This is a genomic window from Pseudarthrobacter raffinosi, assembly GCF_023913835.1.
Taxonomy (GTDB): Bacteria; Actinomycetota; Actinomycetes; order Actinomycetales; family Micrococcaceae; genus Arthrobacter; species Arthrobacter raffinosi.
The window spans coordinates 1-55,733 of the sequence record NZ_JAMXBG010000015.1 but is presented as its reverse complement, the minus strand read 5'-3'; the positions used below and the strand labels follow the sequence as shown (position 1 = coordinate 55,733).

General features: G+C 66.4%; 55 protein-coding genes and 2 pseudogenes (1 of these 57 running past the window's edge). 35 read left to right on the top strand and 22 right to left on the bottom strand.

The features are described 5' to 3' along the window. Nucleotides 1–697: the 5' portion of an MFS transporter gene (locus NG697_RS14770; RefSeq protein WP_252614554.1), read on the bottom strand. The gene continues 647 nt to the left of window position 1, outside the view; 697 of the gene's 1,344 nt are visible here — the first part of the coding sequence; it begins with the start codon at nt 695–697; its stop codon lies beyond the left edge, outside the window. Nucleotides 698–847: 150 nt separating this feature from the next. On the opposite strand from NG697_RS14770, the gene NG697_RS14765 reads away from it, so the two are divergent. Next, complete coding sequence (locus NG697_RS14765; protein ID WP_252600614.1) at nt 848–1,651, top strand: hypothetical protein; 804 nt, start codon at nt 848–850, stop codon at nt 1,649–1,651. Then, complete coding sequence (locus NG697_RS14760; protein ID WP_252600613.1) at nt 1,641–2,390, top strand: LamB/YcsF family protein; 750 nt, start codon at nt 1,641–1,643, stop codon at nt 2,388–2,390. The genes NG697_RS14765 and NG697_RS14760 overlap by 11 nt, the downstream gene beginning before the upstream one ends. Nucleotides 2,391–2,419: 29 nt before the next feature. Here the strand turns inward: NG697_RS14760 and NG697_RS14755 are convergent, their stop codons facing one another. Further along, nucleotides 2,420–3,769, bottom strand: coding sequence for a DUF445 domain-containing protein (locus NG697_RS14755; RefSeq protein WP_252614553.1), 1,350 nt, complete (start codon nt 3,767–3,769; stop codon nt 2,420–2,422). Nucleotides 3,770–3,819: 50 nt separating this feature from the next. Between NG697_RS14755 and NG697_RS14750 the strand changes: the two genes are divergently transcribed. From NG697_RS14750 to NG697_RS14730, 5 genes are all read left to right on the top strand, one after another. Then, nucleotides 3,820–4,728 carry a glycerophosphodiester phosphodiesterase gene (locus NG697_RS14750; protein WP_252600609.1) on the top strand — a complete coding sequence of 303 codons (909 nt, stop codon included), beginning with the start codon at nt 3,820–3,822 and terminating at the stop codon, nt 4,726–4,728. A gap of 75 nt (nt 4,729–4,803) precedes the next feature. Further along, complete coding sequence (locus NG697_RS14745) at nt 4,804–5,292, top strand: DoxX family protein (RefSeq protein ID WP_252600607.1); 489 nt, start codon at nt 4,804–4,806, stop codon at nt 5,290–5,292. After that, nucleotides 5,289–6,092, top strand: a complete 804-nt coding sequence (locus tag NG697_RS14740) for an AzlC family ABC transporter permease (RefSeq protein ID WP_252600673.1) — start codon at nt 5,289–5,291, stop codon at nt 6,090–6,092. Before NG697_RS14745 ends, NG697_RS14740 begins: the two co-directional genes overlap by 4 nt. After that, complete coding sequence (locus tag NG697_RS14735) at nt 6,089–6,400, top strand: AzlD domain-containing protein (protein ID WP_252600605.1); 312 nt, start codon at nt 6,089–6,091, stop codon at nt 6,398–6,400. Before NG697_RS14740 ends, NG697_RS14735 begins: the two co-directional genes overlap by 4 nt. Nucleotides 6,401–6,823: 423 nt before the next feature. Next, nucleotides 6,824–7,162 (top strand): hypothetical protein, encoded by a 339-nt coding sequence (locus tag NG697_RS14730; RefSeq protein ID WP_252600603.1) that lies wholly within the window; start codon nt 6,824–6,826, stop codon nt 7,160–7,162. Nucleotides 7,163–7,217: 55 nt separating this feature from the next. Here the strand turns inward: NG697_RS14730 and NG697_RS14725 are convergent, their stop codons facing one another. Both NG697_RS14725 and NG697_RS14720 read right to left on the bottom strand, forming a co-directional pair. Then, on the bottom strand, nt 7,218–7,436 hold the full coding sequence (locus tag NG697_RS14725; RefSeq protein ID WP_252600601.1) for a hypothetical protein: 219 nt from the start codon (nt 7,434–7,436) through the stop codon (nt 7,218–7,220). Nucleotides 7,437–7,597: 161 nt separating this feature from the next. Further along, nucleotides 7,598–8,233, bottom strand: a complete 636-nt coding sequence (locus NG697_RS14720) for a TetR/AcrR family transcriptional regulator (protein ID WP_252614552.1) — start codon at nt 8,231–8,233, stop codon at nt 7,598–7,600. 120 nt (nt 8,234–8,353) lie between these two features. Between NG697_RS14720 and NG697_RS14715 the strand changes: the two genes are divergently transcribed. The 6 genes from NG697_RS14715 (at nt 8,354) to NG697_RS14690 (ending at nt 13,405) form a co-directional block, all read left to right on the top strand. Beyond that, nucleotides 8,354–8,677 carry a thiamine-binding protein gene (locus NG697_RS14715; RefSeq protein WP_252600597.1) on the top strand — a complete coding sequence of 108 codons (324 nt, stop codon included), beginning with the start codon at nt 8,354–8,356 and terminating at the stop codon, nt 8,675–8,677. 56 nt (nt 8,678–8,733) lie between these two features. Next, the gene (locus NG697_RS14710) at nt 8,734–9,411 is read left to right on the top strand and encodes an O-methyltransferase (protein WP_252600596.1); all 678 of its coding nucleotides are present in this window, start codon (nt 8,734–8,736) and stop codon (nt 9,409–9,411) included. A gap of 154 nt (nt 9,412–9,565) precedes the next feature. Further along, on the top strand, nt 9,566–10,045 hold the full coding sequence (locus NG697_RS14705) for a Dps family protein (protein WP_252614551.1): 480 nt from the start codon (nt 9,566–9,568) through the stop codon (nt 10,043–10,045). A gap of 21 nt (nt 10,046–10,066) precedes the next feature. After that, nucleotides 10,067–11,242, top strand: coding sequence for an acyl-CoA dehydrogenase family protein (locus NG697_RS14700; RefSeq protein ID WP_252600592.1), 1,176 nt, complete (start codon nt 10,067–10,069; stop codon nt 11,240–11,242). Continuing rightward, nucleotides 11,236–12,645: a bifunctional PIG-L family deacetylase/class I SAM-dependent methyltransferase gene (locus tag NG697_RS14695; protein WP_252610735.1), complete on the top strand. Its 1,410-nt coding sequence runs from the start codon at nt 11,236–11,238 to the stop codon at nt 12,643–12,645. The genes NG697_RS14700 and NG697_RS14695 overlap by 7 nt, the downstream gene beginning before the upstream one ends. Before the next feature lies 1 nt (nt 12,646). Then, nucleotides 12,647–13,405: a glycosyltransferase family 2 protein gene (locus NG697_RS14690; RefSeq protein WP_252600588.1), complete on the top strand. Its 759-nt coding sequence runs from the start codon at nt 12,647–12,649 to the stop codon at nt 13,403–13,405. A gap of 163 nt (nt 13,406–13,568) precedes the next feature. Here the strand turns inward: NG697_RS14690 and NG697_RS14685 are convergent, their stop codons facing one another. The 4 genes from NG697_RS14685 to NG697_RS14670 form a co-directional block, all read right to left on the bottom strand. Next, complete coding sequence (locus NG697_RS14685) at nt 13,569–14,687, bottom strand: YihY/virulence factor BrkB family protein (RefSeq protein ID WP_252610733.1); 1,119 nt, start codon at nt 14,685–14,687, stop codon at nt 13,569–13,571. 91 nt (nt 14,688–14,778) lie between these two features. Continuing rightward, on the bottom strand, nt 14,779–15,387 hold the full coding sequence (locus NG697_RS14680; RefSeq protein WP_252614550.1) for a DUF3618 domain-containing protein: 609 nt from the start codon (nt 15,385–15,387) through the stop codon (nt 14,779–14,781). After that, entirely contained in the window at nt 15,384–15,815 is a 432-nt protein-coding gene (locus tag NG697_RS14675; protein ID WP_252600583.1) for a phage holin family protein, read from the bottom strand. The genes NG697_RS14680 and NG697_RS14675 overlap by 4 nt, the downstream gene beginning before the upstream one ends. Next, nucleotides 15,815–16,765, bottom strand: a complete 951-nt coding sequence (locus NG697_RS14670) for a hypothetical protein (RefSeq protein ID WP_252600581.1) — start codon at nt 16,763–16,765, stop codon at nt 15,815–15,817. Before NG697_RS14670 ends, NG697_RS14675 begins: the two co-directional genes overlap by 1 nt. A 190-nt stretch (nt 16,766–16,955) precedes the next feature. Here NG697_RS14670 and NG697_RS14665 point away from each other — a divergent pair, with 190 nt between their 5' ends. Next, nucleotides 16,956–17,507, top strand: coding sequence for a hypothetical protein (locus NG697_RS14665; RefSeq protein WP_252614549.1), 552 nt, complete (start codon nt 16,956–16,958; stop codon nt 17,505–17,507). Nucleotides 17,508–17,619: 112 nt separating this feature from the next. After that, on the top strand, nt 17,620–18,570 hold the full coding sequence (locus NG697_RS14660; protein WP_252600577.1) for a spermidine synthase: 951 nt from the start codon (nt 17,620–17,622) through the stop codon (nt 18,568–18,570). Here the strand turns inward: NG697_RS14660 and NG697_RS14655 are convergent. Continuing rightward, nucleotides 18,537–19,511: a LysR family transcriptional regulator gene (locus tag NG697_RS14655; RefSeq protein ID WP_252614548.1), complete on the bottom strand. Its 975-nt coding sequence runs from the start codon at nt 19,509–19,511 to the stop codon at nt 18,537–18,539. The genes NG697_RS14660 and NG697_RS14655 overlap by 34 nt on opposite strands. A 129-nt stretch (nt 19,512–19,640) precedes the next feature. Here NG697_RS14655 and NG697_RS14650 point away from each other — a divergent pair, with 129 nt between their 5' ends. Together NG697_RS14650 and NG697_RS14645 are read left to right on the top strand one after the other, a co-directional pair. Further along, complete coding sequence (locus NG697_RS14650) at nt 19,641–21,023, top strand: MFS transporter (protein ID WP_252600574.1); 1,383 nt, start codon at nt 19,641–19,643, stop codon at nt 21,021–21,023. A 59-nt stretch (nt 21,024–21,082) separates the two neighbouring features. Continuing rightward, a complete protein-coding gene (locus NG697_RS14645) occupies nt 21,083–21,832 on the top strand; it encodes a 3-hydroxybutyrate dehydrogenase (RefSeq protein WP_252600572.1) in 750 nt (249 codons plus the stop codon). 14 nt (nt 21,833–21,846) lie between these two features. On the opposite strand, the gene NG697_RS14640 is transcribed toward NG697_RS14645, so the two are convergent. Both NG697_RS14640 and NG697_RS14635 read right to left on the bottom strand, forming a co-directional pair. Further along, a complete protein-coding gene (locus NG697_RS14640) occupies nt 21,847–22,047 on the bottom strand; it encodes a hypothetical protein (RefSeq protein ID WP_252600570.1) in 201 nt (66 codons plus the stop codon). A gap of 306 nt (nt 22,048–22,353) precedes the next feature. Continuing rightward, nucleotides 22,354–22,755 carry a winged helix-turn-helix transcriptional regulator gene (locus NG697_RS14635; protein WP_252600568.1) on the bottom strand — a complete coding sequence of 134 codons (402 nt, stop codon included), beginning with the start codon at nt 22,753–22,755 and terminating at the stop codon, nt 22,354–22,356. Between the two features lie 124 nt (nt 22,756–22,879). Between NG697_RS14635 and NG697_RS14630 the strand changes: the two genes are divergently transcribed. Then, nucleotides 22,880–23,785 carry an SDR family oxidoreductase gene (locus tag NG697_RS14630; RefSeq protein ID WP_252610721.1) on the top strand — a complete coding sequence of 302 codons (906 nt, stop codon included), beginning with the start codon at nt 22,880–22,882 and terminating at the stop codon, nt 23,783–23,785. A gap of 85 nt (nt 23,786–23,870) precedes the next feature. On the opposite strand, the pseudogene NG697_RS14625 reads toward NG697_RS14630, so the two are convergent. Together NG697_RS14625 and NG697_RS14620 are read right to left on the bottom strand one after the other, a co-directional pair. Then, nucleotides 23,871–24,505 (bottom strand): annotated as a pseudogene (locus NG697_RS14625) (LysE family translocator). Nucleotides 24,506–24,513: 8 nt separating this feature from the next. Beyond that, complete coding sequence (locus tag NG697_RS14620; RefSeq protein WP_252600564.1) at nt 24,514–26,013, bottom strand: amino acid permease; 1,500 nt, start codon at nt 26,011–26,013, stop codon at nt 24,514–24,516. Between the two features lie 225 nt (nt 26,014–26,238). On the opposite strand from NG697_RS14620, the gene NG697_RS14615 reads away from it, so the two are divergent. The 4 genes from NG697_RS14615 to NG697_RS14600 all read left to right on the top strand — a co-directional run bounded on the left by NG697_RS14615 (nt 26,239) and on the right by NG697_RS14600 (nt 29,713). After that, the gene (locus tag NG697_RS14615) at nt 26,239–26,667 is read left to right on the top strand and encodes a hypothetical protein (RefSeq protein ID WP_252600562.1); all 429 of its coding nucleotides are present in this window, start codon (nt 26,239–26,241) and stop codon (nt 26,665–26,667) included. Beyond that, nucleotides 26,661–26,894: a helix-turn-helix transcriptional regulator gene (locus NG697_RS14610; RefSeq protein ID WP_058930270.1), complete on the top strand. Its 234-nt coding sequence runs from the start codon at nt 26,661–26,663 to the stop codon at nt 26,892–26,894. Before NG697_RS14615 ends, NG697_RS14610 begins: the two co-directional genes overlap by 7 nt. Then, a complete protein-coding gene (locus NG697_RS14605) occupies nt 26,891–27,862 on the top strand; it encodes an NAD(P)-dependent alcohol dehydrogenase (protein ID WP_252600560.1) in 972 nt (323 codons plus the stop codon). The genes NG697_RS14610 and NG697_RS14605 overlap by 4 nt, the downstream gene beginning before the upstream one ends. A 324-nt stretch (nt 27,863–28,186) precedes the next feature. Next, nucleotides 28,187–29,713: an HNH endonuclease signature motif containing protein gene (locus tag NG697_RS14600; RefSeq protein WP_252614547.1), complete on the top strand. Its 1,527-nt coding sequence runs from the start codon at nt 28,187–28,189 to the stop codon at nt 29,711–29,713. 226 nt (nt 29,714–29,939) lie between these two features. Here NG697_RS14600 and NG697_RS14595 read toward each other — a convergent pair whose 3' ends face one another. Next, on the bottom strand, nt 29,940–30,326 hold the full coding sequence (locus NG697_RS14595; RefSeq protein ID WP_252600557.1) for a GNAT family N-acetyltransferase: 387 nt from the start codon (nt 30,324–30,326) through the stop codon (nt 29,940–29,942). 579 nt (nt 30,327–30,905) lie between these two features. On the opposite strand from NG697_RS14595, the gene NG697_RS14590 reads away from it, so the two are divergent. The 4 genes from NG697_RS14590 to NG697_RS14575 all read left to right on the top strand — a co-directional run bounded on the left by NG697_RS14590 (nt 30,906) and on the right by NG697_RS14575 (nt 35,603). Beyond that, complete coding sequence (locus NG697_RS14590; RefSeq protein WP_374209935.1) at nt 30,906–31,727, top strand: IclR family transcriptional regulator; 822 nt, start codon at nt 30,906–30,908, stop codon at nt 31,725–31,727. A gap of 185 nt (nt 31,728–31,912) precedes the next feature. Then, entirely contained in the window at nt 31,913–33,616 is a 1,704-nt protein-coding gene (gene hutU / locus NG697_RS14585) for a urocanate hydratase (RefSeq protein WP_252614546.1), read from the top strand. Continuing rightward, a complete protein-coding gene (gene hutH / locus NG697_RS14580) occupies nt 33,613–35,205 on the top strand; it encodes a histidine ammonia-lyase (RefSeq protein WP_252600551.1) in 1,593 nt (530 codons plus the stop codon). The genes hutU and hutH overlap by 4 nt, the downstream gene beginning before the upstream one ends. 161 nt (nt 35,206–35,366) lie before the next feature. Continuing rightward, the gene (locus NG697_RS14575) at nt 35,367–35,603 is read left to right on the top strand and encodes a hypothetical protein (protein ID WP_056348863.1); all 237 of its coding nucleotides are present in this window, start codon (nt 35,367–35,369) and stop codon (nt 35,601–35,603) included. Nucleotides 35,604–35,724: 121 nt separating this feature from the next. Here the strand turns inward: NG697_RS14575 and NG697_RS14570 are convergent, their stop codons facing one another. The 5 genes from NG697_RS14570 to NG697_RS14550 all read right to left on the bottom strand — a co-directional run bounded on the left by NG697_RS14570 (nt 35,725) and on the right by NG697_RS14550 (nt 39,731). Then, on the bottom strand, nt 35,725–35,982 hold the full coding sequence (locus tag NG697_RS14570) for a hypothetical protein (RefSeq protein ID WP_252600549.1): 258 nt from the start codon (nt 35,980–35,982) through the stop codon (nt 35,725–35,727). Nucleotides 35,983–36,128: 146 nt separating this feature from the next. Next, on the bottom strand, nt 36,129–36,530 hold the full coding sequence (locus NG697_RS14565; RefSeq protein ID WP_252600547.1) for a universal stress protein: 402 nt from the start codon (nt 36,528–36,530) through the stop codon (nt 36,129–36,131). Nucleotides 36,531–36,610: 80 nt separating this feature from the next. Continuing rightward, nucleotides 36,611–38,212: a tripartite tricarboxylate transporter permease gene (locus NG697_RS14560; RefSeq protein ID WP_252600545.1), complete on the bottom strand. Its 1,602-nt coding sequence runs from the start codon at nt 38,210–38,212 to the stop codon at nt 36,611–36,613. Continuing rightward, a complete protein-coding gene (locus tag NG697_RS14555; protein ID WP_252600544.1) occupies nt 38,212–38,724 on the bottom strand; it encodes a tripartite tricarboxylate transporter TctB family protein in 513 nt (170 codons plus the stop codon). Before NG697_RS14555 ends, NG697_RS14560 begins: the two co-directional genes overlap by 1 nt. Next, the gene (locus NG697_RS14550) at nt 38,721–39,731 is read right to left on the bottom strand and encodes a Bug family tripartite tricarboxylate transporter substrate binding protein (protein WP_252600543.1); all 1,011 of its coding nucleotides are present in this window, start codon (nt 39,729–39,731) and stop codon (nt 38,721–38,723) included. Before NG697_RS14550 ends, NG697_RS14555 begins: the two co-directional genes overlap by 4 nt. A 234-nt stretch (nt 39,732–39,965) precedes the next feature. Between NG697_RS14550 and NG697_RS14545 the strand changes: the two genes are divergently transcribed. Both NG697_RS14545 and NG697_RS14540 read left to right on the top strand, forming a co-directional pair. Next, complete coding sequence (locus tag NG697_RS14545) at nt 39,966–41,543, top strand: sensor histidine kinase (protein WP_252600541.1); 1,578 nt, start codon at nt 39,966–39,968, stop codon at nt 41,541–41,543. Then, nucleotides 41,540–42,205 carry a response regulator gene (locus tag NG697_RS14540; protein ID WP_058930259.1) on the top strand — a complete coding sequence of 222 codons (666 nt, stop codon included), beginning with the start codon at nt 41,540–41,542 and terminating at the stop codon, nt 42,203–42,205. The genes NG697_RS14545 and NG697_RS14540 overlap by 4 nt, the downstream gene beginning before the upstream one ends. On the opposite strand, the gene NG697_RS14535 is transcribed toward NG697_RS14540, so the two are convergent. Continuing rightward, nucleotides 42,202–43,644: an NCS2 family permease gene (locus NG697_RS14535; protein ID WP_252600540.1), complete on the bottom strand. Its 1,443-nt coding sequence runs from the start codon at nt 43,642–43,644 to the stop codon at nt 42,202–42,204. The two genes, NG697_RS14540 and NG697_RS14535, sit on opposite strands and share 4 nt — an antisense overlap. 119 nt (nt 43,645–43,763) lie before the next feature. On the opposite strand from NG697_RS14535, the gene NG697_RS14530 reads away from it, so the two are divergent. Together NG697_RS14530 and NG697_RS14525 are read left to right on the top strand one after the other, a co-directional pair. Then, on the top strand, nt 43,764–46,157 hold the full coding sequence (locus tag NG697_RS14530) for an ATP-binding cassette domain-containing protein (RefSeq protein WP_252614545.1): 2,394 nt from the start codon (nt 43,764–43,766) through the stop codon (nt 46,155–46,157). A 114-nt stretch (nt 46,158–46,271) separates the two neighbouring features. Further along, the gene (locus tag NG697_RS14525) at nt 46,272–46,901 is read left to right on the top strand and encodes a copper resistance CopC family protein (RefSeq protein WP_252610707.1); all 630 of its coding nucleotides are present in this window, start codon (nt 46,272–46,274) and stop codon (nt 46,899–46,901) included. Here the strand turns inward: NG697_RS14525 and NG697_RS14520 are convergent. Beyond that, a complete protein-coding gene (locus tag NG697_RS14520; RefSeq protein WP_104063146.1) occupies nt 46,898–47,530 on the bottom strand; it encodes an NAD(P)/FAD-dependent oxidoreductase in 633 nt (210 codons plus the stop codon). The genes NG697_RS14525 and NG697_RS14520 overlap by 4 nt on opposite strands. Nucleotides 47,531–47,948: 418 nt before the next feature. On the opposite strand from NG697_RS14520, the gene NG697_RS14515 reads away from it, so the two are divergent. The 5 genes from NG697_RS14515 (at nt 47,949) to NG697_RS14495 (ending at nt 55,197) form a co-directional block, all read left to right on the top strand. Further along, nucleotides 47,949–48,986 carry a universal stress protein gene (locus NG697_RS14515; RefSeq protein WP_104063147.1) on the top strand — a complete coding sequence of 346 codons (1,038 nt, stop codon included), beginning with the start codon at nt 47,949–47,951 and terminating at the stop codon, nt 48,984–48,986. Nucleotides 48,987–49,010: 24 nt separating this feature from the next. Then, a complete protein-coding gene (locus NG697_RS14510) occupies nt 49,011–51,731 on the top strand; it encodes a PEP/pyruvate-binding domain-containing protein (protein ID WP_252614544.1) in 2,721 nt (906 codons plus the stop codon). A 100-nt stretch (nt 51,732–51,831) separates the two neighbouring features. Then, complete coding sequence (locus NG697_RS14505; RefSeq protein ID WP_252614543.1) at nt 51,832–53,247, top strand: LolA family protein; 1,416 nt, start codon at nt 51,832–51,834, stop codon at nt 53,245–53,247. A 74-nt stretch (nt 53,248–53,321) separates the two neighbouring features. Further along, the gene (locus NG697_RS14500) at nt 53,322–54,278 is read left to right on the top strand and encodes an ABC transporter ATP-binding protein (RefSeq protein WP_252600671.1); all 957 of its coding nucleotides are present in this window, start codon (nt 53,322–53,324) and stop codon (nt 54,276–54,278) included. 121 nt (nt 54,279–54,399) lie between these two features. After that, nucleotides 54,400–55,197, top strand: coding sequence for an ABC transporter permease (locus NG697_RS14495; protein WP_256473008.1), 798 nt, complete (start codon nt 54,400–54,402; stop codon nt 55,195–55,197). A gap of 49 nt (nt 55,198–55,246) precedes the next feature. Here the strand turns inward: NG697_RS14495 and NG697_RS14490 are convergent. Beyond that, nucleotides 55,247–55,447: pseudogene (locus NG697_RS14490) on the bottom strand (NlpC/P60 family protein); the annotation flags it as partial. Nucleotides 55,448–55,733 lie beyond the last annotated feature (286 nt).

Genomic DNA, 55,733 nt, shown 5'->3' with positions numbered 1-55,733 from the left:
CGTGGAAGAAGGACGTTTTCGCGTGGCCCGTTGCCCCGGCGTCTTCCCCGGCCCCGGTGCTCCCGCCGTGAGCCCCGCCGTCGGCCCCGTTGTCGGGTGCGTCCAGGGCATGGCGCCCCAGGAAGTTCAGGACGATGAACGCCAGCAGATGGCAGGTGGCCACTCCGGTCACGGCGTGCGACGGCGAGAGCGCCGCCACCACCACGCCCGCGACGGCGGGTCCGGCCGCCTGCTGGAGGATGGGCCGCATGGTCCCCTCCATGCCGTTCGCGGCCAGCAGGTCCTCGGGCGGCAGGATGCGCGGCAGGATCGCGGAGTAGGCAGGGAAGAAGAACGCGGCGCCCACGCCCAGCACAAAGCTGCCCACGGCGAGATGCCACAGCTGCAGCCACCCTGCCATGGCCAGCCCGCTGATCGCCGCGATAACGGCGAGGTTGGCGCCTTCAACGGCAATGATCAGGAGCCGCTGCGGCACGCGGTCAGCGGCGATCCCGCCCGCGAGCACGAAGGCCACCAGGCCGATGCTGCCGGCAGTGGCCACCAGGGACAGCTCCAGCGGGCCGCCGCCGAGGTGGATCACCTGGTAGACCATGGCGACAGCCCACATTCCCGATCCGAAAATGGAGATGGCCAGCGCCGCGATGAGGACCCGGTACTCGCGGTGCGCAAAGGGCCGCAGCGCTTGGAGTGTGGGCATAGGGCAAGTCTAGGCTGGGCTGGATTTTGGCGGAACTCAACGCCGGGGCCCGGCGCCGGGACCGCTTACTCTTAAGCACCCTTAGTGTTAAGGCAGGGCCGCAGCCAAAAACTGCCGGCGGACACAAGCAATACCGAAGCAGAGGTGACCATGGCCAAGCGCAGCAATCCCGCAGTACGTATCGCACAGGAGACCGCCCACAACGCGGTGTTCGACGCCGACGGCAAGCCGAAACCCGGAGTCCACAACATGCTCCTCCGGGCAGTCGAAATCCAGCGGCCGCTGGTGCTCGCCTACGTCCGGCGGCTGCAACGCAAACACCCGCGCGCCAGCGCCGCCAGGCTCGCGGAGATCCTCGAACGCGACTACCTGCGGGCGGTGACCGGCGGCGGTGCGATCGTCGGGGCAACCGCCGTTGTGCCCGGCGTCGGAACCGTGGCCTCCCTGGGCCTCTCCGCCGTGGCTACCGTTGGCTTCCTCGAAGCCACGGCACTTTATGCCACCTCGCTGGCGGAACTTCATGGCATCCGGCTGACCAACCCGGAAAAGGCCAGCACCATGGTCATGGCCATCATGCTGGGCGAGGAGGGGGCTTCACTGCTGGGAACGCTGAGCGGCCAGGCCATGGGCAAGGGAGCCAGCGCCACCCAGGCATGGGGCAACGTGCTGACCAAGTCCATGCCATCGGGCTTCGGTGCCATTCGGAACAAGATCCAGAAGGCCTTCCTCAAGAACCTGCTCAAACGCCAGGGCACGGCGCTGCTTGGCCGGGCGCTTCCGTTCGGCATCGGCGCGGTGGTGGGCGGTGCCGGTAACCTCATAATGGGCCGTGCCGTGGTGGCCAACGCCAAGGAAGCCTTTGGTCCGATGCCGGACACCATCCCGGGGGAGCTCAAGGCCGTGGCGGCGGAACCGGAAAAACTTACTTTGGAAGGCAACAACCTTGGATCTTAACGCTGACCTCGGCGAATCGTTCGGCTCGTGGAACATGGGGGACGACGCCGCCATGTTCCGGCTGGTGACCAGCGCGAACGTGGCCTGCGGCTTCCACGCGGGGGATCCCGTCACCATGCTGGACAGCTGCCGCGCCGCCTTCGAGCTCGACGTCACCGTTGGTGCGCACGTGGGGTACCGGGACCTGGCCGGCTTCGGCCGCCGGTCGCTGGACATGTCCTTCGACGAACTGTTCGGTGACGTCCTCTACCAGCTGGGCGCGCTCGACGGCGTGGCGCACGCCGTCGGGGCCTCCGTTGACTACGTCAAGCCGCATGGCGCCCTGTACAACCGCCTAGTCCACGACGCCGAGCAGGCCTCCGCCGTGGTTGCCGCCATCCAGGCCTACGACCCCGGCCTGCCGATCCTCGGCCTGCCGGGCTCGCAGCTGCTGATCCAGGCCAAGGAAGCCGGCCACCCGGTTTTTATTGAGGCTTTTGTGGACCGCGCCTACCAGGCGGACGGGACCTTGGTGCCGCGCTCCCAGGCTGGTGCTGTCCTCCACGACGTCGACTCGATCGTTGAGCGCGCAGTGCGCCTCGCGACGAAGGGCGAAGTTGTGGCCGTGGACGGAACGGTGGTTCAGGTCCGGCCCGACTCCCTGTGCATCCATGGCGACACCCCCGGGGCCGTGGAAATGGCCGCCGGTGTTCGTACCGGGCTCGAAGCGGCCGGCGTGCAGCTGGAGTCCTTCGCGTAACCGCCCCGCGTTGCCTTAGAAGGGCCAGGTCAGCCGAACACCAGGTGCGCCGCGCTGAAGATGACCAGCCCGGCCAGTGAGCCCACCACGGTGCCGTTGATCCGGATGAACTGCAGGTCCTTGCCCACCTGGAGTTCGATCTTCTGCGACGTTTCCTCGGCATCCCAGCGGGCCACGGTATCGGTGATCACGCCGGCGATGTCGGAGCGGTAGGTCCGCACCAGGTAACCGGCGGCGTCGCCGATCCAGGCATTGACCTTGCCGGCCAGTTCGGCGTCGTTCACCAGGCGTGAGCCGAAATCGCGCACCGCCGTCTTGAACCGAACCGTCAGTTCACTGTCCGGATCGTCCACCGCAGACAGCAGGGCGCTCTTCACGGTTCCCCAGGTGCGGGAGGCCAGTTCGCGGACCTCGGGATCTCCCAGAACCTGTGCCTTGATGTCTTCGGCCCGGGCGATCATCGCGGGATCGTGCTGAAGGTCCTGCGCGAGGTCGTTCAGGTATTTGTCGATCTGCTGCCGGACCTGGTGGTTCGGATCGGACTGGACGGCGCGCGTGAACTTGAGGATCTCCACGTACACCTTGTCGCCCACGAGCCCGTCCACGAACTGCGGGACCCAGGTGGGGGACCGGTCGGAGACCAGCCGGCTGACGGTTTCGTGATTGTCGTCCACCCAGTCCGCGGCGCGGTCCACCAGCAGGTCCACGAGCTTGTGGTGGTGCCCGTCGGCAAAAATCCGTTCCGCCATCCTGCCCACCGGCGGTCCCCACGGCGGAGCCAGCAGGTGCTTACGCACCATTCCCTCGATGACCGCCTGGACGTCGTCGTCGTTCAATACCTTGAACACGCCGCGGATGACGGCGGCACCCTCCTTCGCCACGCGCTCGGCGCCGCCCGGACCGGCGAGCCATTGGCCGGCCTTCCGCGCCACGTCCACCGAAGCGAGCTTCTCCTGGACCACCTGCTCGGACAGGAAGTTGGTCTCCACAAACTCGCCCAGCGACGCCCCGATCTGGTCCTTGCGGCGCGGGATAATGGCGGTGTGCGGGATCTTGATGCCCATGGGGTACTTGAACAGCGCGGTCACGGCGAACCAGTCGGCCAGCGCGCCCACCATGCCGCCTTCGGCCGCGGCGCGGACGTACTGCAGCCACGGATACTCCTTCTGCAGCGCGAACGCGAACACAAAAATGACGGCCATGGCAATGAGGAGTCCCAGCGCCACAAGCTTCATTTTCCGCAGCGCTGCCGCCTTTTCGACGTCCCCGGCACTGAGTTGATGACCGACGACGGCGGCGCCCCCCTTGGGGGGCCGCGGCGCCGGACCTGTGGGCCGGGACGGGTCCTGGCGGGTAGTTGGCTCAGAGTTCACCTGCATGTGCCCAGCCTAGCGCCGAGCCACCGGGCGGCGTCCGCTAGCGTGTCCTCATGACATTCGAGGAGCCTGAGCCGGAACGGCCGCTGGTGTTTGCCCACAGGGGCGCCAGCGCTGCATTTGCCGAACACACGCGCGCCGCCTACCTCCAGGCCATTGCCGACGGCGCGGACGGGGTGGAGTGCGACGTCCACTTGACGCGGGACCAGCACGCCGTGCTGCTCCATGACGCCAACCTGGACCGGACCTCGGACGGAACCGGACCTGTTGCTGACCGAACACTGGCGGAGTTGCGGCTGCTGGACTTCTCGTCCTGGAAAGGCGCCCGGATCCCGGAGGAATACGGCGCAAAGTCAGAGCAGCTCCTCACGCTCCCTCAACTCCTGGACATCCTGCGCGGCGCTGGCCGGCCGATCGGCCTGGCAATCGAGCTCAAGCACCCCAGTCCTTACCAGCTGAAACTGGAAGACCGTGTGCTGGACGTGCTCCGGGGCGAAGGCTGGGACGACGGAACTTCCTCGGTGGACAACATCCAGGTGACGTTCATGAGCTTCAGCCCGGATTCCGTAAAGCACCTGCTCCGGAGTGTGCCGGCCGAATTCATCTGCCAACTGGTGGACGACATCGACGTCGACGAACTCCGCGACGAACTCAGCCTCGGCCCCCTGGCTGGCGGCGCCATCGCCAACCTGATGAAGGCGGCGCAGCTGGAAGGCGAACGCATCCTGGACGAGTGCGACGTGGGACTCGCGGGGCCCGGAATCATGTACGTCCGCGAGCACGCCCGGACCGTGCAGCGCTGGCTGGAGTCCGGTCGCCGCTTCCGCGTGTGGACCGTTGATTCGGAACGGGATGTGGCGCTCTGCCAAGGGCTGGGAATCCACGAGATCACCACGAACAAACCAGCCAGGGTATTGGCGCAGCTGCAATCGAGCGGGCAACAGGTCCAGCTGCCGTCCTGAGTCGTTGCTGTTCAGTCGTTGCCGTTCAGCCGCTGCTGTTTAGCCCCCGGGGCGGCGCTGTGATTGAGTGGACCCATGCCTTTTCGCTGGTCCGCCCGGGCCACCCAAACAGTGTCCGCGGCGGCCATGAGCGCGCTGCTGATGACCAGCGCCATGAAGCACTTCCGCGAGCCACGGTTCTTCGAACAGGTGGTCCCGGATTATCTGTGCCGCGAGACTCCAGGTGCCGGCGGCGAGTCGCCGGAGGGGCACGAAGTGCCAGCGCCCGACGGCGGCAGGCGGCCCCTGGCGGTGATGTCACGGGAGGAATGGATTGCGGTGAGCGGACTGCTGGAAGCGGGTGCCGCCGTCGGCCTCCTGATCCCGGTGTCACGGCGGGCAACAGCCACCGCCGTGACTGCAATGTTCACGGTATTCCTGGCCGGCCACGTGGACGCACTTCGCCGCGCCTATGGCTCCGCCGGATCCCCGACGCAGCGCAAGGTACAAACCGTCCGGTTTCCGCTTCAGCTGCCGCTCATCCTGTGGGCTTGGAGCTTGCGGAACCCGGGACGACGGCGGTGAAGTTGCTCGCCTCGCCCGCCGTGCGGGTGGGAATCTCGATCAGCATCGCCACCGGCCTCTACGGAGTGTCCTTCGGCGCCCTGTCCGTCACCTCAGGTCTTGATTTCTGGCAGACCATGGCGCTCAGCCTGCTGCTTTTCAGCGGCGGTTCCCAGTTCGCGTTCATCGGTGTGGTGGCGGGTGGAGGCTCCGGAATTGCCGCCATGAGCGCAGCCACGTTGCTGGGCATGCGGAACGGCATCTACGGCATGCAGCTCAACGCCCTCCTGCATCCGACGGGCTGGCGGAAGTATGTTGCCGCACAAGTCACCATTGACGAGTCGACCGCCACCAGCAGCGGGCAGACCGACCCCGACGAGCAACGCCGCGGTTTCTGGACGGCCGGCATCGGCATCTACGTACTCTGGAACCTTTTCACCGCCGTGGGGGCCCTCGCAGGAAGCGGATTGGGTGATCCCAAACAGTGGGGCCTGGACGGTGCGGCAGTGGCCGCATTCCTGGCCCTGCTGTGGCCGCGGCTCAAGGGGCGGGAACCGGCGGCGATTGCCGTGGTGTGCGCACTCGCCACGGTTGTAGCCGTGCCGTTCGTTCCCGCAGGCGTGCCCATCCTGATCGCCGCCGTGGTGGCTGCACTGATCGGCTGGTTCAGCCACGGACGCAGTGATGAAGGCCTGGAGCCGGACGTGGATCCCTACGACGAGCACCATGGGCGTCGGGACAAAAACCGGGACGCGCACCTGGACAATCAGAGGGACAGCCACGGGGACAGCCACGGGCAGACGGGGCAGGCGGGCGCATGAATCTCTGGATCTGGTTGTTGCTGGCGTGCTTCCTTGCCTACGCGTGGAAGCTGGTGGGCTATTTCGTCCCGGCGAAGCTGCTGAAGGACCCCCGGATGTCGCGTATCGCCGGCACCATGACCATCGGACTTCTGGCATCCCTGACCATTGTCAACACTGTGGCGTCCGGCCAGACGTTGGCCGCCGACGCGCGGCTGGGAGCCCTCGCCGCCGCAGCCGTCGTGTTGGCTTTCCGGGCGCCCTTCCTGCTGGTGGTGGTGGTGGGAGCCGGTGCCGCAGCCCTGCTGCGGCTCATCGGATGGAACTGACCGCCAGGTGAAACCGACTCCGAAGCACTGGTGGTGCGGCTCATATGCGTTATAGCATGGGCCTGGCTATGCAGTTGGCCGTGGACTCTCGTGAGAGCGCTGACCATGGAAATAAGGCTGCACCCAGCCGGTGCGAGACCCGGCAAAACCCGCCGTCCAGCACGTGATGGATGGCGCGCCGGGCTTCCGGTCAAGCGCTTCTTTACCCGGTTCCGGTCTCTGGCAGACCTGCCGCCGGAGGACCTGGTTGTACTCTCCGAGCGGATGAGACTGGCTCTGGACGTCAGTCAGGGAGCAAACATCACCGCCCTGCACGCGGCCGTACGGGCCGAACTCCGAAACCGGGAAACGGAACCTGACGATTGATGGCCGGCCGGTGTATCGGCGTGAGGCTGTCGCTACGGCCTAAAGGAGTCAGTCAAGATGAACGAACAGCCAGAGCCCAACACCCCGGATCCGGATAGCGGAACCGACAACCCCCAGGCTGCAGACCCGAAGCCGCGGCCGGTCTATGACACCACTGTCTCCGAATCGACGCGGGAACTGCGGGATACTTCCCGGCGCCGCCGCGATGCGGAGGAGAAGCTGCAGCAGCACCTGTTGGAGGCCAAGGAGCACGTGCCCCATCACTACGATCATGAGCCTCACAAGCACGGCCAGGAGCCTCCCCCGGCGGAGGGGAAAGGCAGCGCCGGGCCGCAGGAGAACACGCCCGAAGAAACCAAACATCAACAAAAGAACCCCGGGGGCGACGCCAGCTGATTGGGCTCATCGTCAGCACGGCACCGCCACCCTCGTGGTCCGGGCCGTAGGCCGGTCAGGCGGTTTGCTCATCCTCTGGCGACCCGGTCCGGCGGGCGCTTTCCTCGACGGCCAGCTCATACCACGCCTGCGCACCGAATACCGGGGTGGGAGTGTCGAGGTTTTGGTAGAGGGCGTCCAGCAGATTGGCCAGGTCCTCCGCCGCCAGCGACGGCAGGATCTCCTCGGGGCCGCGGGGGTCGTGGATAATCTGGGACAAGTGTGTCTGGTTCATCGGCGGACGATGGCGTTGGACTGGCTGCGCTGGAGGTGTTTCACTCATGCTCCCTCAGAAGATTCAGAGGCTGGCTGCGTAACCTTACCTGAGTCTAATCCAACGTTTGGACACCAACAATGGGGCGCCCGTGGTGGTGGTCCGGCGGGAGGGCGCGGGTGTCAGGTGAACTGTGGACCCTGTAGCTGTGGGGCGGGCAGCGGCACATGCGCGGGCAACGGGCGGTGGGGCCGTTCAGTGCGGATGGCGTCCTCGATCAGTGCCAGCGGGCGGCGCCAGGCGTCGGAACCGGGCTCCATGGTGTCCACGACGCCGATCAGCATGGCGAGCAGGCGGAACATGTCGGTCATGGAAATATCGGAACGCAGGGTGCCTTGACCCTGGCCGCGGCCAAGCAGGACGCTCATGGAATCCATCAGCGAGCCGGTGATGCCGGTGAGGAGTTCGCGGCGGCCCGCAACGGCGCCCAGCAGGTTGGCATCAGCGCTGGCCGCGGCCATGATGGCTTCGAGGACGCGCAGCAGTCCCGCAGTTGCGTCGATGTCCGCCAGCGCGTCCGCCATAACGGGGTCCACGGTCTCGCGGAGCTGCCGGTTGAGGGCGGCCAGGACCAGCTCCTCCTTGTCGGCGAAGTTCCGGAACAGGGTGGCCGGGCCAACACCTGCCGTCAGTGCGATGGTCTGGAGGGGAACCTCGGGACCATGCTCGCGGAAGCACAGGCGCGCGGCCAGGATGATCTTGTCCACGTTCCGGGCAGCGTCTGCGCGTAGTGGCTTGCGGACGACAGCAATGCTCATTCGTTCAGGTTAGCAATGCCGCAGGCAGCCTTCACGGTTACCGGAGGGTAGCAACGTATGTGACGCTTCGCCGGCCTCACCAGACCCGTTTCGGGTTGGGCCACATGGCAGACTTGCCCTATGTTGCTTGCATTTTCAGTCGCCCCGTCCGGTACGCCTGCAGGGGGATCGCGTCCCACCGACGCATCAGTGCACGACGCCGTTGCGGCCGCCGTGCGGATCGTCCGGGAGTCGGGCCTGCCCAACCAGACGGACTCAATGTTCACCACCATCGAGGGCGAATGGGACGAGGTGTTCGACGTCGTAAAGCGCGCCACCGAAGCCGTGGGAAAGTTTGGCAGCCGTGTCTCACTGGTCATCAAGGCAGACATCCGGCCCGGTTATAAGGGCGAGCTCAGCGCCAAGGTGGACCGCCTTGAAGGGGCACTCTCGGACGGCTCCTAGACTGGTGCCTACGCCGAGTCCTAGACCGTCGCGTGCCTGCGTGCCAGACTGTGGCCATGTTTGAGCACAAGACCCAGCCTGGGTGGGTGGCAGTGGAAGACTTCCTCACAACCACGGTGGTGCACCCAGACTCTGCACTTAAGCAGGCGGTGCGCTCCGCCGTCGACGCAGGGATGCCGCCCATTGAAGTTACGCCCAACGCCGGCAAGCTGCTCAAGCTCCTGGTCCAGCTGTCCGGCGCCCGCCGGGTGCTGGAGATCGGCACGCTCGCAGGGTTCAGCACCATCTGGATGGCGCAGGGACTGCCCGACGGCGGCCGGCTGGTGACGTGCGAATACCTCGCCAAACATGCGGACATCGCCAGGGCGAATGTGGAGGCTGCCGGCTTGGGGGACAAAGTTGAGATCCGGGTGGGCGCCGCCCTGGACACCTTGGCCGCGCTGCAGTCGGAGGGCCAGGAGCCGTTCGATTTTGTGTTCATCGATGCGGACAAGGAAAACGACGCCGCGTACCTTGAGTGGGCCGTGCGCATGGGCAGGCCGGGAACCGTGGTGGTCCTGGACAACGCCGTCTGGGAGGGCGCGGTGCTGGATCCTTCCATGGACCAGATCAATGCCCCCGGGATCATCAGCGCCCTGGAACTGCTGGGCCGGCATCCGCAGCTCGATGCCACCGTGATCCAGACGGTCGGGTCCAAAGGCTGGGACGGGTTCGCTCTGGCACGCGTCCGCTAAGTGCTGACCGCAAGCATTTAACCGCAAGCCAGTGACCCCGAGCGGCTGACTTCTGGGCGCAGACTGCATCCGTTCATCCAGAATATTGCTAAGTATGCTTAGAATGACTGTCCGGCCGATGCCTGTCCGGAACCGCCTGCAGTGGAGGAACACGATGAAAGCGTCACCCACCCTTGCCAGCAATCTTCAGATGGTCCTTACGGACCTGATTGAGCTGCATCTCCAGTCCAAGCAGGCCCACTGGAACATAGTGGGCACCAACTTCCGCGACCTTCACCTGCAGCTCGACGAGATCATCGCCAGTGTCCGGCTGTTTGCGGACCAGACGGCGGAGCGGATGCGGGCCCTGCACGCCCTGCCCGACGGACGGAGCCACACCGTAGCCGCAGACACGCGTCTTGCTGAGCTCACCGGCGGCCTGATTTCCACGAAGGACGCCGTCAAACTGGTCACTGCCAGGCTCGAACGGACAGTGCAGACAATGCGGGATGTCCACGATGACGTGGATGAAGAGGATCCCACCAGCGCGGACCTGCTGCATGCCGCCATCGAACGCCTGGAACGGCTCGCGTGGATGGTCAACGCGGAAACCATGACTCCGTCCGCGGCCGTCACCGAACCGGCGGCTAAGTAGGCAGTGCAGAGAGGCGTCAGCGTGACTGCATCATCCCACCAGCCCGTCCGGCTGGTTTCAACTCAAACGGAACTGGCCTGGACGGTTCCCCTGCTCGAGTCCGTGGCGGCCGCATCTGGCGATGTTCCCGCACTTCTGGCCCTGGCCCGGGACTCGGGAAGCCATTGGCCTCAGCCAGGGGACGGACAAACTGCCCGCCTCTGGGAACTGCTCGCTTCCGTCGCGGCGGTGGATATTGCCGCAGGCCGCGTTTTTGAACCGCATATGGATGCCCAAGCGATTCTTGCCCAGACGGGGAACCATCGGGCGGGCGCTGTTCCGGCCGACTGCGCGGGCGCTTGGGGAGTGTTTGCCGCGGAGGGCCCGGGACTCCGCCTCGAGGCCAAGACCGGCGACGCCGGAATTCTGCTGAGCGGGTCCAAGCCGTGGTGTTCACTGGCGCCGCTCCTGGACCGGGCCGTCATCACTGCCTACACCGAAACCGGCGGAAGAGCCGCCTTTGCGGTGGACCTCCGGCATCCGGGAGTGACGTGTGAGGAGTCGGCGTGGGTGGCGCGCGGGTTGCGCGAGATTCCCAGCGGGACTGTCCATTTCAGCCAGGTGCCCGCACAGCAGTTGGGCATCGATAGCTGGTATTTCAGCCGGCCCGGTTTCGCCTGGGGTGGCATGGGGGTAGCAGCCTGCTGGCTCGGGGGCGCCGTGGGCGTGGCGCGGGACTACAAGAACTCCTTGGTCGCCGCAGCTCAGTCCGGCCGCGAACCTGACCAGATCGCGCTGGCTGCCCTGGGCGAGACAGACAGGATCCTCACCGCCGCACTCCAGTACCTGGCGCGAACGGCGGCCCTCATCGACGACGGCCAGCTGTCCAACGACGGCAGCCTGTCCGCCGGGGAAGATACACGGGAGACCGGAGGCGGAAGCCCGGAAGTCAGGGAAGACAGACAGGAGCCAGGGGCACACCCGGCGGCGGACCGGAGCGCGTGGAGCGAAGCGTTACGCGTGCGCGGAACCGTAGCTGCCGCCGTCGAGCGTGTCCTGTCCCTTGTCAGCCGGAACCGGGGACCGGCGCCACTGGCGTTCGACGAACCGTATGCCAAGCGCATGGCGGACCTGGCGCTGTACGTGCGCCAGCACCATGCCATGCGGGACGATGCACAGCTGGGAAAGCTGACGTTGAAGGGGGAGCATCTGTGGTGACCTTCTCGCACACGGACCAGGGGACTGATGAGGCCCGTTGGGCGGCGAGCGGGCTCGCGGCTATGGCGGAGTTGCCCTTGGGGCAGCAGGAATTGGCTGCCATGCGGTTCGTCGTGCTGGCGGCACACCCCGACGACGAGACCCTGGGCGCCGGGGGCCTGCTGGCGCTGCTGCACTCGCTGGGCGCCGACGTCGAGGTGCTGCTGTGCACGGCGGGGGAGGGCTCGCACCCGGACTCGGCGACAACCACGCCTGAACAGCTCGCCGCCGTCCGGCTTGAGGAGTTTGCGGCAGCGATGGGAGTCCTGGGGTTGGCCGGACGCTGGCGTTTCCTCGGGCTGCCGGACCGGGGCCTGCAAGAACTCACGCCGGAAATCGCCGCCCGGCTGCGGGAGGCCGTCGGCCGGCTCCCCGGTCCACCGCAGCACCTGGCAATTGTGGCCCCGTACCGAGACGACGGCCATGCGGACCACAACGCCCTTGGTGCGGTGGCCGCCGACGTCGCCGGCGAAGGTGGGCACGCCCTGCTGGAGTATCCCATCTGGTACTGGCTGTGGGCCTCCCCGGAGGACCCTGCCTGGCGGTCCTGGGCGCGCGTTCCGCTGGGTGCTGATCAGCGGGCGGCGAAGAGGTCCGCCATGGACTCACACGCGAGCCAGATACGTCCGCTGTCCGGGCTGGACGGGGACGAGGTGCTCCTCGGCGAGGGGCTGCTGCAGCATTTCAGGCGCGCTTTTGAGACATTCGCCTGGACGCCGCCCGGGGCCCGCCCGGTCCAATCCCTTCCCCACACCAGCGCGGACGCGCAGCGGATCTTCGACGCCGTGCACGCGAAGTCCGAAGACCCCTGGGAGTACACCACCAGCTGGTACGAGCGGCGCAAGCGCGCGCTCACCCTCGCCGCGCTGCCCCAGGAGAACTACCTGTCGGGCCTGGAAATCGGCTGCTCCATCGGAACATTGACCGCCGAATTGGCCACCAGATGCACCAGGCTGCTTGCCGTGGATGCCAGCAACACCGCGCTTGAGCTTGCGGCCCGGCGGCTCGCGCCGTTCCCCGGGGTTTCCACACGGCAGTTGACGCTCCCCGGTGACTGGCCCGGGGGCAGCTTCGACCTTGTAGTGGTCTCCGAAGTGGGCTACTACCTGTCCGCTGCAGAGTTTGATCTGCTGTTGCAGCGGATCAAGGAATCGATGGCGCCGGACGGCACGCTGCTGCTGTGCCACTGGCGGCACCCGGTTTCCGGATGGGAGCTCGACGGCGACTCGGTCCACGCGCTGGCCCGGAACCGGCTGCGGTGGCCCACCGGCGGTCTGTACCAGGAACGCGATTTTGTGCTGGAAACGCTCGTGGCTCCCGGCGATGCCGGCGATGCCGGCGATCCCGGACCTCCGGTGTCCTGACATGGACAGGATCGCGCAGGTTGCCGTGGTTATTCCGGTCCATAACGAGGAACCCCACCTGGCACGTGCCCTGGCAGCGGTCAGTGCCGCAGCTGATGCCCTGCAGCACAGTCAGCCGGATACAGACGTCGCCATCGTGGTGGTCTTGGACGCCTGCACGGACAGCTCGGGCGCCGTGGCGGCGCATATTGCGGCGGCGGATCGCCGCATCACCCTGCTGCCGGTCGCGTTCCGCAGCGTGGGGAGGAGCCGGCGGGCAGGGATCAACCTGCTCCTCACAGGGCGCCTGCCGGACAGTGCGGGGGCGGACCGACCGCAGACCGCCGGACGGGTATGGCTGGCAAATACCGACGCCGATTCCTGCGTTCCGGAAAACTGGCTCCTGCGCCAGGTGGAACTGGCTGACGGCGGCGCCGATGCAGTCTTGGGAACGGTGGAACCGGATCCGGAGGGCATGGACGGCGAACTCCTGAGGCGCTGGCACGCCCGGCATCCGTTGAGGGAGGAACACCCCCATGTGCATGGTGCGAACTTCGGTGTGCGGGCCTCGGCCTACATTCGCGCTGGTGGCTTTCCCCGTCAGCGCTCGCACGAGGACCGGGCGCTGGCCGCACGGCTGCGCCGCCACGGGTTCCGTATAACGTCCACGGATACGGTGCGGGTCCTGACCTCAGGGCGGACCGAGGCCCGGGCGCCGCAGGGCTTCGGCGCATATCTGCTGGCCCTTGGTATGGAGTCCGCCGTGGCGTTCGAACGCTGAGAAACGGACAAAATGAGGGGGCCGACGACGACTGGGGGGACTGGCCTCGGTCTCAGAAGAGGCCACCTCGCCGCCGACCCCGCCAGACACCCGGGACGTCAAAGGCCCGGGAAAACTGAAGGAATCTGCTGATATTGATCTTCCTCCAAGTGGCGGGCCCTGCCTAGACCCGCTTGACGCCGTTTCGTCCCGTACTGGCGTCCGATCCAGCCTGATCCGGGCCGTTCCCGTGGCGCTCACGCAGCTCGCGGCCGCGCCGGATGTCGTCCTCTTCCTGCTCCTGCATCTTCTCGCTCTTCTTGGTGTCCCGCGGCGGGAGCTGAATGGTTTCTTCGGCCTCGATTCCCGCCTGGAGTTGCCGTCCCCGCTCCATCTCGGCGTCAAATTCTGCCCCGAACAAAAGAGACATGTTCAGGATCCACAACCAGAGCAGCATAACGATCACACCGCCAAGTGCGCCGTAGGTCTTGTTGTAATTGCCAAAGGTGGCCACATAGAAGGCGAAGCCGAGCGAGGCCAGCAGGAAAATAAACAGGGCTATGCCGGAGCCAAGGCTCATCCATCTGAACTTGGGTTGCTTGACGTTGGGAGTGGCGTAGTAGAGCACCGCGATGATGACAATGATGAGTGCCACCATTACCGGCCATTTCGCGATGTTCCAGACAGTGAGGAACGCGCCACCGAGCCCGATCAGGTCGCCGACTGCCTCTGCCACAGGTCCGCTGAGCACCAGCATGCCTGCCAGGAGTGCCACGATGACTACGGCGAGGAGCGTAACAGCCAGCATGGTTCCGCGCAGCTTGACGAATGGACGGCCCTCGTCCACTTCATAGATCCGGTTCATCGCCCTACCGAAGGCGCCAACGTAGCCCGAAGCGGACCACAGCGCTGTTCCCAGGCCAATGACCAGAGTCAATCCTGCCGCCGGCGCGTTCGCCAATTCCTCAACCGGGCCGCTAACGGTATTCACCGTCTCAGCAGGGGCGAAGCCCCGCACGATTTCGAGCAGGGCCGTGGTTGTTTTTTCGGGGTCCCCAAAGAGGCCGATCAGGGAAACGAGCGCGAGCATTGCAGGAAACAAGGACAGCACGGCGTAGTAGGTCAGGGATGCCGCGAGGTCCGGGCACTGGTCCTTGTTAAACTCCCGAAGCGTCTTTTTGGCGATGTACTTCCACGACGGTTTGGTGACGTCGGTGGGGCTGTCCGGTTTCCGGGAGTCGTCGGGTGCGGGAGCGCTGCCCGCCTTGGCGGTGCTGGTTTCGGGTGCATCGTGAGCGGCCATGGTGTGTCCTCTCGGGGTTGGAAAGGGAAAGGCCGGTTCCGCCGGGGGAGGCGGAACCGGCCTGTCTGTGCTGCTGGCGGTGCTGGTGCCGTTACGTGTTCTGGACGTGATCCCTGGCGTCGACAGTGCGGTCCTTGACGTCCGCTGCCGCAACCTGACCTTCGGCCTTAACATGCTCGGCGGCGTCGGCTGCCGTTGCTTTGACGTTTTCCATCGCTTCCCGTGCCGGTTCCTTCAGGCCTTCGGCCATGTCCTTCGCGGCCTCGGTCAGCTGGGTGGTCAACGGTTCGGCGGCAAACTTGAGGGCATCCGCTGCTTCGCGTTCCTTCTCGCTGGCAGGGATCAGTGAGGACAGGAGCAGGCCGGCCCCGAACGCGATCAGGCCTGCAGCCATCGGATTGCCCTGTGTTTTGGCCTTCACCTGGTGCGGAGCGTCACCAATGGCGGCGCCTGCATCGCTGAGTGCATTGCCTGCACTGTCAGTCCGGGCGTGGACTCCGCTGTGCACGCGGTTGGTGACGTCGTCGGCTGTTCCCATGACTCTCTCCTTCACTCCGAAGACGGCGTCTTTCACCTTGTCTGTCTGGCGGTGGACGATGTTAGACGGCGTCACTTTGTCCGCCACCGCGTCCACGTTCGTGCCCAGGCGGGCGCGCGTTGCCTCAATATCTGAACGGATATCGTCCGGGTTGTCGCTCATCGTCTTACCTCACCGGGTTTTAGGGTTGGGGGAATTTCCTGGAGTGTTTCAGCGGTTTGGGGCATGCCCCTCACAGTCTTGAGTTCCTTCCGGCCGATGGAGGCCAGGACGGCGGCGATGACGCCCCAGATGACTGCGACGACGACGGCGGACCAGCCGAGTCCCATCAGCTCGCCTAACGCGATCCAGAGGGCGATCGACAGGAACAGCAGCACGAAGTGGCCAGCTACGCCGGCGCCGGCCAGCATGCCACCTCCCCTGCCTGCCTTGCTGGCGGATTCCTTGAGTTCGGCCTTGGCAAGCTCCACTTCCTGGCGCATCAACGTGGACAGGTCGCGGGTCACCTCACCGAGCAGGTCACCCAACGAGGTGTTGTCCGCCTTCGCGTGCGCCGCCGACGGAGGAGGTTCAGGTATCTGGCTGCTCATCACAGCCTGCCAGCCTGGCCGTCCGCTGAGCGGTCGCGGGTCAGGGGGTCGTTGGCCATAGGATCGTCGGCGAGCTCCCGGTCGGCCAACGGGTCGTCGGCAATGCGGTTGGTCGAGAAGGGCTGTGCCGCGAGTTGGGGGCTGTCGAGAGGACTGGCGGGACGCGAAGGGTCGCCGTAACTGCTCCCCGGCGTGCCGCCGTCGTATCCTGCCGTGGTGGTGGCCGGGCCGGGCAGCTGTACCGGCGGGGGCGGGACAGTCCCACCGGCCGACGGCGTGTAGCCGCTGTCGTATTGACCGCCGGCGCCGTACTGGCCACCGCCGTACTGGCCGCGGGCGCCAGCGTAGTGCGTTGCGGACTCCGGTGCGCCGGCGCTCAGGCTGCGGCTGAGCCGGCCAGCGAGGACGCCAGCCCCGGCCGCGAGAAGCAGGAACGTCCCGGGGCGCTGCCGGGCGAAGCTCTTGACTTCATCCAAGAGCGAGCCCGGGTCCCGCCCGTCCAGCCAGGAGGCTACCGACGAGGAACGCTCCGCGGCCTGGCGGACCAGGTCCGTGGCCACTCCGGGCTGGTCCGATGCACGCGCCATGGCGTGCAGTTCGTCCGAGACTGACCGGAGGCCATTGGCTACCTTCTGCTGCTGGGCGCCTGCCTGCTCCGTGAGATCGGAGCGGGCCTGGTGGAGGAGATCCTTGGCATTCGCCTTCGCCTCTGACGCGACGTTGCCCGCTTCCGTCTTGGCGGTTTCAGCGACGCTTTGCGCGGAATCCGCCGCTGTCCGCGCGACGTCCCCGGCCTCTTCCTTGACAGCATCCTTGCGGGACGTCCCGACGGTGTCGCGCGTCTGTGGCGCTGCTGCGGGGAACGTACTGGGGGCGCGTTCTCCTGTGGTTCCGGGGGTGGCCTGTGGAGCCGGGTAAGCCGAGTCCTCGGGCCTTTGGTTCTCTGTCATCTTCGCTCTCTCTTTCCAAAGAAGGCCGGTTGTTGATTAAGAACCAGCGATACTGGCCGTAAAATAGTAAGCATGGTTACTAACGGAAGGTAAGTACCCTTCCTACCTGAATTTCAAAAGGGGTCCGTATCGCCTGCCGACCCGGCATCGCAGGGACCCCGTCACAACGAAGTGGAAAGGGTGCGTAGTCGTGGATACAACATCGTGGGTTTGGGTGATTGTTGCCGTCGTCGTGCTGGTCCTGATCGTGCTGTGGCTGGTGACCGGGCGTCGCCGTCGGGCCATGGAGCTGAAACGGGACGAATCGCACCGCGAAAAGGCTGCCGAAATGCGCCGGAAAGCCGAGGACATCGAGCTCGATGCGCGTGAGAACGAAGCCCGGGCCACCCGCGCCCGCGCCGACGCAGAGCAAGCGCAGGTGGACGCGGCCAGGCTGAAGCAGGAGGCTGAGCAGAAGACCGACAGCGCCAGGTCGCTCCGGGAGGACGTGGCCGAGCGCACGCAGAAGGCGGACGCGTTGGACCCCGACATAAATCAGGACGGGGACGCGCGTACCGACACGATGCGCACCGACTCCACCCGCACCGACGCCACCCGCACGGAGACGCTTGGGCCGGACCCCGACGCGCATCCGGACGACGCCACGGGCACCGACGCCACGCGGGCGGAGGAACTGCGGCGTGTCCGGGACCGGGCAGACCGGGCTGAGAGGACCGACCGGGACCGGCCGCTCTCAACCTAGCCCTGTTCCCGCAAACCGGCCGTGTTCCCGCCGCCGGGACCGCGACCGTTCCGGACGGCCGGCGCAGGGCAGTCAATTAGGGTTGATCCATGACTGAAGCGGCACACGGGTAATGGCAAAGCGCGGCAAGTCAGCCGGCCGGAACAGCCAGCGTCCGACGACGGGTGTCATCGAGGTGCCCAAGGGCACCCGTCCTGATGGCCCCGTTGAGGGCGTCTACTACATCGATACCGGCGACTGCGAGCTCGTTGCGGACCAGGACAACTCCAACGGGTGGCTCCTGAAGATCAACGGTGTTATGAGCTCCCACATCGACCTCGCCGATCCGCTCTTCCTCGATTTTGAGTACATGCGCTGGATGGCGGCGCTGATTGAGTCACGCTGGCCGCCGAGGTCCGGAAAGGGCGGCGCCAAGTCCGGCGCGCCCGCCGCGGGCGGGACCGAGCGGCTGCGCGGGCTGCACCTGGGCGGCGGGGCCTGTTCCCTGGCCCGGTACTTCCACACCGCCTATCCGGACGCCCGGCAGGTGGTGGTGGAGCTCGACGGCAAGCTGGCCGAGTACGTCCGCGGCTGGTTCGACCTGCCCAAGGCGCCGCTCCTGCGGCTGCGCGTGGGGGAGGCCCGCGAGGTCACCGAGACGCTCACGCCGGACAGTCGCGACTTCATCATCCGTGACGTGTTTGCCGGTTCACTCACGCCGCGGCCGCTCACCACCGCCGAGTTCAATGACCACATCAAGCGGGTCCTGTCGCCGGGCGGCATCTATGTGGTGAACTCAGGCGACGCCCCGGATCTAAGGAATGCGAGGGAAGACGCCGCCGCCATCGCGGCCGCGTTCGCACACACCGTCATCATCGCCGACCCCTCCATGCTGAAGGGCCGCCGCTACGGCAACATGGTGATGGCCGGCAGCGACACCCCGCTGGACGGAGATCCGCAGCTGGCCCGCCGGCTCCTGGGCGGAGCCGTCCCGGCCCACATCTGGAACGACGCCCAAGTGCGGGCCTTCGCCGCGAACTCCCCGGTGCGTCACGACCCGGCAGTGAACGCCTCCGGTGGTTGAGCTTGTCGAAATCCGGGGTTTCGACAAGCGCAACCACCGGAGTTCCTGCCTCGGCCCAGCAGGGCATCCCGGTGCGCCGCCGTCTGGTCGCGCAATGCCTGCACCACAGCGGCCACGGCAGGGCGGCGCATCGAATCGGGTCGCAGCACCATCCAGTAAGGGAGCAATTCGGCGAAGTCGTCGGGGAGCAGCCGGACCAGGTCGCTGTGCAGATTGCCCATGAAGCACGGCAGGAATCCGATGCCGGCGCCCGCGCGGGTGGCCTCCACATGGACAAACACGTTCGTGGACGTCAGCCCTTCGCGCATGGCCGGCACCAGCCGCCGGGGGGCGTCCAGGTCGTCCACCTGCAGCATCGAATCCACAAAGTACACCAGCGGGTGCTCCGTCAGCTCAGCAACGCTCGCCGGCGTCCCGTTCTCGGCGAGGTAGGCACGCGAGGCGTACATCCCCAGCATGTACTCGCCCAGTTGGACGGCTTCGGCCCGGTGGACCTGTGGTTCGCCCACCACCACTTCGATGTCCAGCCCGGAGCGTTGCTGCAGCGCTCGCCGGGTCATCGTCACCACTTCCACGCTCAGTCCCGGGTGTTTCCGGCGCAGCCGTGCCACGGCGGGCGCGGCGATGTAGGCGCTGAAGCCGTCTGTCGCCGTCATGCGCACGACGCCGGTAATCGGGTCCGGTGCCTGGCCTGCCGGTCCCAGCGCACTCACGGCTGCCTCCACCTGTTCGGCGACGCGGACGGCCTCCGTGCCTAGCTCGGTCAGTTCCCAGCCGCCGGCCGCCCGGGCCAGGACGCGGCCGCCGAGCGCCTTCTCCAGGGCGGCTATCCGGCGTGAGACGGTGGTGTGGTTCAGCCCCAACACTTGCGCCGCCGTCGTAAATTTTGCTGAGCGGGACACCGCAAGCAAGACCAAGAGGTCATCGGGATTCGCCTTCATATGTGCAATTGTGCACACAGCAGGTGCTGGATTGGGCATTGAAGGCACAAGTTTGTGCAGTAATACTCAGTGGAGCCATTAGTGCTGTGGATCACAGCGCGTGTCAAAGTGGACACTAAGGAGAAACTCATGAGCGTAGAGCAGCGCTCGGCAGACAATGCCGCCGGATCCGCACCCAAGGGATCCGGGCTTAAGAAGATTGTGGCCGCCTCGATGGTGGGCACGGTAGTGGAATGGTACGAGTTCTTCCTCTACGCCACAGCAGCCACCCTGGTCTTTGGGAAGTACTTCTTCCCCGCCAGCGGCAATGAGCTGGACGGCATTATCCAGGCGTTCATCACCTACGCGGTGGGCTTTGTGGCCCGCCCCCTCGGCGGCATCGTCTTCGGCCAGATCGGCGACAAGCTGGGCCGCAAGCCCACCCTGCAGCTGACCATCGTGATCGTCGGCGTGGCCACGTTCCTGATGGGCTGCCTCCCGGGCTTCGCCGAAATCGGCTACCTGGCACCGACACTTCTGGTGGCCCTGCGCTTCATCCAGGGCTTCGCGCTCGGCGGCGAATGGGGCGGCGCCGTGCTGCTGGTTGCCGAGCACAGCCCCAACAACGCCCGCGGCTTCTGGTCCAGCTGGCCGCAGGCAGCCGTGCCGGTGGGCAACCTCCTCGCCACGCTGGTGCTGTTCGTCATGTCCACCACCCTGAGCCCCGAGGCCTTCCTGAGCTGGGGCTGGCGCGTGGCCTTCTGGCTCTCCGCCGTGATCGTCTTCGTTGGCTACTACATCCGCACCCACGTCACCGAGGCGCCCATCTTCCTGGAGGCCAAGGCCCTCGTGGAGAAGGAACAGGCAGTCAGCTACGGCGTCTTCGAGGTAGTGCGCAAGTACCCCAAGGGCATCCTGCAGGCAATGGGACTGCGCTTCGCGGAGAACATCATGTACTACCTGGTGGTCAGCTTCGCCATTGTCTACCTCAAGAGCGTGCACAAGTACGACACGTCCTCGCTCCTGCTCGCACTCCTGATCGCCCACGTCATCCACTTCCTGGTCATCCCGCAGGTGGGACGGCTCGTGGACAAGCTGGGACGCAAGCCCGTCTACCTGATCGGGTCCATCTCCGGTGCGGCCTGGCCGTTCTTCGCCTTCCCCATGTTCGATACCCGCAACGCCGTGGTGATTGTCCTGGCCGTGACCATCGGCCTCTGCCTGCACGCGTTTATGTATGCCGGCCAGCCCGCCATCATGGCCGAGCTCTTCCCCACCCGGATGCGCTACTCGGGCGTTTCGCTGGGCTCGCAGGTCACCTCGATCTTCGCCGGTTCGCTGGCCCCGCTGCTGGCCACCCAGTGGCTCAAGGACACCGGTTCCTGGCTGCCCACGGCCATCTACCTCGTGGTTGCCTGCGCGATCACTACCGTGGCGGTGCTGAGCCTGAAGGAAACCAAGGGTATCGCGCTGGAGGACGTGGACAAGGCCGACGCCGCCCGCGAGGGACTGCTCCCGGCGGACGCACGCTGAACTGCCTGAGCAGTTCACCGCAGGGAAATTGAGCGCACACGATGGGAAACAGATCTGCAATGGAAAACACACTGAACGGCAGCAAGGCCGTGGTGACCGGCGGCGCCAGCGGGATCGGGGCTGCCTGTGTCCGGGAACTGGCCGCCCGCGGGGCGAAAGTGGTGGTGGCCGACGTCGACTCCGCCGGCGCTGCCGCCCTCGCCGACGAAGTGGGCGGCACCGCCTGGGCCGTTGACCTGCTGGACGTTGACGCGCTCGCCACCCTGAGCCTGGACTGCGACATCCTGGTGAACAACGCCGGGATCCAGAGCATCAGCCCCATCGAAGCGTTCGATCCGGCGGACTTCCGCCGGATCATCGCGCTGATGCTCGAGGCCCCGTTCCTGCTGATCCGGGCCGCGCTGCCGCACATGTATGCCAACGGCTTCGGCCGCATCATCAACGTGTCATCCGTGCACGGAATCCGGGCCTCCCCGTTCAAAAGCGCGTACGTTTCCGCCAAGCACGGCCTGGAAGGGCTGAGCAAGGTGACGGCACTTGAGGGCGGGGGGCACGGAGTCACGTCCAACTGCATCAACCCTGGCTACGTCCGGACCCCGCTGGTCGAGAAGCAGATCGCGGACCAGGCCAAGGTGCACGGTATCCCCGCGTCCGAGGTCCTGGCCAAGGTGATGCTCACCGAGTCCGCCGTGAAACGCCTGGTGGAACCGGAGGAAGTTGCCTCCCTGGTGGCCTGGCTGGCGTCCGATCACGCCGGCATGGTCACCGGGGCCAGCTACGCAATGGACGGCGGCTGGTCGGCGCGGTAGCCGGGGCCGGTTGCCTACTCCTGCCGTCTGACCTGGCGGGGATCGTAGTAGACAACGCCCTCTGCGGCTCCGATGCCGACAGAGCCGGTGTTCCGTGAGACCACCACACCCTCGTGCCGGCCGTTGAAGGGATCGTCACCCACCACGGCGTCCCCGACTTTGTAGGGGCTTGCTGGGCCTGGCACCGCGCGGACGCGGTTCCAGGCCCTTGCCATGAGGCGCGGTTGTCTCGCGTCGGCTTCGTCTCTGCGGAGGCGGTCATGGCGGTCATGTTGAGGTTCGTGTTGGGACGGATTGCGGGCAGCGTTGACCATCGGAAAAACTCCTTCAGCGCGGCGCTCGTCCGCCGCTCACTGTCGGCGCGGTTGCCGGAACGCTCCCAGCAGAGGATGGTCCTCCAATTCCTGGCTGGCACCTTACATTTACGCTATGCGCTATTCACACCAGTCACACCAGTAACATGTACTCGACTTCGCGGACGAGTACTACTTAGGGGATTCAGGGGTCGGCGCTGGCCGGAATCAGCGCTGGCCGTTGAGGATGTCGTCAGCGTTGTTGTAGGCCCAGGTGACGAGCGGGACGAGCAGGCCGGACAGCTCATAGCCGCGTTCGGTCAGGCTGTAGTCCACGCGGGGCGGGATGACCGGCTGCGCCTTCCGCAGGACCAGGCCGTCGCGCTCCAGGGTCTTGAGGGTCTGCGCCAGCATTTTTTCGCTGATTCCCTCGGCCCGGCGCCGGAGTTCGCTCCAGCGCTGCTCACCTTCGGAGAGCGCCAGGAGGATCAGCACTCCCCATTTGCTGGTGATGTGGTCCAGGACGGTGCGGCTGGGGCACCCAGCCGGGAACACGCCGTCGGCCAATCCTTCCGGCAGGTGTGCCCGGAGATCTTCCGGCAGGTTGGTGGGCCATGCAGTCGCTTCCATACCCATAACTTACCAAAAGGTGAGTACCTTACCTAAAAGTGCGTACTGTATTTCAGGAAGTAATTGGCGGTGCGGCTGGTTGTGGAAGGTGACCCCCCCAAGAAATGGTGAAAGGAACCAACCCATGAGCATCGTCATCACCGGAGCAACCGGACAGCTTGGCCGCCACGTCGTCGAGGCCCTCCTGGAGCGCAACGTTCCGGCGGCAGAGATTGTGGCCGCCGGCCGGTCCATTGAAAAGCTTGCCGACTTCGCAGCGCGCGGCGTCCAGGTCAGGGCAATGGACTACACAGACGCCACGTCCGTGGCGCTGGCCCTGCAGGGCGCCAGCAAGGTTCTCCTGATTTCCGGCAGCGAGGTTGGCCAGCGCGTGGACCAGCACCGCACGGTGATTGAGGCAGCCAGGTCTGAAGGCGTGGAGCTGCTGGCCTACACAAGTGTGGCCAACGCTGACACCACTGGCATGAAGCTGGCCGCTGAGCACCAGGCAACCGAGACCATCCTGAAGGACTCAGGGGCTCCATTCGCCATTCTCCGCAACGGCTGGTACCTCGAGAACTACACCGACCAGCTGCAGGGCACCCTTGCCCAGGGCGCGCTAGCCGGCAGCGCCGGTGAAGGCAAGGTCAGTGCCGCGGCCCGGGTGGACTACGCCGAGGCAGCGGCAGCCGTGCTGGTTGCCGAAAACCAGGCCGGCAAGATCTACGAGCTCGGCGGAGATCACGCGTTCACGCTCACCGAACTGGCCCAGGAAATCAGCGCCGCGGCCAACAAGCCCGTGGTGTACCAGGACCTTCCAGCCAGCGACTACGCAGGACTCCTCGCCGGATTCGGCGTGCCGGAGCTCTTCGCCGACATCCTGGCGGACTCGGACCTCGGCATTGCCCGTGGCGACCTCCTGGTCAGCGGCTCGGACCTCCGCACCCTGATCGGCCGGCCCACAACGCCGATGCCGGTTGCAGTCCGCTCGGCGCTCGGCGCTCGCCGCCGTCTGAGCACGAGCGCAACTCCCGGACGCTCTCTCACTTAATGCACGTTTTGGGCAAACGCTCTCTCACCTCATACGAGAGAGCGTTGCGCCAAATCGCCCAAAAGTGAGAGAGCGTGGGGGGTCCCTAGGACTTGCTGCCTGTTAGGGCCAACGTCCCACCGAGACCGATCATCAAAGCCCCGCCTGTTGCCTCCACCGTTGAAACCCGGCCGGGCGAACGGGCAAACCATTGGCGGGCTGAACCTGCGGCGACGGCCCAGAGGCTATCTGAAACTACGGCGATCAGCAGGAACACCGCCCCCAGCAGCGCCAGCTGGAACGGAATGACCCCGGAAGGATAGTCAACAAACTGCGGCAGCACTGCTACGAGAACACCACTGATTTCGGGTTGGTGACACCCACCACGAGGCCTTCCGCCACCAGCCGCCGTGGCGAGGAGGCCGCTGGCTGACGATCGCTGAAGGAGTTGTGCCGACGGTTCCGGATGGCCTTGATGCCCAGATAGACCAGGTAGGCGGCGCCGGCCAGCTTCACCACGCTGAAGAGGACCACGGACTGCGCCACAATAATGCCCAGGCCGAGCGCGACGGCAGCCACCTGCACCAGTTGCCCGGTCGCGTTGCCCAGTACCGTCAGGACACCGCCCTTCCGGCCGACCGCCAGGGAACGGCCGATCACAAACAGCACGCTGGGTCCGGGGACGGCGATCAGCACCACGGACGCCAGCGCAAACGCCAGCAGGTTTGAGAGCGGAACCATGCCTGATCTTAGCTCCGGCGGGCTGAGGCGACCACCGGGAGCGGTGAGGTTTCGTCCACAAGCTCGGCCCGGCGTCGTCCGTTACCTCTGACCCACAGGCGGTAGGCGAGGACCAGCAACCCCAGCCACGCCGCGCCCACGTACAGCGCCACGCGGGTGTCCTCGAAGGCGCCCAGGACGGCGATGACCAGCGCCATAAACGCGATGGTCAGGATGGAGGCCGCGGGCCACCACGGGGAGGGGAATTCCGACGCCGGCAGACCCTTCCGCGCGATCTCCCGCTTCATCGCGACATGGGAAGCCAGGATCATGACCCACACCCAGACGGTGGCGAACGTGGCAATCGAGGCGATCAGGATAAAGACGTCCTCGGGAATGACCGCGTTCAGAACCACGCCCACCAGGAGGATGCCGGCCATCATCACTACCGTCATCCACGGCACGCCATGGCGCGAGACCTTACCGAAAACTGCCGGCGCGTGGCCTTGCCCGGACAGCCCGAACAGGATGCGGCCGGCGCCGAAGATGTCGCTGTTGATGGCGGAGAGTGCGGCGGTGATCACCACGGCGTTGAGGATGTGCGGTGCGGCCGGGACGCCCAGGCCGCTGAAGATCTGGACGAACGGGCTGCCGTTGCTGCCGATTTCGTTCCACGGGAAGAGGCTCATCAGCACGCCGAGGGTCAGGACGTAAAACAGCAGGACGCGGACCGGCACCGTGTTTACCGCCTTGGGAATGACCTTCTTGGGGTCCGCGGCCTCGCCGGCGGTGATGCCAAGCGTCTCGATCCCGCCGAACGCGAACATCACGACGGCGAACGAGGCCAGGAGCCCCTCGAAGCCGTTCGGGAACAGCCCGCCGTGCTCCACGAGGTTCCCGAGTCCCGGCGCCACGGTGGACCCGCCGGCCTGGAAGCCGAACGCGATAATGGCGGCGCCGCCGACGATCATGGCGATGATCGCCACCACCTTGATCAGCGAGAACCAGAACTCGAGCTCGCCAAAGACCTTTACGCTGAGCAGGTTCAGTGCGGCCAGGAAGCAGATGATGGCCAGGATCCAGATCCAGCGGTCCACCTGCGGAAACCAGAAGCCCATGTAAATGCTGAATGCGGTGACGTCCGCGATGGCCACAATCGCCATCTCAAAGACATACGTCCAGCCGGTCACAAACCCTGCCAGCGGCCCGAGGTAGCGGCTGGCGTACTGGCCGAACGAGCCTGAGACAGGGTGGCGGACGGCCATCTCGCCGAGGGCCCGCATGACCATAAACACCGCCGCGCCGCCGATGATGTAGGCGAGCAGGACGGCCGGGCCCGCCTTCTGGATGGCGGAGGCCGAGCCGTAGAACAGGCCGGTTCCGATCGCCGAACCGAGGGCCATGAAGCGGATGTGCCGGACGTTCAGTCCCCGGTTCAGGACCTGCGCGACGCCGGATCCCGGACTGGGCTTTTCGGCCGGGCTTGCGTCTTGGGCGGCTGTGTCTTGCCTGGTGGCGGCGTGCTGCATACAAATACCTTCTCGTCATTGGGAGGGGGATCGCCAACCAGCAGATCACTTTGGCGCCTTACGTGATGAGACTCACGGGCGGTTCGTGTCTTCCATCTCAGACTTGGGGCCGGCATTTGAACTTCCTATGGCGTCTAGTCCAAAACTATTGACATAATGTCTGGTTTTCTTTACTTTTGAGATGTCAGCTTTGTTTTACATCCGATGGGAATGGCGGGAGCGGAAATGTCCTTCGAAGAGAAGAGCGCCTGGATCATGGGGGTGGTGGCCACGGGCTCTTATGGCGTGTATCTGGCCATCGTCCTGGGCATGGCCGGCACAATGCCCGTTGCCGAGGTTCCGTACGTGGCTCCACTGCTGTGGACCATCGGGGCATCCATTGCTGCGTCCATCGCCCTGCACATACTCTTGGGCATTTTTTCGCCGAAGGAGGCCGGGAAGAAGGACCAGCGCGACAGGGAGATCTACCGTTTCGGCGAGTACATCGGGCAGTCGTTTGTGGTCATCGGCGGCGTCGCGGCACTGCTCCTGGCGATGGCCGCGGTGGGCCACTTCTGGATCGCAAACGTCATCTACCTGACGTTTGTGTTGTCCGCGATCCTGGGCTCCGTAGCCAAGATCGTCGCCTACCGCCGGGGGTTCCAGCCGTGGTGAAGCCAACGCGGGTGACCAATTCAATCCGCCGCCTGCGGTTCGAACGGGGCGAGATGACGCAGGCCGAACTCGCCGAACGTGTGGGCGTCACCCGCCAGACCGTCATCGCCATAGAACAGGGCCGGTACTCGCCGTCCCTGGAGATGGCGTTCCAGATCGCCCATGTGCTCAGCGTGCCGCTCGAGGACGTGTTCCAGTACCCGAATCATCAAGGAGACGCATCATGAAAGCTATCGTGCAGGACGTTTACGGGAATGCCGACGTGCTCCAACTAAGGGATATCCCGCTGCCTCTGCCGGGTGATGGGGAAGTACTGATCAGGGTCCGCGCGGCCGGCGTCGACCAGGGTGTGTGGCACCTTATGACCGGGCGGCCGTACCTGCTCCGCCTCTTCGGCTTCGGGCTGAAGAAGCCCAAGATTCCGGTCCGCGGCCGTGAGGTTGCCGGCGTCGTGGAGGCCGTGGGGGCTGGCGTCACACGCTTCCAGCTTGGCGACGAAGTGTTCGGTACGTGTGAGGGGTCCTTCGCGGAATTTGTCTGCGCCAGGGAGGATTGTGTGGCCACGAAGCCCGCGAACCTAACGTTCGAGGAAGCTGCGGTGGCACCCATTTCGGGTGTAACCGCGTTGCAGGCTGTCCGCGATGCCGGACAGGTGACGACTGGCCGGAAGGTGCTGATCATCGGTGCTGGTGGGGGAGTAGGGTCCTTTGCGGTGCAGGTGGCGAAAGCGTTCGGGGCAGAGGTCACAGGAGTCTGCAGCACCGGAAAAGTGGAGCTGGTCCGGTCCCTCGGCGCTGATCACGTCATCGACTACACCCGGGACGATTTTTCCCGCACCGGAATGCGTTACGACGTCATCCTGGATACCGCCGGCAACCGGCCGCTCGCAGTCCTGCGGCGCGTGCTGACCCCGCGGGGCACGCTGGTGATCGTCGGCGGCGAGGGCGGTGGGAACCTGACCGGCGGGTTTGAGCGTTCGATGGGTGCGCCGCTGGTGTCACTGTTCTCCGGGCAGAAATTCAAGGGGCTTGTTTCGACGGAAAACTATCGCGATCTCGAGGCGCTGACCATGCTCATTGAAGCCGGCAGTGTGAAGCCTGCCGTGGACAAGGTCTACGCGCTCGTTGAGGCGCCGGCCGCCGTCGAATACATGCACGAAGGGCGCGTCCGCGGCAAGGTTGTTGTCAGCATCTGACGCTCCTCACCGTCCCCAATTACCAGGCGCGAGGGGACAGTTGAGGCCCCCGTGCGAGGGGCACTTGAGCCCCCCGCGCGAAGGGACACTGGAGCTCCCCGGCGCGAGGGGACAGTTGAGGCCCCCGTGCGAGGGGCACTTGAGCCCCCCGCGCGAAGGGACACTGGAGCTCCCCGGCGCGAGGGGACACATAAGCGCCCAGCGCGAAGGGACACTTAAGCCCCGCCCAGCTCCGCCGACACTTCGACAATGACGTCAGCAGGGTTATGCACATAGCCGTTCAGCCTGGCCGTTATTGTCAGACCCTCGCGGGATGATTTGGGTATGGATAGCAGAGCAGCTGTGGCGACGGCGGAGTCCCTTGCGGTGTCCTTCGCTGAGCTGGCTGTGGTGCTCCGGGACGGGACTGATTCCGGCTGTTCCGGGGAGGCTGATCCTATGCGTCGGCGGGCAGATGAATTCCTGGACGGGCTGGCCGAGATCTCACGGCTGGACGCGAAAAGTGCCGCACTGAAGGCCTGGCTGGCTGCCAGTTACACCGCCGCCGCCGAGGCTTTGGCGGGCCCTGCAACGTCGCCCGAGGACCATACCGGGCAGGAGATGGCCGTGGTCGCGGAGGTCGCGTGTGCCCTGACGGTCAGTGAACGCGCTGCCGGGGCCCTCCTCGCCGAGGCCTACGCGCTGACCACGGCCCTGCCTTTGACGTTCTCCGCGCTGCAGGCCGGGGCGATTTCGTGGCAGCACGCCCGGATCATGGTCGACGAAACCACCAACCTCGACAGGCCGGGCGCGGCGGCGTTGGAGGCACATTTCCTGGACCCTCACGTGGTGAATCCGGCACGTGGCCCGGCCGGTGAGCTCATCCCCGGAAGGTTCCGGCACAAGGCCCGCACCTGGCGGGAACGCCACCACCCGGTCAGCATCGAAAAACGCCATATCAAGAGCGCAGCCGACCGAGGCCTGGAATATGCCCCGGACCGCGACGGGATGGCCTGGCTCTCTGCCTACCTCCCTGCGGACACCGCCGCGGGGATCTGGAACCGGACCACCACAGTGGCCAGGGCGTTGCAGGGGCCTCATGAGGACCGGAACCTCAGCCAGCTCCGAGCAGACATCGCCGCCACCTGGCTTCTGACCAACAACAGTGCAGGCAGCGGAACCGGTTATGAGGGTAGGGAAAAGAGCGGCGGCGCGACCGGCGAAACGAGCCACGAAGAGACCGGGGGCATCGCCGTGAGCGGCGGTGTTCCATCCCCGCGGGCGCAGGTGTTGATCACGGTCCCGGTCATGGCGCTGTTGGGCCTCACCGATGAATCGGCCATGCTCGACGGATACGGGCCGATCCCGCCATCCATGGCCCGCCACCTGATCGCCGACGGTGCCGAATCCTTCCACCGCGTCCTGATCGATCCCCGCGATGGCGCACCGCTCGAGATCGGCCGGACCAGCTACCGGCTCACCAAAGCCCAACGCCAAGGGCTACGACTACGCGACGGAAAATGCCCCTTCCCAGGCTGCAGCAACCACTCCCTCGACAACGAAGCGGACCACCTTCTCGCCTGGGCCCACGGCGGCACCACCGGCATCCCAAATCTCGGCCAACCCTGCCACAAACACCACAGACTCCGCCACACCACAGCCTGGAAACCCACCACCGCCACAAAGAACGAACCACCCGGCTGGACCTCACCCACCGGACGCCACTACCAAAGCGAACACCCCGACTGGGAACCATCGACCTGGCCGCCGGAGCTTCTCGAAGAGCTCAGACTTCAACACGTTGGCGCGGTTTCTCGGGACCTGCCCGACCACTCATCCCTGCCCAATGGCCAGCTGCAGGACCATCACTGAAAGAAGCTTCGTTCCCAGATTGGGCGCTGGTTTGAGTCACGGGAGCGCAGTTGGTGGTGCAGCATCACATTTCGTCCTCGCGGGGGCGGGCTCTATCCAGCTGCTCCAGTGCTATCGCCCCTCGCAGGAGGAGCCCACACAAACGGCGTGGTGGTGGTGATTGCCCTGAACCCCGACCTTCTCAGGATCGGCTCACTGTCAGCGGACGCGTCCACCTGCAGGTACTTCACTCCCCGGGCGGCCGCCACCTGGGCGCGTGCGAAAACCAGAGCCTTGTGGATCCCCGCCCGCGCCATGCAGGCAACGTTGAGCCGCCCCATAAGCCAGCGAAGTCCGTCCCCGGATTGATCTCGAGCCAGGCCGCCGAAACCACTTCCCCCGAGGCCTCGGCCAGGAAGACCACCAGGTTTTCCGGGTCCGAGGCCAGCCGCTCAGACAGGTCCGCGGCCACCCAGCTGTAATCGGCGGCCCACACTTCAGACTTCATCGCCGCGATGCGCTCCAGGTCAGGGAGTTCGCGGGCAAGCCTCACCTGGATACCCTCCGGGACCACAGGTTCACCGGCCATCGCGGCCGTCTCACCCACCAGGACGGTCTCGCGGTCTTCCGGCACGAAGCCTGCTGCGCGGAGGCGGGACTCAAGATCAGCTGGGAAGTCATGCGCCCGGGTCTTCCATTCGACGGCCTCCCCCCCCGGCCGGCAAAGTACTCACGCTGTTCGACGATCCTGTCGAGCATCCCTCCCTCCACACCGAGGTCACGAGCCGATTCGATGAAGCCCCGCCGCTGTCCGGTCACGCGTAGCAGGGGTCCCAGCAGCTGATATTCGTGGCCTGCCGGAACGGCTGGGGGAACCAGCCGGCGGAGCTGGGAATCGTACGCGGCGAGGACATCGGTGGTTGAGGCCATACGCTTCAGCCTACGACCAGCGCCGCCGGACCCGATCCGACCCCGCCGGACGCCGCCGGACCCGATCGGACCCGAGCGGACCCGAGCGGGGCCGGGAGGACAACTCAGGCCCAGTAGGCGGGAAGGGGGCGCACGACTGGCTATGTCTGGCATCCCGGACACCGGCCGTGTTTTGATGGCCATGAGGGGACCGGTCGTGGGCGCAAGGTTAAGTACGGGATCCCGGACATGGCCGGAAGCCCCGCGAGAAATGACGGAGGGCACAGTGGAGTCGAGTGCAGTGGTGTCGAGCACGGAAGCCAGGCCAGAGGCGGGCAGTGAACCAAGGGCGACGTCCAAAGTCCCCGCCGCCGAGAACACCCTGCGTATCCTCAAGCTGCTGGCCTCCAAGCGGGGGCCGGTGGCGGCGTCGAGCATTGCCACGTCCTTGGGATTGCCGCGCTCCAGCGTCTATCACCTCCTGGGCGTGATGGAGGCGAACGGCTTTGTCCTCCATCTGCACGAGGAGCAGCGCTACGGGCTGGGCATCAGTGCCTTTGAGCTGAGTTCGGCGTATTCGCGGCAGGAACCGCTGTCCCGCCTGGGCCGGCCGCTGCTGGCGTCGCTGGTGGACGTCATCGGTGAGAGCGCGCACCTGGCGGTGCTCCACGGCCGCGACGTGCTGTACATCGTGGAGGAACGGGCCAAGAACCGCCCGTCCTTGGTGACCGACGTCGGCGTCCGGCTTCCCAGCCACCTCACCGCCAGCGGCCGCGCCATTCTCGCCGCACTGCCCAAGTCGCAGGTCCGGGCGCTTTACCCGAATGCCGAGGCCTTCACCGCCCGGCATGAGGTGGAGGGCGCCATCATGAAGTACTCCGCGCTGTCCTCGCACCTGGACCAAGTGAGGCAGCGCGGCTACGCCACCGAACATGGCGAGGTGACGCCCGGCTTCGGCTCGATCGCCGCCGCTGTCACGGACCACGTGGGATGGCCGACGGCGGCAGTCGCCGTCACGTTCCTCGAGGACAAATTGCCGGCGGACCAATGGCCGGCGCTCGCCGCGCGGGTCCAGAAAGTAGCGGACGAACTCTCCGTCCGCATCCACGGCCGCCCTGCCAAGTAGTGCTGCCCCCCGTCGGCTGGCTCTGCCTCGCCGACGGTCCGACAGAACCCCGCAGCGGTCTGGAATCCCGGACACCACCCCTCCGAAAGCCCTGTCCGGCCCGGCCCGGAACGGCTTTAGTTGATACAGAACCTCTTCCCAACACCGCGAACCTCGTACTCGCCCAGAACACAAAGGAGTCCCTCATGGCACCCGCCGATTTCACTACCGGTGCCCGCCCGGTCAAAGCTGCCCGCGGCACCGAGCTCACCGCCAAGAGCTGGCAGACCGAAGCCCCGCTGCGGATGCTGATGAACAACCTGGACCCCGAGGTCGCCGAACGCCCGGATGACCTGGTGGTCTACGGCGGGACCGGCCGTGCCGTCCGGTCCTGGGCGGCGTTTGATGCGATCACCCGCACCCTCGAAACCATGGAGAACGACGAGACGCTGCTGGTCCAGTCCGGCAAGCCGGTCGGTGTGTTCCGGACCAACGAATGGGCGCCGCGGGTGCTGCTGGCGAACTCCAACCTCGTGGGCGACTGGGCCACCTGGCCCGAGTTCCGCCGGCTCGAGGCCGAGGGCCTGATGATGTACGGCCAGATGACCGCCGGGTCCTGGATCTACATCGGCACCCAGGGCATCCTGCAGGGCACCTTCGAGACCTTCGCCGCGATCGCCCGCAAACTCACCGGAGACGAGGACGGCACCCTCGCCGGCACCCTGACCCTCACCGGCGGCTGCGGCGGCATGGGCGGCGCGCAGCCGCTCGCCGTCACCCTGAACGAGGGCGCCTGCCTGATCGTCGACGTCGACGAAAGCCACCTCCGCCGCCGCGCCGGCAAACGCTACCTCGACGAGGTCGAAACCGACCTCGACACCGCCATCGCCAAGGTCCTGGCGGCCAAGGAGGAGCGCCGCGGCTGGTCCGTGGGCTATGTCGGGAACGCCGCCGAGGTCTTCCCCGAGATCCTGCGCCGCCACCGTGCGGGCGAACTCACGGTCGACATCGTCACGGACCAGACCTCCGCCCACGACCCGCTGTCCTACCTGCCCGAAGGCATCACGGTCCTGGAATGGCATACCGAGGCCACCGCCGACCCGGAGGGCTTCACCAAGAAGGCCCAGGCCTCGATGGCCCGGCACGTCCAGGCCATGGTGGAGTTCCAGGACGCCGGTGCCGAGGTCTTCGACTACGGCAACTCCATCCGCGACGAGGCCCGCAAGGGCGGCTACACCCGTGCCTTCGAATTCCCCGGCTTCGTCCCGGCCTACATCCGCCCGCTGTTCTGCGAGGGTCTGGGCCCGTTCCGCTGGGTGGCGCTCTCCGGTGACCCCGAGGACATCGCGGTCACGGATGCGGCCATCAAGGAACTCTTCCCCGAGAACAAGCACCTGCACCGCTGGATCGATGCGGCCCAGGAACGGGTCGAGTTCGAGGGCCTGCCGGCCCGGATCTGCTGGCTGGGCTACGGCGACCGCGCCAAGGCCGGCCTGCTGTTCAACCAGCTCGTCAAGGAAGGCAAGGTCAAGGCGCCCATCGTGATCGGCCGCGACCACCTGGACTCCGGCTCCGTCGCCTCCCCGTACCGGGAGACCGAGGCCATGGCCGACGGCTCCGACGCGATCGCGGACTGGCCGCTGCTCAACGCCCTGCTTAACACCGCCTCCGGCGCCACCTGGGTCTCGATCCACCACGGCGGCGGCGTCGGTATCGGCCGCTCCATCCACGCCGGCCAGGTCTCCGTCGCCGACGGCACCGACCTCGCCGCGCAGAAACTCGAACGCCTCCTCACCAACGACCCCGGCATGGGCGTCATCCGCCACGCCGACGCCGGCTACGACCGCGCACTCGACGTCGCCAAAGAGCGCGGCGTCCGCATCCCGATGCAAGAAGGAATCACAAAGTGACCGTCACCACCCACTCACCGCTCACCGTCACCCTCGGCTCCAGCGGCGTCACGCCCGAGGACCTTGTCGCCGTCGCCCGTCACAACGCCCAGGTGACCATCGCCCAGGAGGCGCTGGACACGGTGGCGAAGGTCCGCGCGCACATCGACGAACTCGCGCACAGCGAGACCCCCGCCTATGGCATTTCCACCGGCTTCGGCGCGCTGGCCAACCGGCACATCCCCAGCGAGCTGCGCACCCAGCTGCAGAAATCGCTGATCCGCAGCCACGCCGCCGGCATGGGCCCGGCCGTGGAACGCGAGGTGGTCCGCGGCATTATGTTCCTGCGCGCCAAAACCCTCGCATCCGGCCGCACCGGCGTCCGCCCCGTCGTCCTGCAGACCATGGTGGACGTGCTCAACGCCGGCATCACACCGGTGGTCCGCGAATTCGGCTCGCTTGGCTGCTCCGGCGACCTCGCCCCGCTGTCCCACTGCGCCCTGGTGCTGATGGGAGAGGGTGAAGCGGAAGGGCCCGACGGCGTGACGTACGGCGGGCGGGGTGAGGCGCCTGTCGCCGAGCTGCTCGCCGGGCACGGTATCGAACCGGTCACCCTCGCCGAGAAGGAAGGCCTGGCGCTGGTAAACGGCACCGAGGGAATGCTGGGCATGCTCCTGATGGCCATCGCGGACCTTCGCCAACTGCTGACGACGGCGGACATCACCGCCGCGCTCAGTGTCGAGGCGCTGCTGGGTACGGACCAGGTCTTTGTGCCGGAGCTGCATGCGGCCTTGCGTCCGCACCCCGGCCAGGCCGCCAGCGCGGACAACATGCTGCGTGTGTTGTCGAACTCGCCGATCGTGGCCTCGCACCGGGTGGGGGATTCCAAAGTCCAGGACGCCTACTCGCTGCGCTGCGCGCCCCAGGTGGCCGGGGCCGCGCGGGACACGGTGGACTACGCCGCCATGGTGGCATCCCGCGAGCTCGCCGCGGCCATCGACAACCCGGTGGTCCTGCCGGACGGGCGCGTCAGCTCCAACGGCAACTTCCACGGCGCACCAGTGGCCTACGTCCTGGACTTCCTGGCCATTGCCGTTGCGGACCTCAGCTCCATCGCTGAGCGCCGGACGGACCGGATGCTGGACCCGGCGCGTTCGCACGGGCTGCCGGCGTTCCTGGCCGCGGATCCGGGTGTCGACTCGGGCCTGATGATCGCCCAGTACACGCAGGCCGGGCTGGTCTCGGAGAACAAGCGCCTGGCCGTCCCGGCGTCGGTGGATTCCATTCCCAGCTCCGCCATGCAGGAGGACCACGTGTCCATGGGCTGGCACGCGGCCCGAAAGCTCCGCAAGGCCGTGGAGAACCTTCGCCGCGTCCTGGCCATCGAACTGGTGACGAGTGCCCGCGCCATCGACATGCGGACGCAGCTGTCCGACGGCGAGCTCCTCCCCGGCCCGGCAGGCGCTGCAGTGATCGGGGTGCTGCGGTCCGTCGTCGAAGGCCCGGGAACCGACCGGTTCCTGTCACCGGAGCTGGAGGCAGCTGACCGTCTGGTTGCCTCAGGAAGAGTCCGGGCAGCCGCCGAATCCGCCGTCGGAATTCTTGCCTGAGCGGGAATATCCTTCGGTCCTGCCGAGAAATTCGTCCAATGTCGAAATATGGTGCAACACGAACAATTCGACGCCGGGAAGTGTAGTAGAACTGAAGGTGTAGTAAAAGTCACATCAAAGAGGCTGTGGCGCAGGACGTATACAAAGGGGTAGTAGTTCAAATGAAAGCACGTGGGGCTGTCCTGTCGAGGCGCAATGTCCACTCGGCCACCATCTCGGAGTGGGGAACGCTCAAAGCCGGGGACCGGGTGGAAATCATCAAACACGCGCACGTCATTGCGGCGGGCGAAGTGGAAGAAGTATCGCAGAGCGGGAACGTGCTGTGGCTCGTGCCGGCCACTCCGTCAGAAAAAGAACTTTTCCTTAAATCCGACGGTGTAGAGGTCCGCAGGAGTTAGGAACACAAGACCAAATAGCAAAGAGTCCCCGACTTCCGGTAACGGAAGTCGGGGACTCTTTGCGTGGATCGCGGGCGGGATCGAAGCATCGATCGAAGCCCGGATCCAGGGCCGAATCAGCTCAGGCTGCAATGCTTTCGTACGTTTCACCAAAGGGGACCGACTCGTCCAGGGCCACGGTGAAGCGTCCCGGGCGCAGGCGCGTCACAAGGATGCCGCAGGCCGCGTCTTTTGCCGGCTCGATCAGCGTGGCAACGGCGTTGTCCAGGCCTTCATGCATCTCGTCGGCAGTGGAAAACTGCAGGTCGATGGACCGGGCATCTGAGGCCTCGTCGGCCGTAACGGCGGCCAGGGGGCGTTCCAATGTAGCTATAGTCATAGCTTCAAGTATACCGGTGATGAACCTAGATGTCAGATGACTGCTATCTCGAACGCCCAGACGCCGAAAATCCGAAGCTTGTTCGCTGAACCGCACCGTTAAGGTGTGGTCTCACGAACAAGCTTCGGATCGAAGGTAACGCCCGCTCAGCCCGCCATGCCCGCTTTGACGGCCAGAACTGGACAATCAGCCTCGAGCAGGATCCGCTGCGAGGTGCTGCCCATGATCAGTTTGCCCACCGGGGTGCGGCGGCGAATCCCGATCACGATGAGGTCGGCGTTGTGCTCCTCCGCGGCATCGAGGACCTCCGCTGCCGCGTCATGGCCACGGACCGGCTGCTTGATCACGTGGTCGATCCCGTGGGTGGCCAGGCGCGCCTCGATGCTCTGCACTTCGGGCTCCTGGGCGTACCGGTTGTCCACCAGGGCATCGCCCTTGGAGGAGTTGATCACCAACAGGGTGGTGTTGTTCTTCCGGGCTTCGGCGATGGCCTGAGTCAGCGCCGCTTCGCCCTCTGGTGTGGGGACGTATCCCACCACGATCGTCATGGTTGCTCCTTGTGGTCTGCGGTCTGGTCTGTACTTTGTGGTTTTCTGCCGCCGGCGGTGGAGGGGAAGGCGTGGACTTACTAGCCGTCGCCGTCGGAATTTCCGTCGGCCCGGTGGCTGCCATGGCTGACGGAGCCGCGGGCCACGTCTGTCGGTTCGGATCCGCGAGTGGCGTTTGGGGACGGGAGGCTGGTGGCCGGACGGTTGCGGCGCCACAGCTTGAACAGCAGCGGCCATATGAGGATGATCGCAATGATGACATAAACGCCGATGGCAATCGGTTCACCAAAGAGTCCGGCGGGGTCGCCCGCGCTGAGCTGCAGCGTCCTGCGAAGCTGCCCTTCGATCCGCGGCCCCAGGATCACGCCGAGGATGAGCGGCAGTACAGGGAGTCCGAAGCGGCGCATCATGAATCCGAGCGCACCGAGGGCCAGCAGGAGCACCAGATCGAACACCTGCAGGTTCACCGAATAGGCGCCCAGCGTGGCGAAGAACAGGATCCCCGCATACAGATATGGCCGCGGTAACTGTAGGATTTTTGCCCACATGGGAGCCAGGGGCAGGTTGATGACCAGGAGCAGGAAGTTGCCAATGAAGAGGCTCGCGATCAGCGCCCAGACCAGCGGTCCTTCGTTGGCGAACAGCAGGGGTCCCGGCTGGATGCCGTATGAAGCAAAGGCTGCCAGCATCACGGCTGCGGTCGCGTTGGTGGGCAGGCCCAGGGCCAGCAGGGGGGTCATGGTGCCGGCGGCGGCCGCATTGTTGGCTGCTTCCGGCCCGGCAACCCCCTCGATGGCGCCCTTGCCGAACTCCTCGGGGTGCTTGCTGAGGCGTTTCTCGGTGACATAGGACAGGAACGTGGGGATCTCGGCCCCGCCGGCCGGAAGTGCACCAAACGGGAAACCGTACGCCGTTCCACGGAGCCAGGGCTTCCAGGAGCGCTTCCAGTCCTCCTTGCCCATCCACGGACGTCCTACGGGGATGATTTGCAGCGGGTTGCGCCGCAAGTGTGCGGCAACCCACAGTGCCTCGCCCACGGCGAAGATGGCCACTGCCACCACCACGATGTCCAGGCCGTCAGCCAGCAAGGGCTGGCCGAAGGTGAGACGGCGCTGGCCGGTGACTGAATCCATGCCAATCAGACCGATCGCCAGGCCGAGGCCCAGAGAGGCAAAGCCCCGCAGGCGGGATGAGCCAAGGACGGCGGTTACTGCCAGGAGCGCCAGGACCATGATGGCAAAGTAGCTTGGGGCTCCAAGGCTGACGGCGAACTCCACCACAATCGGTGCGCAGACAGCCAGCAAAGCGGTGCCTATAGTGCCCGCCACAAACGAGCCGATAGCCGCCGTCGCCAGGGCTTGGGCGGCCCTGCCGGCTTTGGCCATCTTGTTGCCTTCAATGGCCGTCACCACAGACGACGATTCACCCGGGGTGTTGAGCAGGATGGAGGTAGTGGATCCGCCGTACATGCCGCCGTAGTAGATGCCAGCGAACATAATGAAGGCGCTGGTGGGTTCCAGGACATACGTAACCGGGAGCAGCAAAGCAACGGTCATAGCCGGGCCCAGGCCTGGGAGCACTCCGACGGCAGTGCCCAGGAGCACACCGATGACAGCGTAAAGGAAATTCATGGGGGTCAGTGCTGTGGCAAAGCCGTCCATGAGGGAGGAGAAGACATCCATCAGAGAATCCCTTCCAGGAGGCCGGCGGGCAGCGGTATGCCGAGGCCCAAGTAGAAACCGTAAAAGGTGAGCACGGACAGGAGTACCGCGATGATGCCGTCACGTGCGTAGTGCCGGCTGCCCAAGGCCCACGCACTGCCCCAGAACAGCACGGTCCCGGAGATGACCCAGCCTGCCCAGTCGATCAACAGGATGTTGGCGACAAAGGCTCCCACCAGCGGCAGGACGGTCTTCCAGTCCGCGGGGTGTGAGAGATCCACATCCTCACCGCCTTCGGCTTCGCCCTGTCCGCCGCGCAGCACGTTGACTGCCAGCATGATCGCGCAGACGAAGAGCAGGCCGGCCACTATGTACGGCAGCGTCTTTGGTCCCACGGGATCCGATTGAGAATACGGAGTTACCAGGGCTAATGCATCCACCAGGACGAGGACGCCCGCCACTCCGAGCAGGAGGGCAACCCCCAGCTCGGAGCGGCCTTTGAGCCTGGAAGTCAAAGTTTGTGACGAACTCACGCCAGGCCAAGCTTCGTGAGGACGTCCGCCACCCGCTTGTCCTGCTCGGTCAGGAAGGTTTTGAATTCGTCCCCGGTGATGAAGGCGTCCGTCCAGCTGTGCTTCACAAGGGTTTCCTTCCAGGCAGCGGTGCCGTGCATCTTTTCGAGGGCGGCAATCAGCTTGGCTTTGTCATCCTCGGAGATTCCCGGAGGGGCCACGATGCCGCGCCAGTTGGTGAATACCAGGTCGATGCCAGATTCCTTTAGGGTGGGAGCGTCGACGGCTTTGAGCCGTTCGGCACCGCTAGTCGCCAGGACGCGGACCTCGCCGGACTGGATCTGCTGGAGGTACTCGCCGGCGCCCGAAGCTGCGAAGCCCACCTTGTTGCCCAGGATGGCTGGGAGGAGGTCCCCGCCGCCGTCGTAGGACACGAAGTTGACCTTGGTGGCGTCGATGCCAACCGCACCCGCGAGCTGCATGGGCAGCAGGTGGTCCGGGCCGCCGGGGGAGGAACCGCCGCCTACGGCGATAGAGCCCGGGTCAGCCTTCCAGGCCTTCACCAGATCGTCGATGGTCTTGTAGGGTGAATCCTTGCTGACCATGATGGCACCAGGCTCTTCAATGAGCTTAGCCAGCGGGGTTGTGGCTGTCAGTTTGGACTCGGACTTGTTGGTGTAGCTGGCGCCCACCACCCCGAGTCCCATGAGCATGGTCAGGTCCCCATTGCCCTTTTCGTTGACAATGCGGGCCAGGCCCACGGTTCCGCCGGCTCCGGCAAGGTTAAAGACCTCGGTATTGGTGGCGACCTTCTCGTCGTCGAGGACTTTCGCTGCGGCACGGGCAGTTGTGTCGTAGCCGCCGCCCGGGGTGTTGGGTACCATGATCTGGAGTCCCGTCACCGGGCCGGCAGCAGCGCCGGAGGTGGCAGTGCTGGTGGAGCTGGTTCCGGTGGCACCGCAGCCGGTGGCCATCAGGGCGATGCCGGCGGCGACGGCGGCGATTCGCATTGCGCGGATTTGGCGCATGGTGTTCCTCTTTCAATCAAAATTGATCAGCAGGGCTGACTTGTAGTTCCGATGCTAGGCCGGTAAGTGATGGGCATCACTCTTGAGTACGCAGAGAACGTTAAGTTCATTGCGTTCACGTTTCCGGCAGCCCACCGGCCCCGTTGATCCGCGTACGGTGGGGGTATAGTTCCGGGACCCCGCGGGTCCCCCCGCCGCCCAGAGGAAAGAACCACAGTGTCTCGACGTAGAGGAATGTCCCTCGCTGGGCAGTACCTGGTGCTGCAGTTGCTGATCGTCCTCGCCGTGCTGGTGGCCGTGGCTGCGATCTCGCTGACGCAGTCGGCCGCGACCTTTGAACGGATTGAGGGCCGCCGGGCACTCTCCGCCGCCGAAGCGCTGGGCGCCAACCCTACAGTGCGGGCGCTCCTTCCGGCCGCCGAACCCAGGGCCGGGTCAGCCCTCCCCACGGTGGCCGAGTCAGTGCGGACGGTCTCTGGGTCCTCGCACGTGGCTATTGCCAAGATTGACCGCACGGTGGTGGCCTCCTCAGATCCAAGTCTGTTGGGCCAACCGTTGGAACTGGGTGACAGCCGGGTCATGGAAGGCCGCTCGTGGACCGGCGCGGTGGGCGGATCCGGTTCGCAGTCGCTCTCAGCGCACGTTCCGGTCCTTGATGACAGCGGCACGATGATCGGGATCGCCTCCATCAGCCGGCACTATCCGTCCGTTTTGGAGAGGCTCGGCGACGCTGCCCCCAACCTGCTGACCTACCTGGGTATCGCCAGCGTGCTGGGAGTAGCCGGCTCGCTGCTGCTGGCCCGCCGGGTCAAGCGGCAGACGCTCGGCATGGAGCCCAGCGAAATCACCGGGCTGGTGGAAAACCGGGAGGCCATGCTTCGTGGGTTAAAGGAAGGCGTGGTTGCCCTCGATCCGTACCAACGCGTAACTGTGGCTAATGACAGCGCCCGCGAACTGCTCGGGCTGCCCGCTGACTGTGTGGGCAAGGACCTGGCGGCGCTCGCGGTGGACCCGGCGCTGAAGGACGTTCTCACCCAGGAGCAGGTGGACCCGGACCGGCTGGTGCTGGTGGGGGAGCGGCTTGTGGTGCTTAACCGTGTGCCGATCCAGTCCCGGGGCCGGGATATTGGCGCGGTCACCACCTTGCGCGACCGAACTGAGATGTCTTCCTTGGAACGTGAACTGGGCGCCACCCGGACGGCCACTGACACGTTGCGCGCGCAGGCCCACGAATTCGCCAACCAGCTGCACGTGATTTCCGGCCTCATCCAGATCGGGGAATACGATTCCGTGGTCCAGTTCGTCAACGGTGCCACGCTGGACAGGACCCGGCTCAACGACGAGGTCACCAGCCGCATCCAGGACCCGGCGCTCGCCGCGCTCCTGATCGCCAAGTCGAGCCTCGCCACCGAACGCGGGGTTAGCTTGCAGCTAGACCCGGAATCCGGGCTGAAGCGCGTTGATGATGAGCTGTCCCGCGACCTGACCACGGTCGTCGGGAACCTGGTGGACAACGCGTTCGACGCCGTCACCGGGCTTCCGGAGGCAGAGGTCAGGGTGCTCGTGGAGGACACAGCCGACGGCGTGACGGTCACCGTCCGCGATTCCGGCCCCGGCGTCGCCGGGGATCCGGGGGAGATCTTCCAGCAGGGTTTCACCACCAAGGACCCGGGCCCCGGCGGCAGCAGGGGCTTCGGCCTGGCGCTGTCCCGGGTGGTCTGCCGGCGCAGCGGCGGCGACCTCACGGTAACCAACAACAACGGGGCGGTCTTCACCGCCCGGCTGGAACGAACACGGAGAATGCAGCAATGATCAAAGTCCTGATCGTCGATGACGACTTTATGGTGGCCAAGGTCCACGCAGGGTTCATTCAGCGCACTCCCGGGTTCGCCGTCGTCGGGGTGGCCCATACCGGCGCCCAGGCGGTCATCGAAACGGGGCGGCTGCAACCGGACCTGGTGCTGCTCGATATCCACCTGCCGGACATCAACGGCCTGGACCTGATGCACAAACTGCGCGAAGTGGCCCCGGAACTGGATGTCCTGGTGATCAGCGCCGCCCGTGAAGTGGACACGGTGCGCAAGGCCCTCCGCGGCGGGATTGTGCACTACCTCATCAAGCCCTTCTCGCAGACTGACCTGCAGGAACGGCTGGAGCACTACCGCAGCGCCTACCAGGGCCTCGACTCGGCCAAGGATGTGGCGGAGCAGTCGGACGTGAACCGGGTGTTCGGGCTGGACCGGACCGATCGGCCGCTGCCGAAGGGCTGCAGCATCGAAACGCTGAAGCTCGTGGAAGCTGCCCTGAAGGAGGCCGACGGCGACCTCTCCGCCGCCGAAGTGGCGGTCCAGTTGGGCACGTCCAGGGTCAGTGCGCGCCGGTATCTGGAGTACCTCCACGACGAAGGCGTGCTGGAGGTCCGGCTTAAGTACGGCGTGGGCAGGCCCGAGCGGCGGTATGTGCTGAAGGGCTAGGGCATGCCCAGTGCGGCCTCGATGGGACCGACGGCGAAGAACAGCAGGAACGCGCCGGCCACCGCCCACATCAGCGGGTGGACGTCCTTGATGCGGCCCTGGAACGACCGGATCAGGACATAGGCGATGAAGCCTGCGCCGAGACCGTTGGCGATGGAGTACGTGAACGGCATCAGGGTCATGGTCAGGAAAGCCGGGATGGCGATTCCCCAGTCCTGCCAGTCGATCTTGCCCACCTGGGAGACCATCATGAAGCCCACCACCACCAGGGCCGGGGCCACCGCCTCGAACGGAACGAGGTTGATCAGCGGGGTGAAGAACATAGCCACCAGGAACAGCAGGCCGGTGACGATGGACGCCACGCCCGTCCGAGCACCCTCGCCGATCCCGGCGCCGGCCTCAACATAGATCTGGTTCGAGGAGACGGAGGCGCCGCCACCCACGATCGCGCCGAGCGCGTCCACCTGGAGCACACGGTCCACGTCCGGGATGTTGCCGTCCTTGTCCACCGTGCCGGCCTCGTTGGCCAGGCCCACCATGGTGCCCATGGCATCGAAGAAGATGCTGAGCAGGATCACGAATGCCAGCAGGGTGGCGGCCACGAAGCCCAGGTGTTCAAAAGCGCCGAACGGGTTGGCCTTGCCGATCAGCGACAGGTCCGGGGCGCTCCACCCCGTAAAGGACGGTGCCACGAGGGACCAGCCCTGCGGGTTGGCGGTAGTGCCGTCAAAGCTGGGGCCGATGTGGAGGGTCATTTCCAGGATCACGGAAATGATGGTGGAGGCGATGATGCCGATCAGGATGGCGCCCTTGACCTTGCGGACCACCAGGGCGATGGTGAGGATCAGGCCGAACACAAAGACGGCCGTGGGCCAGCCCAGCAGCTTGCCGTCGAAGCCTAGGCCCACCGGAACAGTGGTACCGGCAGCGTCGGGGATGCGGCGGACAAAGCCGGCGTTCACCAGCCCGATCAGGGCGATGAACAGTCCGATGCCCACCACAATGGCGGTCTTGAGCCCGTCCGGGACGGCCTTGAAGACGGCGGTCCGGAAGCCGGTGAGGACCAGGATCATCATGGTCACGCCGGACAGGACCACCAGGCCCATCATGTCCGGCCACGTCAGGCCCGGGTTAGTGGCCACGGTGACGGCCACAAAGGCGTTCACGCCCAGCCCCGCGGCCAGCGCGAAGGGGTGCCTGCCCCAGGCGCCCATCAGGATGGTGAGGATGCCCGCCACAAACGCCGTCACAGCAGCCACGGCGGCAAAACCAAGTGTGTTGCCGCTGGAATCCGGGCCGGAGAGGATCAGGGGGTTAAGCACCACGATGTAGCTCATGGCGAAGAACGTGGCAAAGCCGCCGCGGATCTCGCGGGAGAGGTTGGACCCCCGCTCGGATATCTTGAAGTACCGGTCCAAGGCAGAGCCCTGCTTAAGCATTAGTCCTCCGGGATGTGTTGTTGGGGTTACTCGATCCTAGAGGGCGGGGACCGCGCCTAGTGTGCGTGCCTAGAATGTCTGTCAGGAACCTCACAATGCCGAGCAATGTTGGAGACGCCATGACTACTGACACATCGACAGTCCAGCAGCTCCCCGCGGACCACATTGCCGACAGCCACGATCTGATCAGTGTGCAGGGCGCCCGGGAGAACAATCTCAAGGACATCAGCATCGAGATCCCCAAGCGGCGCCTGACGGTGTTCACCGGGGTGTCCGGATCGGGCAAGAGCTCACTGGTGTTCGCGACGATCGCCGCGGAGTCCCAGCGCATGATCAACGAGACCTACAGCGCCTTTGTGCAGGGGTTCATGCCTAACTTGGCGCGGCCCGACGTGGACCACCTCGACGGGCTGACCACGGCGATCATCGTTGACCAGGAGCGGATGGGCGCGAACCCCCGCTCCACGGTGGGCACTGCCACGGACGCCAACGCCATGCTCCGGATTCTCTTCAGTCGGCTGGGCACGCCGTACGTCGGGCCGCCCACGGCATTCTCCTTCAACGTCCCGACGCGGAAGGCCAGCGGTGTGATGAGCACCGAGAAGGCCGGAGGCCGGGTGGAGAAGGCCGTGGTGCAGAACGTTGTCTATCTGGGCGGCATGTGTGCGCGGTGCGAGGGCATGGGCTCGGTCTCCGACTTCGACCTCACGGCCTTGTACGACGACAGCAAGTCGCTCGGCGACGGTGCACTGACCGTCCCCGGCTACAGCATGGACGGCTGGTACGGCCGGCTGTTCGAGGGCATGGGACTCCCGATGGACAAACCGATTGCCACGTTCACGAAGAAGCAGCTTGAGACGATGCTGTACTCCGAGCCCACCAAGATCAAGGTTGAGGGCATCAACCTCACGTTCGAGGGCATCATCCCGAAGATCCAGAAGTCCATGCTGTCCAAGGACGTCGAGGCGATGCAGCCGCACGTGCGGCGCTTCGTGGAGAGCGCCATCACTTTCCAGGCCTGCCCCGAGTGCGAGGGCACGCGGCTCAGCCCCGAGGCCAGGTCCTCAAGGATCCAGGGCAAGAACATCGCCGACCTCTGCGAGATGCAGATCAGCGACCTGGCCGAGTGGGTCCGCGAATTCGACGAGCCGTCGGTTGCGCCGCTCCTCAAAGGCCTGCGGCACCTCCTTGACTCGTTCGCCGAGATCGGGCTGGGTTACCTCTCCCTCGACCGCCCGGCCGGCACCCTCTCCGGAGGAGAGGCCCAGCGCACCAAGATGATCCGGCACCTGGGGTCGTCCCTCACGGACGTCACCTACGTCTTCGACGAACCCACCATCGGCCTGCACCCGCACGACATCGAGCGGATGAACCAGTTGCTGCTTCAGCTGCGGGACAAGGGCAACACCGTGCTCGTCGTCGAGCACAAGCCCGAGACCATCGCCATCGCCGACCACGTGGTCGATCTCGGTCCCGGCGCCGGCACCGCGGGTGGCAACGTTTGCTTCGAGGGCAGCGTGGAGGGGCTGCGGGGGAGCGACACCATCACCGGCCGCCATCTCGATGACCGGGCCAAGGTCAGGGAATCAGTCCGCAAACCGTCCGGGGTCCTCGAGGTGCGTGGCGCCTCCACGCACAACCTCCAGGACGTGGACGTGGACGTTCCGCTCGGCGTGCTCTGCGTGGTAACGGGTGTGGCCGGTTCCGGCAAAAGCTCGCTGATCCACGGTTCCGTTGCAGGACGTGACGGCGTTGTGATGATCGACCAGGGCGCCATCAAGGGCTCCCGCCGCAGCAACCCCGCCACCTACACGGGCCTGCTCGAGCCGATCCGCAAGGCGTTCGCGAAGGCCAACGGCGTGAAGCCGGCGCTGTTCAGCTCCAACTCCGAAGGTGCCTGCCCCACCTGCAACGGCGCGGGCGTCATCTTCACCGAGCTCGGCGTGATGGCCACCGTCGAGTCCACGTGCGAGGACTGCGAGGGCCGGCGGTTCCAGGCGTCAGTGCTGGAATACACGCTGGGCGGCCGCAACATCTCCGAAGTGCTGGCCATGTCCATGACAGAGGCCGAAGTGTTCTTCAGCGAAGGGGAGGCCCGCACGCCCGCCGCCCACAAGATCCTGGACCGGCTCGTCGACGTCGGGCTTGGTTACCTGACGCTCGGCCAGCCGCTCACCACCCTGTCCGGCGGCGAGCGGCAGCGCGTCAAGCTGGCCACGCAGATGGCAGAGAAGGGCGACGTCTACGTCCTCGATGAGCCGACCACCGGCCTCCACCTCGCCGACGTCGAGAACCTGCTGGGCCTCCTTGACCGGCTTGTCGAGTCCGGCAAATCGGTCATCGTCATCGAGCACCACCAGGCGGTCATGGCGCACGCCGACTGGATCATCGACCTCGGTCCCGGCGCAGGGCACGACGGCGGCAAGGTCGTTTTCGAGGGCACGCCTGCAGAGCTTGTGGCCGCCAAGCCCACGCTCACCGGCAAGCACCTCGCGGCTTACGTCGCCGGCTGAATGCCGGTGCCCGGGAAGAGTGCCCGGGAAACGTACCCGGGAAGCGTGTGCTGCCGCTGCCAAGGGAAGTTCGCCTAGGCTTGAAGGACGCCAACCCTAGGGAGCAGTACACCCATGCGATCCATCCGCCGCCAGTTGCTGAGCGTTGTGCTCGGGACCTTCGTTCTTGCCGCCGCGCTGCTGGGGTTTTCCGCCCCGGCGACGGCACATGATGCGGCCGAGTCAAGCAGCCCCGCACAGGGCGCCACGGTGGCCACAACGCCGGAACACGTCTCCGTCACCTTCAACAAGAACCCGCTGGGCATCGGCGCACAGTTCTCCGTCAAGGATTCCGCCGGGGCTGAGTGGGCGGACGGCGCTGTTGAGATCGTGGACAGCACTGCCACCCAAAAGCTCAAGGCCGGCGCTCCGGCGGGGGCGTACACGGTGGCCTGGCGGGTGGTCAGCTCGGATTCCCACCCGATTGAGGGGACATTCGGCTTCACGGCGACCGCCGCGGCGGCGGGAGCCGCGCCCTCGGGAACATCGTCGGCGGGAGCCGCGCCGTCGGCCGCTGTTCCCACGATGGGAACCGCGCAGCCGGGAACCGTGGCAGCTCCGGCCCCGGCCGAGGACGCGTCCGAACCGTTCCCCTGGAGCCTGGTGCTCTTTGCCGCAGTGGCCGTCGGGCTGCTGGTGGCCATCGGTATCCTCGCGAAGCGCCGCCTCGACGCAGGCAGCGACGACGAAACCGAACAGGCTTAGACGGCGGCGGCGCTTTCCGGGTGGACCGTGGCCTGGACCGTTGCTGAAATGGCCTGGCCCACGGTCTTCGCCTGACGCAGGACTTCCTTTGGTGAGGGCGTGATGAGCTCGCCCACTCCCACGAGGTAGATGCCGATCTGCCGCATGGCTGCCACCAGGTTGCGGCCAACCGTGATGCCGAAGTCGCTGAGCATGCGCCGCAGCTGGCTGTGCGCGCACCGGGTCAGCACAATGTTGTCAGCCAGCAGGATTCCGTTGGGCGTATGGACTTCCCACTTGCCGGACGGGGAGCCCGCGGCTGTTCCCGCAGTATTTCCGCCTGGTGCGCCGCCCACCATGGTCAGCTGAACCGCCCGGGTGGTGTTGCGGACATCCATGTGGTGGCTGGCGGCGTAGTTGCGCAGGTGGCGGAGGATCTCGTTGCGCTCCCGGAGGGAGTCGGAGTCGGCTGCGTCGCAGCGTTGCAGTGAAGCGGTGTTGGCCGGTTGTCCGGCGCCGAGGATGTCGAGCCCGTCCACCACAATCGCGTCCACACCGCGGCGGCGCAATTCTGCGCCGACAGCCAGGCCTGAGAGCCCCGTGCCGATGATCACCGTGGTGGTCCGTTCGGTCCCGCCATTCAGAGGCATGCTTGACACTACAGTTTTCCTCCTTCAAAGGCTTTCGGATGCAGGCAGCGTTGCCCCGCATGCGTTCCGTTACCCCCAAAGTTCGGCCGCAGCACCGGCCCGGGACGCACCTGAATTGGGCGTCGGCGGACCGGCAGTGCCTCGAAGACTACAGAACATTCAGGGCCGTGGATAGCCCAAACACAAACATTCTTCTTATCGTTGAATACGGTTGCCACTCCGTTTGCCATGGGCTGTGAATAACCCGCCATCCAGCGGTCCGCAGCCGCTTGCTAAGTGTCTGCGGACCGAGAATAGTGAGAAGCGGAAGCAGGGTTCTCCAGCCCGTCGGGGCCCACATCGCGGCCGGTGCGGGCGGAGGGCGCCGCTTCTGGCAGAATAGCCGCAACATAAGGCAGTATCGCGAGGAGGCGGCCCGATGGGCGCACAAGAGATGCATCCGGATCCGGAACAGGACCGGGCCGGAAATTCGGCTGCTCCGGTGGGAATTGTTGTGGGGGTGGATGGATCCGACCACGGCCAGTGCGCTTTGGTGTGGGCTGCCCGGGAAGCCGAGCGCCGCCGTCGGCCGTTGCATATTGTCACCGCGTATTCAGTGCCGATCTTTGCGGCGTCCGGGCTGGACGGCGGGTACGCCACCGTGGATGATTCCGTGATCCGCGAGGGCGCTGAAGCGATCGTCAAACAGGCGCTGGACAAGGTTTCCGGCTACAACATCGAAGTTGACGGCTCCGTGGAGAACGGCGACGCCTCGGGTGTGCTCCTGGAAATGTCCGAGACAGCCGATCTGCTGGTGTTCGGCACCCGCGGCCGTGGCGGATTTGTGGGACGCCTGCTGGGCTCGGTGAGCAGCGCCCTGCCGGCTCACGCCAAGTGCCCCACGGTCACGGTGCCGCTGGTGTGTTCGGACCGGCTGGGCGAAACCACCGAAGACAAGCGCATCAGGGCCGAGCAGGCCAAGCCAGGACACAAGCAGGTCGAGAACGTTGTGGTGGTGGGCGTGGACGGGTCCGAACAGGCACGCATCGCCGTGCTGGAGGCTGCGGACCAGGCTGAACGGCTCGGGGCAACCCTGCGCGTGATCTGTGCGGTGCCGCAGTTCAGCGGCTCCCTGGCCTGGGTTCCGGCCCCCATGGACCGCAAAGCCCTCTTCGATGACATCCGGGTCCAACTTAACGCCGGGATGGCCTGGCTAAAAAGCCACTACCCCAACCTTTCCGTGGAGTCGGAACTGCTGGACGGTTCGGCCGTGGATGTTCTCGTTGAGGCCAGCCGGCACGTAGAACTGGTGGTTGTGGGCACCCGGGGCCGTGGCGGGTTCACCGGCATGCTCCTGGGCTCCACGTCCGGCGGTGTGCTCCACCACGCCAAGAGCCCGGTCCTGGTGGTTCCGGACCGCGACGATCCGCGGCTGGCGGACCGGGCGCAGTTCGGACCGATCCCCGGCGCAGCCTGACCCATCACCTTCGCAGCAGGAGGCATGAAAATGCCTGACACCGGCAGTTCGTCTCCCATCCTCGGATTGGAGGCGGTCACCGCAGCAATGATTCCCCTGGTGGGTGGCAAAGCGGCCAACCTGGGGGAGCTGCTCGCCGCCGGGCTGCCCGTGCCTGACGGATTCTGCCTCACCACGGAGGCCTACCGCGAGGCGGCCGCGGGCCACGCGCATCGAACGGACGGCCTGCTCGCCGCCGTCCACACTGCTCTTCAGGCAACGCCCGACGGCGACCTCCCCGCCCTGGCTGTGCTGGCGTCCCGGGCCCGGGGTATTATCCAAAACGCCCCGGTCCCCACCGAGGTGGCCGCCGCCGTCGAACAGGCCTATGCAGCCCTGGGGGACAACGTTCCGGTGGCCGTCCGGTCCTCAGCCACTGCGGAGGACCTTCCGTCGGCGAGTTTCGCCGGCCAGCAGGACACTTATCTGAACGTGGTGGGCGCTGCCGCCGTCGTGGAAGCCGTGCGCAACTGTTGGGCCTCGCTCTGGACGGACCGGGCGGTCAGCTACCGGGCAAGCAGGGGGATAGACCCGGCCGCGGTGGCGCTGGCCGTGGTGGTCCAGCGGATGGTGGACGCCACCGCCGCCGGTGTGCTTTTCACCGCGAACCCGCTGACGGGCCGCCGGAGGCAGGCCGTGATCGATGCCAGCCCGGGCTTGGGGGAAGCGGTGGTGTCCGGGGCCGTGAACCCGGACCATTTCGTCGTTGACCCGCTCACCGGGCGGGTCCTGGAACGCCGGCTTGGGGACAAACGCATCGCGGTCCGGCCCATCCCCGGCGGCGGCACACGGACCCTGGCTATCAGCAACGGCGGGGCGGCGGCGTGCCTGACGGACAAGCAGGCCGCCGAACTTGCAGCCTTAGGCCACCGGGTGGAGGGCCACTTTGGCTCGCCGCAGGACATTGAATGGGCCATTGCCGGCGATGGTCATTTCTGGCTGACCCAGTCGCGGCCCATCACCACGCTGTTCCCCGTCCCGCAGCGGGCCGCCGGCGGGGAGGGCACGCGCGTTTACCTTTGCTTCAGCCTGGCGCAGGGCCTGACCCGCCCCATCACGCCCATGGGTCTGGCAGCCTTCCGGCTTATTGCCTCCTCGGTGGCCCGCGCGGCGCAGTTCGATGTGCCCGAGCCGCGCAGGGGTCCGTCCCCTTACGCAGTGGCGGCCCAACGGATCTACTTTGATCTGACCGCCGTAGCCCGCAGCACCACCGGCCGACGGATCGTTCCCCGCGTCTTTGACGTGATGGAAGCTCGCTCGGCCACGGTGCTGCGCAGGGTTTTCGAGGACCCACGGTTTTCCGTGACTCGCAGGACGCCGCTGGGCTTGCTGCGGCACGTGGTCCCGGCGGCGGTGCATGCCAGGGTGCCGGAGACGCTGCTCCGGGCCGTTTTCCGCCCGGACGCGGCCCTCCGCAGGACCAACCGGCGGGCGCGCGAGTTCGCCGACTCCCTCGAACCGCCCGCCGGCCTCACCCCGCTGCAGCGCCTGGACCACGCCGAACACGTACTCGGCACGCGCATCTTCTCGGTAGTGCCGTCCATCCTGCCGCTTCCGGCTCTCGGGTTCGCTGCCCTCGCGCTCGCCGGAAAACTGCTGGGCGGCGGCCGGTGGGATGACCTGCAGGTTGTGCTCCGCGGGCTGCCCAACAACGTCACCACGGAAATGGACCTGGAGCTGTGGCGCCTCGCCCAGGTGATTAAGAACGACGGCGGTTCCCGCGCCGCCGTGACGGACCGAAAACCCGCCGATCTGGCCGAAGACTTCCGCGCGGGCCGGCTGCCCGCGGTGCTGCAGTCCGGGCTGGCGCGGTTTATGGGCCAGTACGGTCACCGGGCGGTGGCCGAGATCGATGTCGGGATGCCGCGCTGGTCTGATGACCCCACCCACATCCTGGGTGTCCTGGCCAACTATCTCCGGCTCGAGGATTCAGGGCTGGCGCCGGATGTCCAGTTCAGCAACGCTGCTGAGGAAGCGGACGCCTGCGTTGACCGCCTCGTCGCGGAGGCGCGGAGCCGCGGCCGGCTGCGCGGGACGGTGGTCCGGGCGGCACTGCGTCGGGTTAGGTTTTTCGCCGGACTGCGCGAGCTGCCCAAGTACCAGCTGGTGGTGGGCCTCGCCGAAGTTCGGAAGCAACTGGCCTTGGCCGGCGCGGCGCTGGCTGCGGCAGGGGTGGTAGCCGACGCGGATGACGTCTTCTTCCTGGACCTGGATGAAGCCCGGACCGGCCTCGATTCGGGAGCGGCTGACCTCCGGGACCTGGTGGCGCAGCGGCGCGCGGACTACGCCGTGGAACTTGAACGGCGCCACATACCCCGGGTCCTGCTGTCGGACGGCACGGAGCCGGAAGCCATTCCATCCGGCGACGCTGTGACGGCATCCAAGGTGCCGGGGGCACTGAGCGGGAGCCCGGCGTCGGCCGGTGTTGTCACAGCGGCCGCCCGCGTGATCCTCGACCCGGTGGGTGCGCATCTGGAACCGGGAGAAATCCTGGTGGCGCCGTCCACGGACCCCGGCTGGACGCCGTTGTTCCTCACCGCGGGCGGACTGGTGATGGAGATGGGCGGACCAAATTCGCACGGGGCCGTGGTGGCGCGGGAGTACGGCATCCCGGCGGTGGTGGGCGTCCCGGACGCCACGCTCCGGCTCTTCACCGGGCAGGAAATAACGGTCGACGGCGGCGCCGGAACCGTGGTGCCGTCGTAGCCGGAGTGCCCTTCGGCATGACTTCCAGAAGGGGACGTGTGCGGTGGTGGTCCCCAGGCGTAACCTGAAGTATGGGCTCCAAGGATGAAGCGGGGCTGGCATGAACCGCGCATGGCTGCGCTGGGTGCCTGCCGCAGCTGTACCTGCAGTGATCGCCGCCGGTGTGCTGGTGGGATCCATTCCGGCGCGGGCCGGCGATCCGCTGCCACAAAAGACTCCGGCTGAGGTCCTGACCCTCCTGGGCCAGCACAACACCAGGTCATTCTCCGGAACAGTCCAGCAGTCCGCCGAGCTGGGCCTGCCCGAACTGCCGGCCGCCGGTCCGAGCTCCGGACCGGTGTCGGCCGGCGGGGCCGCGTCGGTCCTGGAGTTCCTGACCGGCGAACACACCGCCCGGATCTTTATGGACGGGCCAACCAAGATGCGGGTCCAAGTGATGGACCGGCTCGCTGAACGCGACGTCATCCGGCGCGACAACGACGTGTGGTTCTACAACTCCAAGGACAACAGCGCCGCCCACCTGGCCCTGCCGGCGTTCGCCAGCGACCTGCCGCTGCCTGCGCCCGGAGTTCCCGCCCTGCCTGGACCTCCCGCACCGCCCGGCGACCTGCCGGGTCCGGACCTTCCGAAGCCCGACCTGCCCTTGCCCATCCTGCCCGGCGAGTTCGTGCCCGGCCCGCCCGTAATGCCGACGCCCGAGGATCTGGCCCGGAAGTTCCTCGCCGTCGTGGACAGTTCCACCGAGGTGACGGTGGGTCCGGACGTCGAAGTCGCCGGCCGGTCCGCCTACAGCCTGGCACTGGCGCCAAGGACGCAGGGAACACTGCTTGAGAAAGTTGCCATCGCCGTCGACGGCGAGACAGGAATGCCGCTGCGCGTAACTGTGATGGCACGCGGCCAGGCGGAACCGGCTTTTGAGGCCGGCTTCACCAGCCTGTCCCTGGCGGCCCCGGACGACTCCGTGTTTACGTTTGTTGCCCCGCCGGGCGCGACGGTCAAAGAGCTGCCAGTGCCGCCGGTCCCGTATATGCCCGGCCGGCCAGCCCTCCCGCCCAGTCCCGGTGGGATTCCGCCCGGCGTGGTTCCGGACAGCGGCCCGGACCAGCCCACCGCGCCGGACCAGCCCACTGCGCCGGACCAGCCCACTGCGCCGGACCAGGTTCCTCCGGACGCGGTTCCGCTGGACCAGCCCACCGCCGTGCCGGAACAGCTCCCCGTCCCGGACAAGGTTCCCGGCAGCGACGACAGCGTGCGGCACCGTGACGCACCCCGGCCAACAGTGACCGGCAAGGGCTGGGAAACCGTGATCGGGTTCCCCGCGGCACCCGGCGGGCAAGGGGCTGCCTGGACTGAATCCTTGCTGAACGATCCGCTCCTGTCCCAGGCCGCCGTCGTCGTTCCTGGCGGACGGCTCCTGTCCACGGCACTGGTCAACGTCCTCCTGACGGACGACGGCAGGATCTTTGTGGGGATGGTCCCGGCGGAGCGGCTGCAGGCCGCCGCCGGCGCGGCGTGACTGCGGCCGGGGGGACAGCGGGCCCCGGGATAGCCGCAGCTAGGACTACTTCCGCAGGCAATGGGACGGCCGGGCTGACCATCGAGACCCAAGGCCTGACCAAGCGTTTCGGCCACCAACTGGCGGTCGACAACGTGGACCTCGCCGTTCCCCACGGCGCCGTGTTCGGGTTCCTGGGCCCCAACGGTTCCGGCAAAACCACCACCATCAGGATGCTGTTGGGCCTTGCCGCGGCGTCGGCCGGAACCGTCAGCGTCCTGGGCCTGCAGATGCCGCAGCGCCTGCACGACGTCCTGCCGCGCGTCGGTGCGCTGGTGGAGGGGCCGGCGTTTTATCCGTTCCTTTCCGGCACCGCCAACCTGCACCGCCTGGATGCTGCCAGCCGGCATGCGGCGCCCGCAACCCGGACCGCCCGCGTTGCTGCCGCGCTTGAGCGGGTGGGCCTCTCGCACGCCGCCGGCAAGCGGGTCCACGCCTACTCCCTGGGTATGAAGCAGCGGCTGGGGATCGCCAACGCGCTGCTGTCGCCGCGGGAACTGCTGGTGCTCGATGAGCCCACCAACGGGCTGGACCCGCAGGGAACGCGGGAAGTGCGGAGCCTGGTCCGGTCGCTGGCCGCCGACGGCGCCACCGTCTTCGTCTCCAGCCACCTCCTGGCAGAAGTGGAACAGATCTGCACGCACGCGGCCATCATGAGCGCCGGGCGGCTGGTGGCCCAGGGCCCGCTGACGGAGCTCCGCCAGGCCGGTGAGACCCGGATCCGCCTGTTAACGCCCGACGCCGGGACGGCCAGTGAGGTCCTGCTGCGGTTGGGCATGTCCCCGGAGAGAAGCCTTGAGGCCGGAACACCTGAACCGGACGGGGACGTGCTGACCGCCGCCGCGGCTGCGTCCCGGCTGGCGGCCCCGGAGGACATTGTGGCGGAGCTCGTGGCGGCCGGGGTGCGCGTGCGGGGCTTTTCCGTTGAGCGGGAAAGCCTGGAGGAGCGCTTTGTGGCGCTGACGGGGGAGGGGTTCGACATTGCCCAATAGTGCTTCCGACGCCGGTAGTTTCCCTTCAGCCAGCAGCGTTCCTGATGCCAGTACTGGTTCCGAAACCAGCAGTGGTTCTGGGCTCAGGAGCGCTCCAGGTGCGCCGTCGAGCCTGTCCCTGCTGGCGTCTGAGCTGAAGACGCTGTTCCGGCGTCGCCGGACCGCGGCCATGCTGCTGGCGCTTGCCGCGATACCGGTGCTGATCGCCGTCGCCGTCCGGCTCTCGTCATCCGTTCCTCCCGGAAGGGGACCTGCCTTCTTGGACCGGATCAGCCAGAACGGGCTTTTTGTCGCGGTCGCGGCGATGCTGGTCTCGGTGCCGCTGTTCCTGCCCTTGACCATTGGCGTCGTGGCGGGCGATACCATCGCCGGCGAGGCCAGCCTGGGCACGCTGCGGTACCTGTTGGTGGCGCCCGCCGGGCGCGTGCGCCTGCTGCTGGTGAAGTACGCGGGAGCGCTGGCGTTCTGCCTGGCCGCTCCCGTCACCGTTGCGCTGGCCGGGGCAGCGATCGGAGCTTCGCTGTTCCCTGTTGGGCCGGTGACGCTCCTGTCCGGCGACGTCGTCCAGCCCCATGAGGCCGCGCTGCGGCTGGTCCTGATTGCTGCCTACCTTGCGGTGTCCCTGGCAGGACTCTCGGCGATCGGCCTGTTCCTGTCCACCTTGACGGTGGTCCCGGTGGGCGCCATGGCCGCCACTGTGGTGCTGTCAGTGGTCTCGCAGGTCCTGGACCAATTGCCGCAGTTGGAATGGCTGCACCCTTGGCTGTTTACGCATTACTGGTTCGGCTTCGCGGACGTCCTGCGCCAACCGGTGCTGTGGGACTCTTTTACCAGCAACGCGCTGCTGCAGGCGGGCTACATCGCCGTGTTCGGGGCGCTCGCCTATGGCCGGTTCGTCACCAAGGACGTTCTGTCCTGAGCCTGAACCCGTGGACCCGTGGACCCGTGGGCCGGGTGCCTAGGGCCGGTCAGTAGCGGGCAGCGTAAGGGTGGAGCTGCATCCCGGCCATCCGGCTCAACTGGGTCAAGCCGATGCCCTCGTCCGGGTTCAGCGCCTGCACTACCTGGCCGTTGCCCAGGTAGATGGCCACGTGATAGAGGCCCGGGGCCGAGCCCCAGACCAGCAGGTCGCCGCGCCGGGCCTGCCAGATAGGCACGTGAACGGGAGCTTACTTACCGGCCAGCTCGCGCACCGTGGAGGCGGTGGGGCTCTGCTTGGCACTGATCTGGTCTGCGGCTGCGCAGACGCGGCCTTTCGCGCTGAGGTCAGCCATGGTAAACGCTACCGAGTAGTAGCGGTCGATGGAAGGTTCAAGCCAACGCTCATGCCTGACGTTGGTTCGGCATTAACGGGCTCTCCTGACTCTTCCGTGGGTTAATTTCGGCCCGGGAGCATTGGTTTGGGACCGCCGAGGCTGAGCATGGCCAACGCGATGAGTGCGTCTGGGGATTTGA

Coding starts and splice junctions, on each gene's coding strand:
- NG697_RS14765 (WP_252600614.1), top strand. CDS start 848: ATGGCCAAGCGCAGCAATCCCGCAGTACGTATCGCACAGGAGACCGCC.
- NG697_RS14755 (WP_252614553.1), bottom strand. CDS start 3,769: ATGCAGGTGAACTCTGAGCCAACTACCCGCCAGGACCCGTCCCGGCCC.
- NG697_RS14750 (WP_252600609.1), top strand. CDS start 3,820: ATGACATTCGAGGAGCCTGAGCCGGAACGGCCGCTGGTGTTTGCCCAC.
- NG697_RS14745 (WP_252600607.1), top strand. CDS start 4,804: ATGCCTTTTCGCTGGTCCGCCCGGGCCACCCAAACAGTGTCCGCGGCG.
- NG697_RS14735 (WP_252600605.1), top strand. CDS start 6,089: ATGAATCTCTGGATCTGGTTGTTGCTGGCGTGCTTCCTTGCCTACGCG.
- NG697_RS14730 (WP_252600603.1), top strand. CDS start 6,824: ATGAACGAACAGCCAGAGCCCAACACCCCGGATCCGGATAGCGGAACC.
- NG697_RS14725 (WP_252600601.1), bottom strand. CDS start 7,436: ATGAACCAGACACACTTGTCCCAGATTATCCACGACCCCCGCGGCCCC.
- NG697_RS14720 (WP_252614552.1), bottom strand. CDS start 8,233: ATGAGCATTGCTGTCGTCCGCAAGCCACTACGCGCAGACGCTGCCCGG.
- NG697_RS14715 (WP_252600597.1), top strand. CDS start 8,354: ATGTTGCTTGCATTTTCAGTCGCCCCGTCCGGTACGCCTGCAGGGGGA.
- NG697_RS14710 (WP_252600596.1), top strand. CDS start 8,734: ATGTTTGAGCACAAGACCCAGCCTGGGTGGGTGGCAGTGGAAGACTTC.
- NG697_RS14705 (WP_252614551.1), top strand. CDS start 9,566: ATGAAAGCGTCACCCACCCTTGCCAGCAATCTTCAGATGGTCCTTACG.
- NG697_RS14690 (WP_252600588.1), top strand. CDS start 12,647: ATGGACAGGATCGCGCAGGTTGCCGTGGTTATTCCGGTCCATAACGAG.
- NG697_RS14685 (WP_252610733.1), bottom strand. CDS start 14,687: ATGGCCGCTCACGATGCACCCGAAACCAGCACCGCCAAGGCGGGCAGC.
- NG697_RS14680 (WP_252614550.1), bottom strand. CDS start 15,387: ATGAGCGACAACCCGGACGATATCCGTTCAGATATTGAGGCAACGCGC.
- NG697_RS14675 (WP_252600583.1), bottom strand. CDS start 15,815: ATGAGCAGCCAGATACCTGAACCTCCTCCGTCGGCGGCGCACGCGAAG.
- NG697_RS14670 (WP_252600581.1), bottom strand. CDS start 16,765: ATGACAGAGAACCAAAGGCCCGAGGACTCGGCTTACCCGGCTCCACAG.
- NG697_RS14660 (WP_252600577.1), top strand. CDS start 17,620: ATGGCAAAGCGCGGCAAGTCAGCCGGCCGGAACAGCCAGCGTCCGACG.
- NG697_RS14655 (WP_252614548.1), bottom strand. CDS start 19,511: ATGAAGGCGAATCCCGATGACCTCTTGGTCTTGCTTGCGGTGTCCCGC.
- NG697_RS14650 (WP_252600574.1), top strand. CDS start 19,641: ATGAGCGTAGAGCAGCGCTCGGCAGACAATGCCGCCGGATCCGCACCC.
- NG697_RS14645 (WP_252600572.1), top strand. CDS start 21,083: ATGGAAAACACACTGAACGGCAGCAAGGCCGTGGTGACCGGCGGCGCC.
- NG697_RS14640 (WP_252600570.1), bottom strand. CDS start 22,047: ATGGCAAGGGCCTGGAACCGCGTCCGCGCGGTGCCAGGCCCAGCAAGC.
- NG697_RS14635 (WP_252600568.1), bottom strand. CDS start 22,755: ATGGAAGCGACTGCATGGCCCACCAACCTGCCGGAAGATCTCCGGGCA.
- NG697_RS14630 (WP_252610721.1), top strand. CDS start 22,880: ATGAGCATCGTCATCACCGGAGCAACCGGACAGCTTGGCCGCCACGTC.
- NG697_RS14620 (WP_252600564.1), bottom strand. CDS start 26,013: ATGCAGCACGCCGCCACCAGGCAAGACACAGCCGCCCAAGACGCAAGC.
- NG697_RS14615 (WP_252600562.1), top strand. CDS start 26,239: ATGTCCTTCGAAGAGAAGAGCGCCTGGATCATGGGGGTGGTGGCCACG.
- NG697_RS14605 (WP_252600560.1), top strand. CDS start 26,891: ATGAAAGCTATCGTGCAGGACGTTTACGGGAATGCCGACGTGCTCCAA.
- NG697_RS14600 (WP_252614547.1), top strand. CDS start 28,187: ATGGATAGCAGAGCAGCTGTGGCGACGGCGGAGTCCCTTGCGGTGTCC.
- hutU (WP_252614546.1), top strand. CDS start 31,913: ATGGCACCCGCCGATTTCACTACCGGTGCCCGCCCGGTCAAAGCTGCC.
- NG697_RS14575 (WP_056348863.1), top strand. CDS start 35,367: ATGAAAGCACGTGGGGCTGTCCTGTCGAGGCGCAATGTCCACTCGGCC.
- NG697_RS14570 (WP_252600549.1), bottom strand. CDS start 35,982: ATGACTATAGCTACATTGGAACGCCCCCTGGCCGCCGTTACGGCCGAC.
- NG697_RS14565 (WP_252600547.1), bottom strand. CDS start 36,530: ATGACGATCGTGGTGGGATACGTCCCCACACCAGAGGGCGAAGCGGCG.
- NG697_RS14560 (WP_252600545.1), bottom strand. CDS start 38,212: ATGGATGTCTTCTCCTCCCTCATGGACGGCTTTGCCACAGCACTGACC.
- NG697_RS14550 (WP_252600543.1), bottom strand. CDS start 39,731: ATGCGCCAAATCCGCGCAATGCGAATCGCCGCCGTCGCCGCCGGCATC.
- NG697_RS14545 (WP_252600541.1), top strand. CDS start 39,966: ATGTCCCTCGCTGGGCAGTACCTGGTGCTGCAGTTGCTGATCGTCCTC.
- NG697_RS14540 (WP_058930259.1), top strand. CDS start 41,540: ATGATCAAAGTCCTGATCGTCGATGACGACTTTATGGTGGCCAAGGTC.
- NG697_RS14535 (WP_252600540.1), bottom strand. CDS start 43,644: ATGCTTAAGCAGGGCTCTGCCTTGGACCGGTACTTCAAGATATCCGAG.
- NG697_RS14530 (WP_252614545.1), top strand. CDS start 43,764: ATGACTACTGACACATCGACAGTCCAGCAGCTCCCCGCGGACCACATT.
- NG697_RS14525 (WP_252610707.1), top strand. CDS start 46,272: ATGCGATCCATCCGCCGCCAGTTGCTGAGCGTTGTGCTCGGGACCTTC.
- NG697_RS14520 (WP_104063146.1), bottom strand. CDS start 47,530: ATGCCTCTGAATGGCGGGACCGAACGGACCACCACGGTGATCATCGGC.
- NG697_RS14515 (WP_104063147.1), top strand. CDS start 47,949: ATGGGCGCACAAGAGATGCATCCGGATCCGGAACAGGACCGGGCCGGA.
- NG697_RS14510 (WP_252614544.1), top strand. CDS start 49,011: ATGAAAATGCCTGACACCGGCAGTTCGTCTCCCATCCTCGGATTGGAG.
- NG697_RS14505 (WP_252614543.1), top strand. CDS start 51,832: ATGAACCGCGCATGGCTGCGCTGGGTGCCTGCCGCAGCTGTACCTGCA.